Here is a 57,671-nt window from a genome sequence, read left to right as displayed (position 1 = left end):
CTGGGTCGATAACGCCGACGGATTTGGTCTAAAATGTTTAGTTTTGTGGAATCGGCAATTGCGATCGCAATTTGTTTACTTGACCAATCTTCCTGGAAGACATCTACAATACACAAGTCGGCTAAAGTTGGAACTGCTAGATTTGCCACATTTTCTAAAGTTACTTCATAATCCAATGAGGCAGCTAGTAAGGTGCTGGCTTCGACTAAAAAGTTTTGTGTGGCTTCAATTCGTTTGCGGTGGCTAATATCCTCAATAATTCCTAATGCATACATTGGTTGTCCCTTCGCATTCCAAACTGCTGATGAAGTTAAGTTTGCCCAAACGATAGAACCATCTTTGCGGATGTAGCGCTTCTCTAAGGAATATCCACTAATTTCTTTTGCTAAAACTCGCCGAGCATTTTCCAAATCAACTTCTAAGTCGTCAGGGTGGGTAATTTCCTGAAAGTTCATTTGCATTAACTCTTCATGGCTATACCCAGTAATTTCGCATAGGGCAGGATTAACTTGCAGAAATCGTCCATCCAACCCTACTAGAGTAATACCGACAGCTGCTTGATTGAACATTGCCCGAAACCTTTCTTCGCTTTCTCGCAAAGCAACTTCTGTTTGCTTGGCTGCTGTCACCTCTGCCAAAATAATGCCAATTCCTACCGTTTCACCCATTGCGTTATCAACTGGGTAATAGTTGCCGAGCCAGTAACCGTAACGTCCTAGTTGTCCTCTTGTCTCACCACTGATTTCCATATTCAGTAGGGGTTCTCCAGTATCTAACACGCGCTGTAACTGTGGCTCTAACTCAGCCGCCATCGCTGGCAAAACTTCCCTAAATTTGCATCCTAGATGTTCTTCTATAGTTAAACCGTTAATGTCAGCGAAAACTTGATTAATGCGGATATATCGCAGTTCTCGATCCAAAAAGCATACAGCAATAGGAGCTGCTTCTAGCAGCGCATCTAGAAGAGATAGAGATTCGGCATAATGAACTAAAGCTTGGTGGATGTCTCGATAAAGTTGGGCATTTTCCACTGCTAAGGCAGCACGATGAGTAATCTCTGTTGCTAAAGTTAGGTCAGTGCGATCGTAGCGACGATCCGATCGGGTGTTGACAAAGGTAATACAGCCGAGTATCCGCCCTTTTGCGATTAACGGCACAATCATTACAGACTTCATCCCCAATTGCCGAACAAGTTCTAAGTGTTCCTGATTCTGAGTAGTTGCTACTAATAGCGAGTCAGATACCTCTGAAATCAATTCACTTTGTCCAGTTTGCAGTACTCTAGTAATTGCACTTGCACTCTTGTAATCTGTCACATACTCCTGAAGTTTACGCGCCAACTCCGCTTTCGATGGGTCTGCATGGGCAATGGGTAGGCGGCGAATGGAACCATCTTCATTTAAAATATCAACGCTACACCAATCAGCTAGCTGAGGAACTGAGATTTTAGCGATTTGTTGTAAGGTTTGTTCATAATCTAACGAAGTAGAGAGTACACTACTAATTTGGGCGATATAGCGCAGCCTTTCCTCAGCTTGCTTGCGCTCTGTAATATCGAGAACAAAAAAAGCTCCTCGATCTACAGTCCCTTCAAAATGGCTACCACCTGCCAAAATCGGCAAGCGTGAGCCGTCTTTACGGATATATTCTTTTTGATATGGTGTGCAAAAGGGGCTGTCTTGAAATTGAGCTAGTGCTTGCTTATCGAGTGGCAGGTATTCTGTAGGAGTCAAGTTTTGCCAGTTAAGTTTTCCAGAAAGTAATTCTTCACGGGTATAACCCACCATATTCAGCAAGGCATCGTTAGCATCTGTAATCCTGCCGTCTCTATGCCAGAAGCCAATACCAATCATGTTTGACTCAACTACGCTGCGAAACTTCGCTTCGCTTTCTTGCAATGCTTGTTCAGTTTGTTTGAGTTGAGTAATATCAATTGAACTAATGCCTACTCCTAATAATTGCCCATCCGGCAAACACACCGGATAATAGCTGACAAGACCATAACGATATACCCCCGGAGGATAGGTTTCACCGCTTACTTCTTGGTTGAGTAAGGGCTGCCTAGTTTTCATCACTTGCTGAAAAATAGGCTCAATTTGCGCTGCCCATTCTGGTAGTACTTCCCTAAAGGTGCGACCAATATGTTGAGTTTGCGGTACACCGTTAATAGCAGCTAGCGCTTCATTCGCATGAATGTAGCGCAGTTCAGGATCGAGAAAAGCTAGTGCCACTGGTGAAGTAGTAACCCAAGCATTGAGTAAAGCCAGAGATTCATCTTTTTGCCCAATAGCTTGTTGAAGTTCCTGGTGCAACCTGGCTTTTTCTAATTCTGCCTGCTTGCGCTCAGTAATATTCACACCTGCACAGGTGATACCTAAAATGTTATTGTCTGCATCCCTTAGCGGTTCAACTAGTAAATCGTAGTAACGATTTTCTTGACCAATTGTCAAATAAACCTCTTGGCGGGTTGCAACACCAGTTTTTATTACATTTAGCTTAATTGCCTGCAATTGCGCTGCTACTGAGGCGGTAAATAATTCATCATCAGACTTACCTAACATTTCCTCAGCAGTTTCTGGACTTTGAGGATTATGAATCCACTGATATCGCAAATCGCGGTCTTGCTGAAAGACCACGATATCTGAACTATTTAGGGCTAATCGAAATCTTTCTTCATTAACTCTCAGCTTTTGGAAATTTTCATCTGCCCTTGTTTTAGCAGTTTTTAATGCTTCACATAAAATGCTAAAGAGCAATCCTTGCAATGCAAATAACCCAATTCGCACAAAATTAGATAAATCAAAACTCAGCTCATAAGCTGGAGGGAGAAAGAAATAATTGCTCAGTAATGCAGACAATGAAGTTGCTAACAACCCTGACTTCAAACCACCATACCAAGCACTCAACATTACAGCGCTAAAAAATAGTAGAAAAGGAGTTCTACTCATGCTTAACCAAGGATCTAGCATTAACATTAGCACTAATGCTAGTGCGACAATTAATACAACAAGAACATAACGCCGTAACTGAGGATAATGAATATGGGGCATGAAACAGTTTTTAGAAAAACTAATACTCATTGCTGAGGCTGTACATACCCTAAGCTAGTTTTTGATTTTTAGTAAGTTATCTACAGATAGATTTTTGCAGAGTTCTAAAAGTCTCTTTTGCCAGAGGTCAATGTTTTAGTTGTCTGATATGTGGAGTGAAAATTTAGCTCGAAGCATCAAGATAAATAACACTATTTAGCTAATTTGAAATCCTAAATACAAATACTAACTAACTTCTAACAAAAATTATCGAATAATATCTGGTTAAAGATAGAGAGAAACAGAAAATCTTGGCTGTAGTTGTGAGATAACCTATTTAGATCGTCCAACTGCTTTTTTAATTAGCCGAGCGTTTGCCGAATTCACCAGAGGATAAATAGACTTCTTGGCATTTGTCGGGGTAAAGGGGAAGGGGACAAGGGTAAAGAAACTCAACATCTTTTCCCAATAAAGATGAGTCCCTTTTCCCTAAGAGGATGTTTGAAAAGTTTTCTTCTCGGTAACAAAACGTTCTAGATCCCCCTAAATCCCCCGATAAATTGGGGGACTTTGATTCCGGTTCCCCCCTTAAAAAGGCTACCGTGTACACACAAATCGAATTTCTTCTTAAATCCAGTCGTTTATTGAATTCGGGCAGTCGTTTATTGAATTCGGGCAGTCGTTTATTGAATTCGGGCGGTCGTTTATTGAATTCGGGCGATCGTTTATTGAATTCGGGCGATCGTTTATTGAATTCGGGCAGTGGTTAGGGTGGGGTAAAACCCAGATTCTTGAGCCAGTTCAGACTTGTGTATACACCGTAGCCTTAAAAAGGGGGGCTAAGGGGGATCGGTTAGTGCCTAAAATCACAGCCAACCACTTTTCAAACATCCTCTAAGAGTGCAAAAATATATTTTTGCAAGAGGTCTCTTAACTTGACACTAATGGCATCCTGAAAATGGGACACGTGAGGACACCCATACCACAAGAAAATTTGGGATGTTTTTTATTTGGAAGTCCCTAAAGAGGTTTTTCAGGAACTTTACCCATTGTCAGCCAATCTTTGTGCCAGTCCCCCATACTCAATATTGCGATTTAAGATAATTGGGTATTCTATAATTTGCGATCGCCACTATACGGATGATTGAAGTTGAACATCTGAGTAAAATATACGGCTCTACCCCAGCGATTACTGATGTCACCTTTAGCGTCGAGCCTGGGGAAATTTTAGGGCTGTTGGGCCCCAATGGCGCTGGAAAAACCACAACCATGCGGATTCTGGCTGGTTATTTACCGGCAACCAATGGAAATGCCCGGATTGCTGGTTATGATGTCCATGAAAATTCCTTGGCTGTGCGCCAACGCATTGGTTATTTACCCGAAACACCGCCGTTATATCCAGACATGACGGTGGAGGGATTTTTGCATTTTGTCGCCCGAATTAAGGGAGTTTCAGCAGGCGATCGCCCCAACAAGGTGACAGCCGCCATCGAACGCTGCAACTTAGAAGATAAGAGGCGAACGATTATTCGCAAACTCTCCAAAGGATACCGCCAACGTGTCGGAATTGCTCAAGCGATCGTCCACGATCCCCCAGCGATCATTTTGGATGAACCCACCGTCGGACTCGATCCCCGGCAAATAATTGAGGTGCGGAATTTAATTAAAAGCCTCGCTGGTACTCACACAATTATTCTTTCCACGCACATTCTGCCAGAAGTGAGTATGACTTGTAGCCGCGTCGCCATCATCAATCGCGGTAAGGTGGTGGCAACTAATACACCAGAAAATCTGATGACTCAGTTGACAGGTGGTTCTGGTTATGAATTGGAAATAGAAGGAGAAGCCGCCCTAGCGAAACAGGTATTGCAAAAAGTCGCGGGTGTGAGCCTAATAGAATCAATTCCTATAGCCGGAGGTCATCAACCCCAGTCAAATCGCGCTTACCTGCGGGTGATATCGCAACCGGGAAAAGAACCAGGACGCGATATTGCCACAACATTAGTGCGTGCAGGATTTGGTTTACATGAACTGCGGCGGGTTAACGCCACCTTAGAAGACGTATTCTTGCAACTAACCACAGAAGAAAAAAATTTCGATCCTGAGGTAGACTTAGCAGCAGACAAAGAAGGAGAGGCAGCGTAAATGGGTATAGTGCTGAGTAATATTATTGCCATTTATCGCCGAGAGTTACAGAGTTATTTTGTATCGCCCTTAGCTTATGCGATCGCAGGCATATTTTGGTTTATTGCTGGGTTATTCTTCGTGATGATTTTGCTAGGGCCAGATGGCATATTGGTAGGAGTTGCGGCAATAGATGCACAAGGGCAACAGCTGGGAGTACCAGTACCACCGATAGATGTCCCCTACGAATTTGTTCGGGCATTTTTGGATCGTATGGGATGGCTATTGTTGTTTATTCTGCCCATACTTTCGATGGGACTCTATGCCGAAGAACGGAAGCGCGGTACTTTAGAACTTTTAGCCACCTCACCAATCACCAATTGGGCGGTAGCTGTAGGTAAATTATTAGGCGTGATAACATTTTTTATCACAATGGTTGCACCCATGCTAGTGTTGGAAGCGATCGCCATCAGTGGATCAAATCCACCAATGACGCCCTCAATTCCCTTACTGGGTCATATTGGATTAATCTTACTAGCAGCAGCAATTTTATCTGTAGGAATGTTTATTTCTTCATTAACAGACAGCACAATTTTGTCTGCCGTTCTTACCTTTGCAGTAATCTTATTATTGTTATTGATTGATTTAATCGCCAAAATTGTCCCTGGCCCCGTAGGTGAAGCTTTAGGTTATCTATCGTTGCTGAAACATTACAACACATTAATCCAAGGCATTTTTGATACTAGCGCTTTAATTTTATTTGCCAGTTACATTTTTTTGGGCATCTTTCTTACAGCTCAATCAATTGATGCACTGCGTTTTCAAAGGCAATAGTTATATAAGTTATGAGTTAAAAGTTAGGAGTGAGGAGTTAAAGTCATCAGGACTTAAGCAAAGTAATGAAAAAACCAACTGAAAAGGAGGTATCTGCGCAGCATCTCCTAGAGAAGGAAACAAAGGAATAATAGTTTCAGAGACTCAATAACTCCTAATTCCTAACTCCTAACTCCTAACTCCTAACTCCTAATTCCTCACTTCAGTCTAATAATATGAAGATAGTTGCAAAAAAGAAACTGTGGAAATATCTGTTTTGGTTAGGCCCATTCCTAATTACTGTCGGCTTAACAGCTGGGTTAATCTCTGAACAGTGGGGATTAATTCCATTAGTATTTCTGATTGCAGGAATTGTCATCAGTGGGTTGGGGATAATATGGCAAAGCTACCAGAGTAACTGGTGGAATCGTCGTTCTACCCAAGCTGGGACTAATGCCCTAGTGGCAACTCTGGCAATATTAGCAATTTTGGGATTGATTAACTTTTTGGGAACTCGCTATCACTTACGGGCAGACTTAACAGAGGCTCAATTATTTACCCTTGCACCTCAGTCACGTGAATTAGTAAGGGTTTTACCACAGCCAGTTCAAGTATGGGTATTTGATATTAACCAAAATCCCCAAGACCGAGAACTACTAGAAAATTATCAACGCCAAAGCTCAAAATTTAAATACGAGTATATCGACCCCCAAGCTAGACCAGGACTTGCAGAAAAGTTTGGCGTCAAAGATTATGGAGAAGTTTATTTAGAATCTGGGGATAAACGGCAATTAGTACAAACAATAAATGAAAATGAGCGCTTGTCAGAAATTAGATTAACTAGTCGCCTGCAACAACTAACAAATTCAACCACAGCCAAAGTTTACTTACTCCAAGGTCATGGCGAACGCCAACTTTCACCTGGTAAAGATGCAATATCACAAGCAGTTCAGGGATTAGGCGATAAAAATTTCACAACATCACCTCTGAATTTAGGAGAAACTTCCAAAGTTCCTCAAGATGCGGCTGTCGTAATAGTAGCTGGCCCCAAACGAGGACTGTTTGAGGGTGAAGTCAAAGCTTTGCAAGACTACCTTAATCGCGGTGGTAATTTACTGCTGATGATCGATCCTAATACCGATCCCAAACTTAACAGCTTGTTACAAGAGTGGGGTGTTCGTCTGGATAATCGTTTAGCAGTCGATGTCTCTGGCGAAAGCGTTGTGGGACTTGGCCCTGCTGCGCCCTTAGTCACAGAATATGGACAACATCCAATTACCAAAGATTTCGGTAACGGCAATTCTTTTTATCCGATTGCCCGACCACTGGAAATTAGCTCTGTGCCTGGTGTTCAGGCTACTCCACTGCTACGAACCAAACCCTACCCCAGCAGTTGGGCAGAAAGCGACCTCCAAAGCGAAAAATTGGAGTTTAATGCAGATAAAGACCTGAAAGGCCCTTTAACCTTGGGCGTTGCCTTAACAAGAAAACAAACACCCAAATCTGCTTCCACTCCCCAAGTTTCACCCACACCTTCACCTCTACCATCACCAACCACTCAAAACAAGACTAGCCCGACTCCTTCCCCCAAGACTCCGCAAGCCTTACCATCACCAACCACTCAAAGCAAGGCTTCCCCCACTCCCCCTACCTCCCCTGCCTCCCCTGCCTCCCCTACTTCCCCTACTCCCCCTGCCTCCCCTGCCCCTCCTTCCCCTCCTTCCCCTGCTGCCTCATCTCAAACAGCTACCGAGTCTCGGTTAGTAGTTTTAGGAAATTCCGATTTCGCCACCGATGGTTTGTTTCAACAGCAATTAAATGGAGATGTATTCCTCAACTCAGTTACTTGGCTGAGTCAACAAGATCGGCAACCCCTTTCCATTCGTCCCAAAGAACCGAAAAATCGGCGGATAACCCTGACAACCACACAAGCTAATCTTTTAATATTGTCATCTCTGTTAGTTTTACCCTTAATTGGATTTGCGATCGCAGTTATTATTTGGTGGAAACGACGGTAAGAAGTAGAGACGCGATTAATCGCGTCTGTACAAGAGTTAGGAGTTAGGAGTGACAAGTAGAGACTGAAGAATAGTTTCTCCCATGCCCAATGACAAATGACGAATGACAAATGACAAATGACAAATGACTAAAAAATGAAATTGCCACGAACAACTTTAATTTTGATACTGCTAGCGCTAGGTTTAGGTGGTTTTGTTTACTTCCATGAAATTCGACGTGCAACTGTACAAGAAGAAATCAAGGAGCAAAAGCAGAAAATTTTCTCTTTTGGAGAAGATGATGTGCAGTCTTTGACAGTCAAGACAAAAAAACTCACCCTGAATCTGGAACGTAACCCTGAATCTTCTAGTAAGCCCAAGTGGTTAATCAAATCTCCAATATCTGGGCCAGCAAATGATGCTATTGTTTCTTATTTAATGGATTTGTTGGTCAAGGGTAATAGCGATGCCTACGGCGGTAAACTACGCACTTTATCAACTCCAGCAAAACAGCTTGGAGAATTTGCTTTAGATCCACCCCAAGCAACTATTAATATCACCCTGAAAAATCGACAAAGCCATCAGTTGAGTTTGGGTAAATCTAACTTTAACGGTCGTTTATTGTATGCTCAAGCTGACCCTGCTGCTAAACCTGATGGAAATATAAATGTGCTGTTAGTATCTACAGATTTTGCAAATGCCGTAAATCGGGAACTATCAGAGTGGGAACAACCTGTAGATAATAGTCAGAAGCTACCTGGACTCAGTACCCCTTTACCAACTCCGACAAATAGTAAATAAGCAATTACGGTTTCTGTGGTATGTTTCGGTAACGCACAATGGGTTAGCACATCTGTGCTACTCTACTTCAAATCTCACTAGTTTTTCTAAGTTACCATGACAAATCCGACAGCAACATTGCTGATTTCCTGCCCCGATCGAAGAGGACTGGTGGCTAAATTTGCCAATTTCATCTATTCTAACGGTGGTAATATTATTCATGCAGATCAGCATACAGATTTTGCTGCTGGGTTATTCCTTACCCGGATTGAATGGCAGCTAGATGGGTTCAATTTACCGCGAGAATTTATTGCTCCGGCATTTAATGCGATCGCACAACCTTTAGGTGCTAAGTGGGAATTACGTTTTTCTGATACAGTACCACGCATTGCCATTTGGGTAAGTCGCCAAGACCATTGTCTATTTGATTTGATTTGGCGACAACGCGCCAAAGAATTTATTGCTGAAATTCCTTTAATTATTAGTAACCATTCTAATTTAAAGGTAGTTGCAGAGCAATTTAATATCGACTTCCAGCACATTCCCATCAATAAAGATAATAAAGCAGAACAAGAAACCCAACAATTAGAATTATTACGCAAATACAAAATAGATTTAGTTGTATTGGCGAAATATATGCAGATTGTTAGTGCAGATTTTATTAGTCAATTTCCACAAATTATTAATATACATCATTCGTTTTTACCAGCTTTTATCGGAGCAAACCCTTATCACCGAGCTTTTGAACGTGGTGTGAAAATTATTGGTGCAACTGCTCATTACGCCACGGCTGATTTAGATGCAGGCCCAATTATTGAACAAGATGTAGTGCGAGTTAGCCATCGTGATGAAGTTGATGATTTGGTGAGAAAAGGCAAAGATTTGGAGAGAATTGTATTAGCAAGAGCGGTGCGATCGCATTTACAAAATCGTGTATTAGTATATGGTAATAGAACAGTAGTATTTGAGTGATTTTATATCTTTATGACTAACGACATTACGGAAAAACTTAAACAAGCCTTCGATGGTTTGTTAATGATAAGTGAATCAGAGTATCCTTTTGAAGCTTTTTTGTGGTCTAATCAAGCGCAAGAACCTTTGACAAATCAAAAACTTCTCCAGTTAACAGGACATCCTCAAGAAACATCAGTTGAAGAAGTAGAACTAGATTATTTTTTTCGGAACTGTGCCCAAGAAAAAGAATGGCACGATGAAATACAACGACAAAATGTGCAAAAGTTTAAATCACTTGTCCAAAAATTAAGAGATCGCCTCACTAATATCAAGGTTTATCGCATAGGTACGATAAGTATTGATGTCTATATTGTTGGTAAAACTTCAGATAAAGATTTAGGCGGAATTTCGACAAAAGTTGTAGAAACTTAAGGAATCAAACATCAGCCTATCTATAATTTACAGACAGGCTTTAAGTTGTAAGTGAAGTAAGTATCCTTACAAATTGTCAACTCTAGACTCAATTACACTTTGAACAGACGAAGAAACATTAGAGAGTAAATTGTAACCAGTGTTTGTTTCAATGGAATCAACACTAACTCTGTAGTTTGTCCAATTATTATTTCTAATTCCCTGTGAATTAGGCATATTCACTGCAATTACTCTTGTGTTATTAGTGACGCTGGTAGCATCAGAATTTAATGAATTTAATACTACAATAACCTTCCATGTTCTAGTCGGAACTGTAACGTTACCATTAGCAATTGTATTTTTTGTTCCATTCGACCCAGTTCCACCAGTGCCATAGGAGCCTGAAATAATATAGAGTTCTTTCCCCTGGTTTACTAAGTCTCTAGAATAGTTTTCTAGTGCAGCCCAAGGCCCCTGATTATTATCAGGTGACTGAGGAATTATATTCGTCATTAAAAAAGTAGCAGAGTTATCGGTAATTGTATTTGTCCTATCTGCTGAAGCAGTCATGTGTCCCCTGTCAAAACCGCTACCAGTGTAATCGGAAGAAGTGACTCGGTAGCAGCTTGAAGGTAATGTAGTATCTGCACGAAAATCATCTTGGCGAGGTGCGCTTCCTAGCCATGATGTGTTTAGCTGCCAACTTACCCAATTTGGTGTCCCTCTATAGCAATTGTAAGAAACTGCGTATTGAGATTTGCTCAACAAAAGATTACTGTAACTACTGCCAGCATTACTAGGATTGCCCATTCTTAGATGAACGCTTGAGGGTTGGGCTGTTAGTGGCTTTTGTAGATAATTAAGCAGAGTGAAAGATATTGCTGTTGGTACAGCAATAGGTAGAATAGCCCTGAGAAAATCAGACTTCTTCATTTGTTACTATTTATTTGTTTAAACAAACTACAATTGTCTCTGTTAAAGTTACAGATATTCAATAAAACTTACCAATCGCAATATAGCTATGGTTGTATAAAGAGAGGTTAAAAAACTGTAAATAGTGCGTTAACATCTAGTAATTATTTAGGTGACGATCTGAAATTAGATAATCATCTAAATAAGATGAAAAACTTATATACTATTTGCTTTAATAATTGAGTGATGGCGCGGAATGCCCGCGCCCAAGCGATCGCTATTTTCACCGACTAAAGGCTAGAGAGTATTTTGACTGATTGACAAAATACGCTTTATCTTAACCCTCACGAGAGCTTAGAAAGAGGAAGGAATATTAAAAAATAGTCCTTGACCGAATTGATTTTTCAAAAAGTCTTCCAGTTCAATTTCGTCGTCATTCGGAACTTGAAACCAAGTCTCGAAGTTGTGCTTCAAGAAGTATCCGAAAGATTTCCAGGCGAAAAGTTGCTGCCCAATGCTTGTGATTGCGACGTTCATTGTATTTTCCTCAGGTTGTTTGAAGTATGTGATTAAGAATTGGTTAAAAAAATTGGCGTTCCACAACAAGTGGATAAATTCTGGCAAGCAGTTTTTGTACAGGGGAAGCAGGCAAAGAGATTTTATAATTTGCTAAATCATCCAGCTTTCTCTGCAACGCCAACAAATTAATCATTGTTCAGCGATATTTGCACTAGCAAATATTTTCAGGAATAGAATTATTCTTACTACAGGCATCTAACTTGAACTGATTCAATATCTGCTGTAATTCCACTTCTGATATATACTTCTCCTTAAGCGAGTTGAAGTACAACAGTGCAGTTCTATAGCAGGCTACAGTTATGTTAGTGCGCTCCTCTGAAGTTAGTGCTGCCACTATTTGAACTGTCTCCTCCACATGCTTTACGTCACTACCTAAACAACTGTGCATTCGCAGGCAGCGAGTAGCATAGGTATTAGGTGGTAGTATCGCTTCCACCAGTTGGATATGCTCTGCTTTGATATTCATTGCTAGACGTTCCATCGTATAGCAATACCCAACACAACTAATTGGATCTGCTGCTTGTACGCTCTGAGTGAAGAAACTCAGCAAAGCCATAGCACTCGGAGGGAGGAGTGTTTTTACTACAGCTTCCGCATCATATCCCATCGACTGAATATCAAGCAAGGCGAGGCGATCGTGACCTTGTTCTTCACGAGCTTTTTCTGCTGCCCACTGTCCTAAACTCCAGCGTCCCAATCTAGCAAAGCGCCGAGCTGCTTCTTCCATTAATAGCCCAGTAGAGTGAGTTAAATGGTAGGAAGCGGCAAGTTGCCAGATCCAATGAGAGGGAGTTAAGGCAGGTGGCTTGCAGTTTGGTAATGTATCTTTGGCAGCAGATACTATAGCTCTATCTAGAAGCTTGCGAGTCTCAGATATAGTGTCCCTGTTAAATATCAGTTGAATAAAGGGATTACTGCTCTTTAGACTTAATTCCTTAATTTTGTTAGGTTTGTCGATGTTAGTTGAACGGAATAATAGATTCATGGCAAATTTCTTTCATGGGTTGTTTCTACCCATTCACGAATAAGGTTGTAGAGGATAAAGCGTTGCATAACCTCTCTTTGAGCACAAAGAACTTTAAATTGTATCTTCAGGGAGGAGGGAATGTATGCCTTGATATGCGTGATATTGTCTCGGTCTTCATCTAAGGTGTTAGTCATGAAAGAAGAAGTTGGGCCATCAGCCTTTACCCATTCGCTGATTAATACTTCCAAGACTTCACTCATCTTTAATCCATATTGTGCACAGAGCGCTTTAAACCGAAACTTAAGCGCTTTCGGCATACTACCTTTAATCACCGTATATGCCTCTTGCTCCTCCTTATACATCCAGGTTACAAAAACGAAAGTTCAAAAGTCCTTTGTGATCTAGGGTAAGTTTTCTGAAAAATTTCGCCAGTAAAGACTAGTGAAGTTAAGAAAAAAGTTATTTAGTAGTGACAACACTACATGTATTTTTCGACAAACTCCAGAAAATAAAATATACAAAGATAATAATAATTCTGAAAAAAGAGGGAGAGATTGGCGATCGCAGTCTCTCCCTCCCTTTTTGTAGTAAATTCAATAATGATTGGATTTTTGGGTGAACAGAGATGCCAATACAATTAACGGATTCACTAAAAAAGTTATTGAAGGAAACCGCACAGCAATTAAAAGGTGCAGAAAAACGTAAATTTATAGCACAAACAGTAGTGGCATTAGGACACGGAGGACAGTCTCTAGCGGAGCGAGAGTTAGGATGGAATCGCGTAACTATTAGTAAAGGAATTAAAGAATTAACTACTAGTATCACTTGCATGGATAACTATCGAAGTAGAGGACGTAATAAAGCAGAAGCAAAACTCCCAAATCTTTTAGAAGATATCAAAAAAATTGTCGATTCGCAAAGGCAAGTAGACCCGGACTTTAAAGGCGAAAGAATGTATACACGTCTTTCTGCGGCTGAAGTGAGACATCAATTAATTGATAAGTTTGGTTATAAAGATCGAGAATTACCAACTTCGGAAACAATTCGTGTCAAGTTAAATGATTTAGGATATTGCCTCAAGAAAACTGCCAAGATAAAACCCCAAAAAAATACCCAAAAATGACGTAACTTTTGAGAAAATAACTATTATAAATCAATCAAATAAGCTTTAGATAAACTAGATATTTTACATTTAAGTTAATATTTACTCATTTACTCGTAATGGTAAAAATCGAGTGCTAACGGCAAATGATGACCATGATTTTTACCAAAAATAAGCATGACTCCTTACGGTATGTTTGTTCCAGGAGCTATTTTTATATTGAATAATTTTAACTAATTACTTTCTTAGTCCCAGTCCTTATTTTCAAGGCAGGTCTATTTACCAAAAATACAGTGTATATCGCCTGTTTAAATGATTATTATTCTAGCAAATTGTATATTTTATTTTCTGGAAATTCTTAAATATTGAAAAAGCGAAAAAATCAGTACAAGCGTAAATCATCGGTAATAATATTTTGTCTTCTATCTAAAGAATGAGATATTGATTATGTTAAAGTTAAAAATTAACTAAAAATAACTTATTGTTTAGTTAAGTTAAAATTTTACCAAACAATTGATTTTAAGTGTGACTAGTTACGGTTATTGAAGTTATCCTGTTTTTCTTCTGCAAGCTAGGCAATTACTTCTTAATAATTTTTTTATAATTTTCCTAAAATTCTATATCTTCACTAGTAAAAATCTGGCTAACGGAAAAAGATAGATTACGAAAAGATTTAGCTAATGCGAAAACTAAAAGTAATTAACGCGAAAAGCTAACTCTTTTCTTTCCAGATTTTTGCTACGAAGCAAACATACTTAATCAATGAAACTCCAAGCTGAAAACTTGAGAAGTAACTGCCAATTTTTATAAATTCCAAAATTTCTTCGGAAATAATTATTTAGTCACAATGAGGTCATCTGTCATGGTTCAAATTCTTGAAAACCCAGCAGTCAAGCAACCACCAATTAGTAATAGAGTTGAAAGTTTTTTGTTAGATATGTTCAAGAATGTTTGCGAAGCTATTGAGGAAATAGATGGAAGTAAACTTCACGAACAACACTGGACAAGAGATGAAATAGGGCAATGGGTACAAGGTGAAAACAGTAACGGTGCTATCTATATAGACAAGTCGCTACGGAACGGCAATGTATTTGAAAAAGTAGGTATCAACTACGTATCAATGAAAGGTGAGTTACCTCCTGGTGTCACCTTTCGAGGATCGGATGTTGTGATGGCTGACCCAACAACTATAGCACCAGATGAAAAAGGTACTTCTTTCTTCGCTACGAGTACCAGTGTTGTGATTAATGCATTTAATCCAATGGTGCCGACAGCACACGTTAACTATCGATACTTCCAATTGGGTGATGGTACTGAACCTGGTTCTTGGTGGTTTGGTGGTGGAGGTGATTTAACACCAATTTACTTATTTGAAGAAGACGCAGTTCATTTCCATCAAGTACATAAAGCAGCTTGCGACCAGCACGATACAGAACTCTATCCACGCTTGAAAAAGTGGTGTGATGAATACTTTTATCTTCCTCATCGCAGTGAGTGTAGAGGTATAGGTGGAATTTTCTTTGACAATTTACAACATTCCGATGCCGAAACTTTATTTTCCTTTGTAAAAACTTGTTCTGAAGCTTTCATCCCTGCCTATTTTCCGATTGTCAAACAACGTAAGGATATGGAGTTTACGGAAGAGCAAAAATATTGGCAGCGCATCAGACGCGGACGTTATGCCGAATTTATTCTCCTGCATGATAGAGGTGTTCGATTCGGACTAACAAGTGGGATTGTAAGTACGCAAAGCGTCCTCAATTGTATGCCTGGAGAAGCGTTTTGGAACTATAACGACCAACCCATTGCTGATAGTGAAGAAGCAAAGCTTCTAGAGGTACTGAGAAATCCCCAACAGTGGGTGTAAAAGCGGTCAACAGCAGATTTGAAAACAGCAGCCGATAAAAAATGTTGGCTACCCAAGTCTTAATACCATTTCACCTGAAGATTGATAAAAATGACATTCTTCTTGAGCAGGCGCAGGGAAAGTAAGAAAAGTAATTTGTAAGTAAACGGACATAATTAAATGTAAAATCCAATCCAGTGAAACCTTTTACTGTTGAGGATTTTACTTTATAACTCCTGCCTTCTACTTATCAATAATTGAGTGAAATGGTATGAGAAGCGCCTAAATTTTACTCTTCACATTTCTTTAGAGATAGCCTCTAAACAGGAAGTAACAAGGTGTTTATGGAAAAATTGCCGACAAGTATTTGGCTAAAAATTCACAAATCAGTTCGCTGGTCTAATTCAACTGAATTTGCCAACTTCAAAACTGAAATTAGCAATTTTTTACAAGTTCAATGGTTGAGTTATTTCTCAATCAAGCAATTGCGGGAAGTTGACATTGTATTTCTGTGTATGTTTGTTAGCAGATACCTAACGTTGACGCTGATTTTACTATACTTATGGAGTTCATTTCATGCTAGTACTGAATCACCAAGGACATGCTAGTTCTGAATTAGTAAAGAGAATAAACTCCATAATTAAAAAATCTCTAGTAGACAGTTGGTTGAGAACTGGACAAATAAACTGATTGAGAATGGGATCAAAGGTTGGATTGATAAGCTGTTATTTATGTTGTCAATCGTAGAAATCTAAGAGTAAAAGAGTTTATGGCGATCGCTATCTTAAAATCTAGCAGCGATCGCCCATTGATTACCTCGTTTTTCCAATTCATTTAAATGAGTAAATAACACGGAGAAGTGCCAATGGATAACGTTATAGGTATTGGCGACATTACCATGAACGATGTGATGCAAATGGATTCCTCCAAAGCAGTGAGTATGTTTAGGAATCGATTTGCAGCCTACAAAAAGCTGGCAGATGAAATTGGAGAAGATGCAGCTTTTGAACAAATGATGTTAGCCTACCCCGCTCATCAAAAGGCGTTCATGGGTGCTTTCATTGATAACACCACCATAGCCAAAGGCTTTACCGAGGCAATTCCGATCTTTCGGATCATGGGCTTCAAAATGCAAGTCGTAGATATTTCCCAAACAGGAAAAGATGCTGCACTAGAAATTCAACGAGTTTGTCCGGTGCTTTCAATTGCCAAAGAATATGGGCTTGAAAGTCCTTGCCGAGTTATTTGCGAGATGGAACAAGAAGCAACCAGGAGAGCATTTCCTGGGATGAAAGCTGCAATTATTAGCAAGCAGGCAGATGGTGATTGCGTTTGTATGTTCAAATATGAAAGACCTGCCAAAGGGTTAGAAGTAAAGCCACAAAAATCACCCAGCTTGTTCTCTCATATTCTCGATTTGATTCGCTTGACTCCTAAAATATTGCAGATTGGGATGAACCTTTTAAAAACGTCTCTTTCTAAAGGATCGTAACTTTTATGAATGGCATCATTCAAGACCTCAAGCATTTGATTGCAGGTGAAATCAGCAACGCTTCAGAAATTTTGACAGAAGTTTCTCAAGATTTTGGTGGTATACTCCAAAAGTCTCCCCAAGTTGTTGTTACTCCTCAAAACGCTAACGATATTGCCCAAACTGTTAAATATGCTGCTCAACAAGGATTAGTAGTTTCTTCACGCGCTGCGGGACATTCGTTAGGCGGTCAGTCTTTAAACCAAGATGGAATCGTTTTAAATATGAGGAATCTCGATAAAATTCGAGATATCCAAAAAGACCAACTTTGGTTTAAAGCTGATGCGGGGACTTCTTGGAATCAAGTAATCGATGCTTGTATTCCTGATGGTTTAGTTCCTCCCGTATTAACCAATTATTTTGGTGTTTCTTTAGGAGGAACTCATTCTGCGGGTGGTATAGGTGCAGCCTCTTTTCGTTACGGAAATCAAGCTGATAATTGTCTTGGTTTAGAAGTGGTAACAGCAGAAGGCGATATTCTTTGGTGTACGCCTGAAGAAAATAGCGAACTTTTTAATCACGTACTTTGCGGTTACGGTCAGTTTGGAATTATTACCCAAGTTCAGCACAAACTCAAAGTTTACCCTTCCCAAACCCGCACCTATTTACTGTTCTATGACAATCTAGATGCTCTTTTAGATGACAAAAGGCTTTTAGTAACCGAACAAAGAATCGATCATCTCGTATCTTTCCCAGTTCCCTGTTTGCAAGGAGTATCCAGAGCTACAGGGATAATGCAACCTTTGATTCAATGGTTTTACACGTTGCGGATTACTGTTGAAGCAAATTCTCTTGAGGTTATTGATGACAAAAAAATCCTTGCTGGCTTAAATTTCTATCGTCATATTCATACTGAAGACTTGGGGTTTGAAAAATTCATCGAACCCATGATTCAAGTAGATAGCAAGGATATCGCTCACCCTTGGATGGATGTTTTTCTTCCAGCCTCATCTGCTAAAAATTACATGGAAACGGCTCTCAAACAGTTGCCTTCTTTTCTCGATATTAGTAAAGCGCAAATGGGCTGCTTTTGCTTGGTAAACCGGAATAACAAGATGCCGATGTTTCGTTTACCGCAAGAGGAAGAACTAATTATTGGGTTTGGGATTTATCCCAGCATTCCTAAATCGCAAGTTCAACCCATCTTAGCTGAATTGAAAAAGCTCAGTAATCTGAGTTTAGAAATGGGTGGAAAAAGATATTTAACTTGCTGGATAGATTTTACTATTCAACAGTGGCAAAGCCAATTTGGCGATTACTGGCCAAAAGTTAATGAAATCAAAAGGAAGTACGATCCCAAAGGAACATTTAACTCTGGCTTTTTTGAATACGAACAGATTGCCCAACCGAAAAACCAACTTGTTAAGGAAGTTGCTACTAAATCTGCGATCGCAGTATAAGTCACTTCTGAATCATCTTGTTTAAAATCAACTCTGATTCACCATCCATATTACTTGACCGAGGCTCTAGAAGAAGACAAACTTCAAAAGAGGAAACATGAATATCGCACTTGTAGGTCTTAGTCACAAAACAGCTCCGGTTGAAATTCGGGAAAAACTGAGTATTCCAGAAGAGCGAATTGAAAACGCGATCGCTCAACTGTGTAAATACTCTCACATTGAAGAAGCTGCCATTCTTAGCACTTGCAATCGTTTAGAAATTTACGTAGTTGTCAACAAGATAGATTTAGCATCTCAAGAGGTGACGGAGTTTCTTTGCGAGTACAGTAAACTGCCTTTTTCAGATTTACATCAATATTTGTTTACTCTGCTACAGCAAGATGCTGTTAAACATTTGATGCAAGTTGCTTCTGGTTTGGATAGCTTGGTGTTGGGAGAAGGACAAATTCTGGCTCAAGTTAAACACGCCTACCAATTGGTTCAGCAACACAATCAGGGCGAACGCATCCTCAATCAGTTGTTCAAGCAAGCTGTTACCACTGCAAAGCGGGTGAGAACGCAGACATCAATCGGTACGGGTGCGGTTTCGGTTAGCTCTGCGGCAGTAGAATTAGCCCAAATCAAAGTAGAGAAGTTATCGGCTTGTCAAGTGACAATTGTCGGCGCTGGTAACATGGCTCGGCGACTGGTACAACATCTCATCGCTAAAGGCGCAACTCAAATTTCCATTGTCAATCGTTCCCTCGAACGCGCTCAGGAATTGGCCAATCAATTTAGTGATGCTGGAGTGCAATATTATCCCCTGGCTGAATTGATGTCCTTAGTTGCAGCTTCGGACTTGGTTTTTACCAGCACTGCTTCAGTTGAACCCTTGCTTGATAGAGCTAAACTCAAAGCTGCATTGCAACCCGAACAGCCTTTGATGCTGGTTGATATTTCAGTGCCTCGTAACGTTGATGCCGACGTTAATGAGTTACCTCATGTGCAAGTGTTTAATGTTGATGATTTAAAAACCGTTGTTGCCCAGAATCAAGAAAGTCGTAGGCAAATGGCAATAGAGGCGCAAGCACTAATCCATGAGGATTTAGACGCATTTCAAACTTGGTTGCGATCGCGAGAAACTGTTTCCATTATTAGCTGTTTACGAGACAAAATGGAAAAAATTCGCGAACAAGAGTTAGAAAAAGCTTTGTCCCGTATGGGATCTGATTTTGCTAAAAAACATCAAGAAGCCGTCGAAGCCCTAACTCAAAGGATTATCAACAAAATTCTCCACGAACCGATGGTGCAACTGCGGACACAGCGGGATTTAGAAGCTCAACGCCTTGTCCTCCAGGTTCTACAAGTGTTGTTTAATTTGGATACGGGAGAGGTGCAATCTAATGTTGTTGCCCAAACATCCTCTCTATCAATCAGCACCGTAGAGATAGCAGCAAAAAACATCAAAGTTGCTCAAATGAGACTTGAAAGTATTGAAGTCCATGCAAAAGTTGAGGAAGTTATTGCTCAAAGCGTAACTTAAGAAAATCCATGATTCTTAATAGCAATAACAGGAAGCAAGCATGTTAAAAAACTTCTGGTACGCTTGTGAGTTTAGCGCCGCCGTTACTACAAAGCCCAAGCAAGTTCGGATATTAAATCAGAAATTAGTCTTTTACCGTAACGCTAAAGGACAACTGATAGCTCTCCAAGATCGGTGTCCCCATCGTGGTGCTGCCTTATCTCTCGGTTGGGTAAAAGATGATTGTATCCATTGCCCCTATCATGCCTGGAAGTTTCAAGCAGATGGGAAATGTATTAATATTCCTGCTAATCAACCCGGAATTCCTATTCCTAAGAATGCTCGTGTAGATAGCTATCCAATACAGGAAAAATACGGTTTTATCTGGCTATTTTATGGTGATTTACCAGAAGAAGAACGTCCGCCAATCCCACCATTGCCAGAATTTGAAGACCCAAGGCTACAGAAAATTTTCTTTGAATACGAACTCAACGCTCACTACACCCGCACGCTAGAGAATGATATGGATATGTCTCACGTATCTATTATTCATTCCAAGTCTTTCGGGAATGGGTTTGCATTAGAGCAAAAAATGGAAGATTACGAGCTGAATATCGGGGAATGGGAGGGTCACGCCAAAGTTAATGTTCGAGATTATACCAAAGCAAAAGACATTTTCGCCTTTGTCTTTCGCCCATTGAAAGCCAATGTAAAAGTGACTCTGGGCTTTTATATGCCCAATATCACGCGTTTAGTGGTTGACTTCGGTCGTGGCAAGCTAGTTAATTTTACTGTTCACGTTCCTATTGACGATCGCACCACCATTACCAAGCGAATTCAGTTTCGCAGTTTTTTAACTTTCCCTTGGGCTGATGGCATATTTCAACGGGCAGCTTACAAAGTTGTGATGGAAGATAAGGGAGTGGTTGAGTCCGAATATCCGATGGCAGTTCCAGATAAGTTGTCAGACGAAGTTCACGTTCCTTGCGATAATTTATCTCTTGCTTATCGCAAAATTCGTCAAAAATGTTTGGCAATGGGATGGGGTATGAAACCTTATCAAAACCAATCAAACAACTCGAATGGAAATTTAATCCAACCTTCTCCTCAAAAACAAGGCAGGAGGCAGGATAGCGCAGCGTTAGCGAGTCCGCGAGCGTCGGCAGAAGGCAGAAGGGAAGAGGATTTGACTTATTTCTTCCATCCATAACGGAAGCGAGGGCGGGCAAGATGCCCACCCTACAAGATTGGATTATTTGTTGCCAATCACAAATTATTGAAGGCAATTTTGCATACTCGGTCTTGAAATCACAATTATTAAATCCAGGGAGAAATGTATGGGGAATTATACGTTACTGCAAGCTGCGCGAGGTGAAGTACTCGATCGCCCTCCGGTATGGGTGATGCGCCAAGCGGGTCGCTACATGAAAGTCTATCGAGATTTGCGTCAAAAGTATCCTTCGTTCCGCGATCGCTCCGAAAACCCTGACTTAGCCGTGGAAATCTCACTGCAACCTTTCCGCGCCTTCCAACCCGACGGAGTGATTATGTTTTCCGATATCCTCACGCCGTTGCCTGGTATGGGTATCTCATTTGACATTATGGAAAGTAAAGGGCCAATATTCGAGCGGCCAATTCGCACCCAAGCACAAATAGAGGCACTGACTGCCCTCGACCCCGAAGCTTCTTTACCCTTCGTGCGGCAAATCCTGAGGACGCTACGCCAAGAAGTGAACGGTCAAGCTACGGTTTTAGGCTTTGTGGGCGCACCTTGGACGCTAGCTGCTTATGCAATTGAAGGTAAAAGCTCGAAAGACTATGCCATTATCAAGAAGATGGCTTTTTGCGAACCTGTGATGCTGCATCAATTTTTAGGGAAACTGGCAGATGCGATCGCAGTTTACGCCCGCTACCAAATTGATGCCGGTGCCCAAGTCGTGCAACTGTTTGACTCTTGGGCGGGACAACTCAGTCCTGAAGATTTCCAGACGTTTTCTCTACCTTACCTGCAACGAGTTGTGCAACAGGTTAAGGCAACGCACCCAGATACGCCCTTGATTTTGTATATCAACAACAGTGCTGGAATCCTAGAGTTAATGGCGCAATCGGGTGTTGATATCGTCAGCGTGGACTGGACTGTGGATATGGCAGTAGCGCGGCAGCGACTTGGTGCAAATATTGGAGTCCAAGGAAATATCGATCCGTGCGTGTTGTTTGGTACTAAAGAACTGATCCGCGATCGCATTCTCGACACGATCCGTAAAGCGGGGAACCAGAAGCACATCCTCAATCTCGGTCACGGGATTTTACAGAACACTCCAGAAGAGAATGTTGCTTTCTTTTTCGAGACAGTCAAACAACTCAGCTACTCGTCAAACGATCTTAACTAAAAGTTATGACTTCAGTTCAACCCGCTTCATCTAACATCTCGACTCCCGTTCGCACCATCCGCATCGGTTCTCGTAAAAGCCAACTCGCGCTTGTACAAACTTACTGGGTTCGAGAACAACTCCAAAAGCACTTTCCTGATATTTCCTTTGAAGTCCATACTATGTCCACCCAAGGCGATAACATCTTGGATGTGGCATTAGCCAAGATTGGCGATAAGGGACTATTCACCAAAGAACTCGAATTGGGAATGCTCAATCAAGAGATTGACTTTGCAGTTCACTCTCTCAAGGATTTGCCGACTTGCTTGCCAGAGGGGTTAGCGTTAGCAACTGTAACAGAACGAGAAAACCCGGCAGATGCTTTAGTTGTGCATGAAAAGTATAAAGATAAGCAAATCGATACACTGCCAGAAGGCACAGTTATCGGCACTTCTTCCCTGCGCCGCCTTGCACAATTGCGTTATCACTTCCCCCACTTTACTTTTAAGGATGTGCGCGGCAACTTAAATACCCGCTTGGCAAAGCTGGATGATGGAGAATACGATGTGCTGATTTTGGCAGCCGCAGGATTGCAACGATTGGGAATGAGCGATCGCATTCATCAAATTCTGCCCACCGAACTCTCTCTCTACGCTGTCGGACAGGGAGCGTTAGGGATTGAATGCCGCGCTGACGATTTGCAAGTGCTGTCATTACTCAAAGCAATCGAACACATTCCCACCCGCGATCGCGTTTTAGCCGAACGTGCATTTTTACGAGAACTAGAAGGCGGTTGCCAAGTACCCATCGGTGTTAATACGTACTTGGATAAAAATAATCTAACATTAACAGGATTAGTCGCCAGCGTAGATGGCAAACGTCTAGTCAAAGATTCTGTTACAGGCACTGCTAGCGAAGCAGAAAATTTAGGTATTCAATTAGCTCATAACTTGCGGCAACAAGGAGCTACAGAAATTTTGACTGAAATTTTCCAGACAGTCCAGCGTAGCTAGGAACTTCTTGCAACTCAAAAAATATCCTGTCGGTGTGTAGGCAGGGGGGCAGAGGAGCAGGGGAGCAGGGGGGCAGAGAAGAGACAGAAAAATACGATTAAAGGGAAAGGATTTTTTCGCTCGCCGCTTTACCCTTTACCCCTTACCCTTTACCCCTTACCCCTTACCCTTTCATCGTTCATTTTAATACTATGTTTCCAATTCATCGCCCGCGTCGGCTAAGAAGCCATCCCCAATTGCGGCGGATGGTGCGCGAAAACGTCCTGACAACCAGTGATTTAATCTACCCTCTGTTCGCCGTACCGGGTCAGGCGATCGCCAACGAAATTAAATCCATGCCCGGAGTTTACCAACTTTCTGTAGATAAAATCGTGGAAGAAGCCAAGGAAGTCTACGACCTCGGCATTCCAGCCATTATTTTATTTGGCATTCCTGAAGACAAGGATTTAGACGCAACAGGCGGTTGGCACGATTGCGGCATCGTGCAGCAAGCTGCCACCGCCGTCAAACAAGCAGTCCCGGAATTAATCGTCATTGCCGATACCTGTCTGTGCGAATACACCAGTCACGGACACTGCGGTTATCTGGAATTAGGTGATTTAACTGGGCGCGTTCTCAACGATCCGACACTGGAATTGCTTAAAAAAACAGCAGTTTCCCAAGTCAAAGCAGGCGTAGATATCATCGCGCCTTCGGGAATGATGGATGGTTTTGTGCAAGCCATTCGTTCGGGTTTAGATGAAGCCGGTTTCCAAGATACGCCGATATTATCTTACGCCGCCAAATATGCCTCGGCTTATTACGGCCCTTTCCGGGATGCTGCCGACTCAATACCGCAATTTGGCGATCGCAGAACCTACCAAATGGACTCCGCTAACGGTCGTGAAGCCTTAAAAGAAATCGAACTCGACATTACCGAAGGTGCAGATATGTTAATGGTCAAGCCAGCCTTGGCCTACATGGATATTATCTGGCGCGTCAAGGAAGCAAGCAACCTCCCCGTTGCTGCTTACAACGTTTCTGGCGAATACTCGATGGTGAAAGCTGCTGCCCTCAACGGTTGGATTGACGAAGAACGGGTGGTCATGGAAACGCTGCTCGGCTTTAAACGGGCTGGCGCTGACTTGATTCTCACCTATCATGCCAAAGATGCTGCCCGTTGGTTAGCAAAACTTGGCAATTAAACTTTCTAGTTTCGATTTCATGTCGTTCGTGTAGAGGAGGAATTTATCATGTTCATTCCACTCGGTTTTGTTCAACGCTCTGTTTTAATTAGCTTGGGAAAGATGGCTTATTACACTAACCAAGGTGAACTTTGGGCAACTGATGGAATGGGCGATACGCCACCCGAACGCGAAACTTTGATATTCTTCCACGGTATTGGAGGCGGAGCATCTGCCTACGCGTGGTCGAAGGTGTATCCAGCATTTGCAGCAGAGTATAGAGTGTTAGCACCCGACTTGATTGGCTGGGGGCGATCGGATCGTCCCGAACAAAATTATCTTCCAGCCGACTACATCGCAATGCTAATTGAGTTCATCGAGCAGACGTGCCAAGCCCCTGTAACAATAATTGCTTCTTCCCTAACTGGAGCATTTGCGATCCGAGCCGCAGTCAAACGTCCCGACCTGTTTAAATCGCTCATTCTTACACTTCCGTCAGGCATTAAAGACTTTAGGCAATACTATAGCAATAGTTTTTTCGCTCAAATTGCCAGTGTTCCTATTCTCGATCGCGTTCTTTATGCAGGCCAAGTTAGCAGCTTTGGCATTCGTGACTTTTTTGAGCGAGTTTTTGCTCAACCCAATCGTCTTTCTCCCGAAATTGTAGAAGCTTTTGTGCAATCGGCGCAGCAGCCAAATGCCGAGTATGCTGCTTTGTCATTTTTACAAGGTAACTCATCCTTCGATTTATCAGAATACATTCCAAGATTGACAACACCTACCATCTTTATTTGGGGAAGCCAAGCAAAGTTTACAGGGCCGGATGTAGGGCGTCGCCTTGCAAATCTAAATCCACAAGCAATCCAAGCATTTATCGAACTAGAAGATGTTGGGTTGAATCCAGAACTGGAAGTGCCAGAAGTAATAATCGGATTAATTCGGAAGTATTTGCCTGTGTTAGCACAGTAAATTTTTGAGAAACTTCCCTAGTTTTTTGACCTGCAACTTTAATGCATCGACCTGCACCTTTAATGCATCGACTTGCAACTTTAATGCATCGACCTGCACCTTTAATGCATCGACCTGCACCTTTAATGCATCGACCTGCAACTTTAATGCATCGACCTGCAAAAATTAACCTTCCCTACGTTACGCAACAACTCTAAAAGATTTTTGTGTACGCGGTAGCCTTTTTAAGAAGGGCTAGAGCGTGTTTTCAAAGTCTTAGATCCCCCCAACCCCCGATAAATTGGGGGGCAAAGAGTCTCTTAAAGCCCAATACAGTTCAGTTAAGCTTTTTTCTCTCCCCCTGCTCCCGAAGCCTCCCCTGCTCCCCCTGCCTGCCTTAACAGATAAATTTGCTTAACCCAACCGTATTGTCTTAAAGTCCCCCAATTTATCGGGGGATTTAGGGGGATCTAAAAAGTTAGGAGGCTAAACAAAAATGTTCGCTATTAAGAAATAGGAAAAATAGGTATTGCTCATGAACACTACTTTAACTGCTCCAGCAACTCAATCCAAACCTCTACTCCCAGTTGATACCAAGACTAGAGTCAGCCAGTTCATGCAACAGTTGCAAGACGAAATCTGTCAGGGTTTGCAACAGCTAGATGGCGAAGGTACGTTTCAGGAAGATGCATGGGAACGACCCGAAGGGGGCGGCGGTAGATCGCGCGTCATCCGCGACGGTGCAGTATTCGAGCAAGGTGGAGTTAATTTCTCTGAAGTCTGGGGTTCTCATTTGCCACCTTCAATCTTGGCACAACGTCCAGAGGCTAATGGACATCAGTTTTATGCCACCGGCACTTCAATGGTATTGCATCCGCGCAATCCTTATGTGCCAACCGTTCATCTCAACTACCGCTACTTTGAAGCTGGCCCGGTTTGGTGGTTTGGCGGCGGCATCGATTTAACGCCTTACTATCCGTTTGCTGAAGATGCGGCTCATTTTCATTACACATTAAAACAGGCTTGTGACGCGCACGATCCCGAATATTATCCAGTGTTTAAACCTTGGTGCGACGAGTATTTTTATCTCAAACATCGTCAAGAAATGCGGGGCATTGGCGGCATCTTTTTTGACTATCAAGACGGTCAAGGTCAGCTTTATCGAGGCCCCGATCCCAAAGGAGCAGCCGCAGATAACAGCGATCGCGTTGACATACCACAAACCCGCAATTGGGAAGAATTATTTGCATTTGCACAAGATTGTGGTAAAGCTTTTCTACCTGCTTACACGCCAATTATCAAGCGGCGGCAGTCAATGGAGTACAGCGATCGCCAACGTAATTTTCAATTATATCGGCGCGGACGCTACGTTGAATTCAATTTAGTTTACGATCGCGGCACGATTTTCGGACTGCAAACTAACGGACGCACAGAATCAATTTTGATGTCTTTACCTCCATTAGTGCGTTGGGAGTATGGCTATCAACCCGAACCCAACACCCCAGAAGCCGAGTTGTACGAAGTATTCTTAAAGCCTCAAGATTGGGCAAGCCTGACATCTCTTGTAGTTTAACTTTTGCCGTCAAAACATCAGAAATGTCATTTGTCATTTGTCATTAGTCATTTGTATTAACAAAGGACAAATGACTAATGACCAAGGACAATTTTACCGATAATTCTGTAATTTATATGTGTTTTATGCTTTTCATTACCAAAGTCCTCGCTGAAATTTGAAGTATTGACATGAATTTACAATCGCTCTCAAAACCTTCAAAGCAATGGACGCTGGCTGTCGTTTTTGCTGGTACTGCGCTTACAGGAATTATCGCTTTCTACGGTATTTCTCAATCAAAACCAATCGGCAAACCCGTTGAAGTTGTGCAACCCAGACCAAAGATTGAAGAAATTACCGCTTTAGGACGGATAGAACCAGCAACGGAAGTCATTAAAGTATCCGTACCTGCTACCTTAAGCAACGATCGCGTAGCCAAATTGCTTGTACAGCGTGGCAGTGGCGTTAAAGCAGGTCAAGCGATCGCTATTATGGATTCGCGCGATCGGCTGCAAAATGCTCTATTGGAAGCACAAGCACAAGTCAAAGTATCCCAAGCAGAGTTAGCCAAGGTGCAAGCTGGCGCCAAATCTGGAGAGATTGCTGCCCAAAAAGCTGAAATCGATCGCTTGGAAGAAGAGTTAAAGGGCGAAATATCTACTAGAGAAGCCACTATCTCTCGCTGGCAAGCCGAAGTTAATACTGCCAATACTGAGTATAATCGTTATTCCTCGCTTTACCAAAACGGTGCGATTTCTGCTGTGGAAGTAGATCGAAAACAACTTGCTCTAGAAACAGCGCAAGCACAGCTTACCGAAGCTAAAGCTAACCAAAATAAGAGTGTAGATACCCTACGGCAGCAAATCCAGCAAGCTAAGGCAAACCTAAATAAGATTGCTGAGGTACGTCCAGTAGACGTGCAAGCAGCTAAGGCCGAGGTTAATAAAGCGATCGCCGCAGTCAAAAAAGCTGAAGCCGATCTCGCTGAAGTTTATATCCGCGCACCTATAGCAGGTCGGATTCTCGATATCAAGGCCAAACCCGGAGAAGTCGTTGGCGAGAAAGGCATTGCCGAACTCGGACAAACCAGTTCGATGGAAGCGATCGCAGAGATATATCAAACTGATATTGGCAAAGTTCGTGAAGGTCAACAAGTAAAGATTTCCAGCGAGTCCTTCTCCCAAGAGTTGCGCGGAACCGTTCGGCTGATTGGACTACAGGTGATCCAACAAGAAGTCACTAGCGGCGAACCTGGAGAAAACCTCGATCGCAAAGTTGTTGAAGTGAGAATTGCACTCGCTCCCCAAGATAGCAAACGAGTTGCAAACTTAACTAACTTGCAAGTACAGGTTGCCATTCAGCCGAATAACAATATCAAACAATAAAAGGGAACAAGCAAAATTAATACTAATTATCAAAAATAATGCGGCAAACAAACCATTTTGTAGAGACGCGATGAATCGCGTCTTCACTTCACCCAAAGATATGTTGCTTGAATTTTGAATTTATAATTTTGAATGGGAGCGAAGCAACTTGACTATATTCGATAAATTATTTCGTAAAACCCCACTTGCTTGGCGGCAAATGAGCCGTCAAAAGAATCGTTTGTTAGTTGCTATAGCAGGAATCGCCTTTGCCGATTTTCTAATGTTTTTTCAACTGGGAGTTAGGGATGCACTATTTGATTCGCAAGTTACTCCCTATACCACGCTTAAAGGAGATTTATTTTTAGTCAATAAACTGTCTGATAACTTGCAATCTATCAAAAGTTTTTCCAGAAATAAACTCTATAAAATAGCAGGTGTTAACGGTGTAAAATCCCTGACGACGCTATATGTGAGTCAAGCATCGTGGCGAAATCCTGAAAATCGAGCTAGCCGTAAACTTTTCGTCTATGGAATCGATCCAAATCAGCCAGCATTTGACTTGCCAGAAGTCAATCAACAATTGAATAAACTGAAGTTATTGAATCGAGCGTTATTTGATAGAGCTGGATTGGTTCCTCAGCTTGGAGACGTTCCTAGTTTGCTGAAAAAACAGAATCCGCTGATCGTCCAAACTAACGATTATCAAATTCAAATAGTTGGATTATTTAAGCTCGGTTCTTCTTTTTCTGCTGACGGCAATCTGATCGTCAGCGATTCTACCTTTTTACGACTCTTTCCCCAACGCCAAGCAAACGACATCGATCTGGGTATTGTTGACGTAGAATCAAATGCCTGCATTGAGCATATCCAGGCTGATTTACGAGCCAAGCTACCGGATGATTTACTAGTACTAAATATCGCTGAATTCACTGCTCGTGAAAGTGCATATTGGTCTACAGGCTCCTCTATTGGCCCGACTTTTAACCTTGGTGTCGCAATCGGTTTTTTAGTTGGAGCAGTCATTGTTTATCAAATTCTTTATACTGATGTTTCAGATCATTTGCCCGAATATGCAACTTTAAAAGCAATGGGTTACAGCGATATATATCTAATTAAAGTTATCGCTCAAGAAGCTTTTATTTTAGCAGTTTTGGGCTTTATTCCAGGTTTTTTGCTCTCAAGTGGATTTTACATTTTTTTTCAATCCGTGACGTTTTTACCGACTGCAATGAAACTAGCTCGCGCGGTAACTGTGTTAGTGTTGACATTCGTTATGTGTATTGGAGCGGGAACGCTTGCCATACAAAAATTACGAGCAGCCGATCCAGCTGATATCTTCTAAGTTTTGAGTTGAAGTTTAGCAAAATATCGCATTTCAAAACTCATAGTTTTCTAGAACAAAACCCAAATTTACAGTTGAACTCTCATGCTGCAAGAAATTAGTCTCGATCGAAGCTCAAAACTCCAAGTTCAAAATACTTGCCAACAACCAGTTATTTCAGTTTGCCATCTCGATTACTACTTCGGTCGGGGACAACTCTGCAAGCAAGTCTTGTTTGATATTAATCTCGACATTTATTCTGGAGAAATCGTGATTATGACTGGCCCATCTGGTTCTGGGAAAACCACCTTACTAACATTAATAGGTGGATTGAGAGCCGCTAAAGAAGGCAACCTGAAAGTTTTGGGACAGGAAATGTGTGGGGCTAGTAAGCGGCAATTGATGGAAGTGCGGCGGCAGATTGGTTATATTTTTCAGGCACACAATTTGTTGACTTTCTTAACAGCAAAGCAGAATGTCCGAATGTCTTTAGAACTGCATGATGAGTATCTAAAGCAAGATATGGATCGGCTGGCGACGGATACTCTCAAAAGTGTTGGTTTGGGCGATCGCATCGATTATTATCCAGACAGTCTTTCTGGAGGGCAAAAGCAGCGAGTTGCGATCGCTCGTGCCCTAGTCAGCCATCCTAAAATTGTTCTTGCCGACGAACCTACTGCTGCTCTCGATAAAAAATCAGGTCGCGATGTTGTAGATATCATGCAGCGTTTAGCTAAAGAGCAAGGTTGCACCATTTTACTCGTCACTCACGATAATCGAATTCTTGATATTGCCGATCGCATCATCGAGATGGAAGACGGACGGTTAGTACAAGAAGTAGGCAACTAGTTTTATACGATTAATTGTAGTTATTTGTGAAAGTCTGATGAGTCAAACTGAAGAATCAAAATATTGCGTATTGCAATCCTATGATGATATTGAAATACGGCAATACGAGCCAAAAATTGTTGCCGAAACACTCATTGAAGCCCAAAGAGATCGAGCAAACAAAGCTGCATTTTCGATTCTTGCCGCTTACATATTTGGTGAAAACACATCTGTAACAAAAATTGCCATGACTGCGCCCGTCACGCAATCTCAGCCAAGTGAAAAAATCGCCATGACTGCGCCCGTCATTCAACAAGAAGCGCGAGGAAATATTGCTAGCACTTGGGCGGTACAGTTCGTGATGCCCTCAGAATACACCCTGGCAACGCTGCCAAAACCAAAAGACTCTCGCATCACTATCAAAGAAGTTCCCAGCAACAAAGTTGCGGCAATTCGTTTCTCCGGCTCGGCTGGGGATGAACAATTGCAAGAAAAGGAAGCCAAATTATTTGCTTTTCTGGTTCAGCAAGGTATCGAGCCAAAAGGTAAACCGATTTATGCTTTTTATGACTCTCCCTTCATCTTGCCCGCATTCAGACGCAATGAAGTCATGCTCGAATTGAAATAAGACGGTTGGTTTCAGCTAACTCTAGAACCCAAGTCAAAATCTCAGGAGAAAAAATTATGATTGCAACGACTCGCTTAAAAACCACCCAATCGGCGGAAATCTTTGCTGCTGCCCAAAAATTAATGCCAGGAGGAGTCAGTTCCCCCGTACGGGCTTTCAAATCTGTTGGCGGACAGCCGATTGTGTTCGATCGCGTCCTTGGCGCTTACATCTGGGATGTGGATGGCAATCAATATATCGATTATGTCGGCAGTTGGGGGCCTGCTATCTGCGGTCACACTCATCCTGAAGTCATTGCTGCTCTGCACGATGCCTTGGAAAAAGGAACTAGCTTCGGTGCGCCCTGTTATCTAGAAAATGTACTGGCACAGATGGTAATCGATGCTGTTCCCAGTATCGAAATGGTGCGTTTTGTCAACTCCGGCACAGAAGCTTGTATGGCTGTGCTTCGTCTGATGCGAGCTTTTACGGGACGGGAGAAAGTAATTAAGTTTGAAGGCTGTTACCACGGACACGCCGATATGTTTCTCGTTAAGGCTGGCTCTGGTATTGCCACTCTCGGCTTGCCCGATTCTCCTGGCGTACCCAAATCTGTGACCAGCAATACGCTGACCGCTCCTTTCAACGATTTAGAAACAGTAAGAGTATTATTCGAGCAAAATCCTGATGAAATTGCTGGTGTAATTCTTGAACCTGTGGTAGGAAATGCAGGTTTTATTCCACCTGCTGCGGGTTTTCTTGAAGGTTTGCGAAAACTCACGCAGGAGTATGGGGCGCTATTAGTATTTGATGAAGTGATGACAGGCTTTCGCATCGCTTACGGCGGGGCGCAGGAGAAATTTGGTGTTATTCCTGACTTGACTACTTTAGGTAAGGTTATCGGCGGCGGTCTGCCCGTAGGGGCTTATGGCGGTCGCCAAGAAATTATGTCGATGGTTGCTCCAGCCGGAAATGTGTATCAAGCCGGAACGCTTTCGGGGAATCCACTGGCAATGACGGCAGGAATTAAGACGCTAGAGTTGTTGCAACGACCTGGAACTTACGAGTATCTCGATCGCATTACCAAGCGACTCACAGACGGGATGCTGGAGATTGCTAAACAAACAGGTCATGCTACCTGCGGCGATCGCATTAGCGGCATGTTTGGTTTCTTCTTTAACGAAAGTCCAGTTCGCAATTATGAGGATGCCAAAAAGTCTGATTTAAGTAAATTTGCTAGCTTCCATCGCGGTATGTTGGAACATGGAATTTATTTAGCTCCATCTCAATTTGAAGCCGGATTTACTTCTTTAGCTCATACCGAAGCAGACATCGATCGCACCCTCCAAGCAGCCCAAACAGTTATGTCTAAGTCCCGCTAGTGGTCTGTCAAGCCAACGAAAGCTGGGTGAGCTGGGGAAAGGGGAAAGGGTAAGATAATTCTGTTTGCCACAGAATCAAAGATAAACACTGGGGAAAGGGAAAAGGGAAAAGGGTAAAGGGTAAGGGATTTAAAACCTTTTCCCCCGCCCCTTATCCCCAGAGGGGACTCCACCTTCCCCCTTACCCTTTACCCCGCTTTCGTCACGAAAGCGAACTACTAGGCTAATGGTTTGAACTTAGATAACTGCTCCTAAAGAGGTCAACGTGGCAGTTGTCGCCTCAGTTAAACCTTTAACTCCGAAAATATTCATTTGTTCATAGGGCTTACTTGCTCTCATGGTTTTTAAGCATTTGCCTGCTACGATATCCCAAAGTCTAATCGTTTCATCGTCACCGCCACTAACTAAGGTTTGGTTGTCTGGACTAAAAGCAACTGACCAAACCAAGCCTGTATGTCCGTGCAAAACTTTCAGACACTCGCCTGTAGAGACATCCCACAACTTGATTGTCAGATCGTGACTAGTGCTAGCCAGTATTCTGCCATCAGGGCTAAAGGCGATGGATTGCAACCAGTTTGTGTCTGCTTGTAAAACTTTGAGGCACTCACCCGTGTCTGGATTCCACAACCTGATTGTTCGATCTGGACTAGCACTTGCCAGGGTATTACCATCGGGAGCGATCGCAATTGCCCAAATCCAACTCGTGTGTCCTGCCAACGTTCTGAGGCAGTTACCCGTGTGAATATCCCATAACTTGACCGTTTGATCCCAGGAGCCACTCGCCAATATCTCGCCTTGAGAGATGAAGGTAACTGACCAAACCGCAGCGTCATGCCCCTGTAAGGTTCTTAAGGTTCGACCTGAACGAACGTCCCACAGTTTTATAGTACAGTCTTCACTACCACTTGCTATGGTTTGGCTGTCTGGACTAAAGGCAATCGATAAAACTGCTGCGCGATGTCCCTGTAAGGTTTTTAAGGTTTGACCTGAACGAACATCCCATATTTTTAGTGTTTTATCTACACTACTGCTGACTAGGATATTTCCTTCATGATTAAAGATAACTGAATGAACCGAGTTGGAATGTCCTTTTAACACTTGGAGGCATTCGCCAGTTGCGGCATCCCATAACCTCACAGTGCGATCGCGGCTGCTACTAGCAAAAATTTGACCAATGCTTGACAAACTAGCACTAACAGGACTAAAGCTAACAGAGAGTATTTGATTGGTATATCCTTGTAGGGTCTTGAGGCATTCGCCTGTATCGGCGCTCCATAGCTTCACAGTTTGATCGTGGCCGCCACTAGCCAAAAGTTTACCTTGGGGACTAAAGGCAACTGCAAACACCCAACTGAAATGTCCTTGAAGCGTTTTGAAACATTCACCCGTATCGACATCCCATAACTTTACATGATGATCGTGCCCGCCGCTAGCCAAAATGTCGCCTTGTGGGCTGAAGGCCACAGAAAAAACTCGATTAGAATGCCCCAGAAGTGTTTTGAGACATTCAGCCGTTTGAGTCTTCCATAGCTTAATAGTTTGATCCTCGCTGCCAGTTGCTAGTATCTGACCATCTGGACTGAGGGTAATTGACCGGATTCCACTATTATGATACTTTTCAAACGTTTGCATACACTTTCCAGTGTTGATATCCCACAATTTAACGGTGCGATCGTCACTACCACTCAACAGTTGAGTATTTCCCCTAAAGACAACAGAGAGTACCCAACTAAGATGTCCCTCAAGTGTTTTCAAGCATTCTCCAGTGCTGCTATTCCATAGCTTCACGGTGCAGTCATCGCTGCCACTTGCTAATGTGCAATTATCTTGGCTAAATGCAACCGACCAAACCTCATTTGTATGCCCTTCTAAGGTGCGAAGGCACTGACCAGTACTAACATCCCATAGCTTTATTGTGTAATCTGTGCTGCCGCTAGCGAGAATCTTACCATCAGGGCTGAACGTCAGTGATGTTACCCAACTTTTGTGTCGCGTGCAGATGAAGACTGGTTGCACATCGCTAACTTGGTAAAGATGAATTTCTCCATTACTGTCACCTACCGCCAGAAGTTCTCCATCAGGACTAAAAGCTACCGCATGAATAGCACCAAAAGTTTCAGTAAACGTACACTTGGCTAGATTGGCGTAAGCAAAATTTGTATTTTGTAAATTTACATCTCGTAGGTCAGCCTGCCAAATGGTTAGACCAGAGAAATCATAGCCCGTTAAATTAGTTCCTAGCTGATTGAGTAAGTTAAAAATATTACCTGCTACATATCCCGGCTCCAAAGGTGACTTCTCTTGCTGCTTGAGTAAAATTTGAGTCAGTTGATATTCCAAGTTTTTTTTGCCTTCAAAGACTGGAATTAACCTGTTAATCACGGGATAGAGAATCAGACGAATTTGAGTCTCTCTTACATAGTCTTTGGCGGTAGCTTTGATCAGAGCATGGCTTTTAAAAAGCGAAAACTCCTGGTTAGCAATCTCCTCACAAACTTGTTCAACCAAGCGACTTGTCACGTACTCCATGACGACTGGCTGTAGGGTGAAGCAAGTTGTATGTCGTTCAATGAGCGATCGCCGTCCCAAAGACTCCAGCGTTTCAACTAAATTGAGTTGGGGAAAAGGCGATACTAAATCTTCTCGTAACTTAGAGAGGTTCACTGGCTCCCGATTAATCGCTAGCCAGTACATTACATGCTTTCCCTCATCAGATAAACGCTCAAATTGTTGGTCTAATAGGTCGCGAAGATCGCCAAATACGGTGGTTTCCTCCTTTAAAAACTCAGAAATATAACCATCAAATAAATCTTGAATGGTAGTTGCGACAATTTTTAAGGCTAAGGCATTGCCTCCATAGCGTGTAACCAGTGCGCTGAATTGAGTTTCTAAACCCTTAAGCCTCTTACTCTTAAGAATTTCCTCTCCCTCTCCTTCTTTTAGTCCACCCAATCGCAAAGTTCGCACTGGCAAGGCTTCTCCTTCTAGAGAGGCGACCTCTTTCGGTTTTTCTCGCGTTGTGAGTAGCAAGCAACTCTGGTGATCTGATTTACCTACTCGTTTGAGGAGTTCGCCATACTGCTCATATCCAACCCTATATTGTCCTGCTCGACTCCCACCACGTAATACAGCATCTACATTATCGAACACGACCAAGCAGCGCATTTCCTTAAAGTAGTTAAGCAACTGGGAAATCTTATCACTAACGCTTTCCGGCAATTCTGCCTCGGTTTCTTGCTCGTCAGACAGAAACTGAATGATGCTACCCAAGAATGTATCAATGGGTGGAGCGTCATACAGCGATCGCCAGACAATACAATCAAATTTGTCTTGCATTAGTTCTGCCAATTTGATCGACAGACTAGTTTTCCCTACTCCACCCATTCCGAGAATGGTCACTAATCGACAGCTATCCTTCAGCAACCACTCATCTAGAGTACTGAGTTCTTCTGTACGTCCGTAAAATGCTAAGACAGAAACAGCTTCCCCCCAATCTTGACGGCAATTGGGGTCTGAGGTCGAATAGTAGCCTTCGCATAGGCAGCTATCAAAACCAAGAAAGAGAGCCTCAAGTGTTCGCTTGTCGACTCCCTTCCTACGGTTCAAAACTTTTCTAATTGTTAGAGGATCTAAGTTAGTGCGGTAGCTTAACTCTTCAAGAGTAAATCTCTTGCCAAAATTATCTCGAAACTCAAACTTGTGCCTTGCTTCCTCAAACTTCTGTAAACCGACAGAAGTGAGTATAACTCCGCGCTTGCGTCTTAGCATACCCAAATTCCTCTACAGACAAAGATAGATTTAGCACAGAACTTAAGTACTTTTTCACCCAAGATATATTTATAACTGTTTTCGGTTTTTTTTGATGGTGTCAATAATGACTTTTTTCTTTTTAACCGAAACTTCGCAAAATTGACTAAAACGTTTTCCACTCAATACTGGAGTTTAGACTAGTCAGGAGTGCTAAACTTCAAACCTTTATGGTGATTGATATACATCCAATTTTACCGACACCCACCCGAAACTTGAGTAAGCAATATAGTACATTTGAACTAATAAACTAGCAAAGATGCGATCGCTAAAAAAAATAAATTTACGAGCGCGATTTTCTTTTGTTCGAGTCTCTGGGGATAAAAATGATGACTATGATGACTTAATCTTAATGAAAGATGAACTTTTCTCAATTATTTTTGAGCTAATTTTAATAGTTAATCTAAAAACTCAAGCATCTGTTTGAGAGTAAATAAATGAGAGAAAACTGTTTGTATTTTTCGATATGTATAGTTGTTTTCAACCATCTGCATTGCCAGTCCCCATAGTTCTCTATTTGTATCTAGTATAAATAAATTTACAAATTGGGTAGATGGACAACAAGATACAGGAATAAAACGAAAAATTCTTGAATCAGGTTTAGCAAAATTTGCCTAATCACAAAATAAAATAAAAGAGCAAATTGGTAATATAACAGTAGTATTTGAGTAAATAATGCTTAAGTAGCTGAAAGTCGCAGCTATATAAAAAAGTCCGCCTATGCGGACTTGAGAAAATAGTTACTTCAAGAATTTCTGTATGTGTTTTAGTTAGCTGAAACTAACTCTGTCTCATCTTTAGATTCATCTCTCACCTTAAAATAGTAATAAAGATTACCAACAGTTAAGTCTGATGCCTGTTGCAAATTAGATGTAACTAATGTTTTATAACCAGTAATTCCAGCTCGATCGCTAATATAAAATTCATACTCTCGACGTAGTTCAGGCTCGAATATAAATAGTAACTGGTCACGAAGCGAATAGAAATGAGATTTTTCGGCTAAACTCTCATATACTAATTGTTCTGGCGGTTCTGCTACATTGATTGTGGAGTAGTGAGTCTCTGGACTATTAAAATCAGCGCTACTTAAAAGCTTTAAATCTGATGAAGGAAGCGATCGCATCCAATCAACATGATTTTGCCACGAATCCAATACTGCTAAATCATGATTTTTAATGCGGATAATTTCGGGAAAGAGAAAATCAAGCTCATCATGTGATTCGCAGCGATTAATCACGGTGAGAGCATCTTGACAGATTTTATCTTGGAGATGAGACAAGCGATCGCTAACTGCTGAAACCTCATTCTGCACTTGATAAGTTGCAACAATCACCTGTTCAATTGCCCAAGCACATTCGAGTCTGCGTAATTGACCAGCTGCACAGGTTTCTTCCAGTAGATGGGGATTACTGTAATCTGCTAAAGCCGCAAATAACATTCCCCTAACGCTATCAATCTCAGCGTTCCTCCGGCTGAAATCTTGCAATTGCATCGCTGAACGGAAGCGGTTCATCGCCTGGATAAACACTCCATACGCCCTCACTAAAGCTGTGCGATGTTGTTCAAATTTAATATCTTGAGCTACTTGCTCGATTATTTGCCTAATTTCTACTCCTTGGTCTTTTAAAGCTTGTTTCAAGTCAATAAAACCGTTTTTGACTTCCAGCCTTAATTGCTCTACTTCTTTTCTTAATTTCAATGTCTGATGCAGGTTGACTGCTGTTAATGCTACACCTGCAATTGTTCCCACACCAATCAAGGCTGTAGTTGCTTGCAACACACCCAAGCTACTTTGTATAGTTTGCAAGCCATTCAGTACAGCCGTAAAACCTTGCTGAGTTTGATACATCTGCGCCCCACTAGTAACAAAATTTGAAGCAGCTACCAGTGGTGATAAAGGACTATTGTTGACAGTAGCACCAATAGCATGACCAACAAACTGTCCGGTAACTGCATCTCTAGCCATGCTTAAGGGTACTCCATTGCTAGAGACTTGTAGATATTTCCCAGCATCAATACCAGCTTGAATTGCAGGCGGAAATTGGAACAACATATTCATAGGTTGCTAAAAGCTAATTTCCTTGAGCCTAACTGGTATAAAAAAGTAAAGATAACCGTATTTATTCGGTATATTAATTAATTTTATCTAAATCTGGGCATACTAAACACGGTTAACCTATTGGCTCACAATCTTTATGGATACTTCGTTGTTTAGTTCTCGAATTGTTAATTTCTTGTCACGGATTAGTGGACAGAGGCTTAGTCAACGAGATATCACTCCTCAAGTCATTTTTTTAGCATTGTTAATAGTTGTCCTGCGAGATATAGCTTGTGCAGATGGTGTTGTGACAGAAGAGGAAATGCAACGCTGGCAAACAATTCTCAAACGTTTTGTCTCAAGAGAAATAAAACAATTAACACAACTCATCAGTTTAGGAATGAAACAGCATCAGATTTCTGTTTATTCCCCAGAGTTCCTAATGCTGACACATCCGCTTTCACATTCAGAAAAGCTTTTGTTGATTAGTCTGAGTTATGAAATGTCAACGGCAGATGGTGAAATGGACTCGCGTGAGAAAAACTATTTGGAAATAGTTGGCAAGCAGCTTGGCATTAAATCTCAACATTTAGCAGTTTTGGAAGCTGGATTTACTCATCAAGTAAATGTGGAGCCAGATGCTTTAAATGAAGTGTATTTTTTACTTGATCCTGCTTGTTTCCAGTCAGCAGATCCTGTATTTATCCAGGCTGCAAATGGTATTCTAGCAATTTTACCTGGGAGACTCGAACAAGAAACAACTGAACAGCATACAACCGAATCTTACTGGAAATTGAAAAAATACCAAGAATATCGCAAGCAATTAGCTAATTATTGCTATCAAATTTCCCAGCTAATTCAAGACTGTAAAAATCACGGGATTTTGCCTCATACTTTAATAGGGAATATAGCAGAAGTATCTCAAAAGATTAAATCTCAACGTTTTCGGTTAGCAGTTGTAGGAGAATTTAGCAAAGGCAAATCAACATTACTAAATGCTTTACTAGGCGAAGAAATACAACCTGTAAGGGCTATTCCTTGCAGTGGTACAGTGACAGTTATTAAATACGGGACAGAAAGGCGAGTAACCTGTTGGTACAAGGATGGTCGAATTGAGGAGATACCTTTTGATCAGTATAAATTGAAAGCAACAATTTCCAAAGATGCTGCTCTAGAGCATCGTAGTGATGAACTAGCACAATCTGATATTGAAGAAATTATATTTGAAAATCCTGAATTAGTTTTATGTAAAAATGGTGTGGAAATCGTTGATTCTCCTGGATTAAATGAACATCCTGATAGAACATCTATTACTTATAAACTGCTTCAAGATACAGATGCAGTTATTTTTTTAACGGATGCTATGCGTCTTTTGACAGAGAAAGAAAAAGAACTAATACAGGATATGAGATATAAACTTAATAATAGTAACCTGGATGAACCTGCTGAAAATCTTTTTATATTAGTAAATTTTATGGATATGTTAGATAATGAAGAAGACCTTCATGATGTTAGAACTCGGCTGGAAAACTTCGTAATAAATGAGAATTTGCTTATTAATACAGGTAAAAACCGTATCCATTATATTTCTGCAAAATTAGCATTAAAAGCTATACAGAATAAATATGAAGATGAGTATCTAAAGAAGTTTCAATTTTTTACTCAATCTTTAGAAAATTTTTTAGTACTTGAGCGTGGTAAAGTTAAAATCAGACACTCAATTAAGGAGCTTAATAGTTTAATTACAAAAATTTTAAATTGGCTGGTTCAATCTCAAAACGTTTTAGATGGTAATATCCAACTTTCAAAAGCTGCTAAATTTGAAATTTTTGAAAAAATTGGAGCAGTAAGTGGACGTGAATTAAAAATGCGTATATTAATAAATTCCCAGAAAAAACAAGCAGCTTATGATGTATATAATTCATGGCAAGTTTGGTATAATAAATTACCAAAAAAGATATTAGAAAAATCTATTAGTTGGTCTTCCCAACACTCAAAAGTGTTTGAGCAAAAAGAAAGAATAAAAGAATATACAAATCGCTTTTTGGAAGAATTAAAAGCTGAGTTAAATACTTGGCAGCAATCTAGTCTTGATATAATTATCAAGCAATATATAGGAATACTTGATAATGAAATATTACAAGAGATAAACACGTTAAACACAGAGTTTGAACTAATAGATAAAAGCTTGAATACTAATTTTAGCGACTTTATTGATCGCGATATAATGCAAGTAGATACAACATTATTTTTTGGTACATTGGGACGATGGTCAGTAAATTTTTTAGGTGGTATGCTACTAGTCTCAACAGGGTTAATATTTTTGGTTCCTCTATTTGTATCTAGTATAAATAAATTTACAAATTGGGTGGACGGACAACAAGATACACGAATAAAGCAAAAAATCATTGAATCAGGTTTAGCAAAGTTTGCCGAATCACAAGATAAAATAACAGAGCAAATAAACCAATATATTAGTTCAATTTTTGAAAGTAAAATTAAATCATTCTCTGCTGTGATCGCACAAGCGATCGCACTTTACGAAAATCTTCTCGAACAGCAGGAAAAAGCTCACAATGAAACCCTGGAACAACGTGAGGCACAAAAGATGCGGATTTACCAAAAGCGCCAAGAACTTGAGCAAGTACAGAATGAACTGGAAGTTATTCTCAGCAAATGTACTTATGATAGTAAAAATTAAGCAACTCAATCACCTCAAAAGACATATTACAGACATCCGCCACGCTGTTATATCTGGCTAAAATGCTTTAAGAAGCGATCGCGCTTTGTTATAATCGCCAGTCTCATAATGTCATTTACAGATAAACGTCCTCTGGGTTGGTTGTTGCAGCAGTTTCAACTCCAGCCAGGTAAGCCCGCCCTTTCCTCTGGATTGCGTAGCCTTTTTGTACTGGGTGTCCCAATTGGAATTGGCATCATTACAGGTCATACTGCTGAAAGTGCGATCGCCACTATGGCAGCTTGGTTTGTTGGGATGGTAAATGTTGAGGGAGCTTACCGTCAGCGAGCGATCGCGATGATCGCAGCCACGATTGGGGTAACTGTGATGTTCCTAATCGCAAGTCTGGTTAGCAGTCATCTCTGGTTAGCTGTCCCGACCACGTTCTTGGTAATATTTATCGCAGGTTTAGCCAATCTCTATGGCAACGTGGCTGCATCTGTCAGCTTGATTACTTCGATCATGTTTGTGATTGCGCTGGCTAGATTCGCTGCATTTTCTAATTTGTCTACTCTTATTCAACACTGTGGGCTATGTCTGGCTGGTGGAACATGGACAACTGTCTTGTCATTAGGACTGTGGGTGGTGCGTCCTTATGTACCTGCAATGCAGATAGTTGCTAACTGTTATCTCTCATTAAGCAATTTTGTGGACTTGGTAGGCCACAGAGCATTAAATCCAAAGGATCGTCAGGAGTGGGAACAGCGATTTTTGCAATTTCAGGATACAGTTATTCAAAACTTGATATCTGCCCGTAGCGTCTGGACAACTATTTGGACTAGGCAAAGAGGAGCTAACCTACGAGGAAATCAGTTACTCGTATTAATCGAGGATGTAAATCAAATTGTCAATTCGGTTGTAGCACTGAACGAACTATTAGCGATCGCATCCGAACATCAATTATTTTCTCGGTTACAACCAGAAATTCAACAAGTGATACAACAGTCAGCAATTGCTCTGCAAATGTTATCAGAAGCGATCGCTAAAGGAAAAAACTCACCTCACTTAGGGGATCTCGATCGGAGTCTTGAAGCACTAGAACACCAAAGGCAAGTTCTGCGTTCGCAAGTCCTCAATCAAACTATCAATGCTCAAACAGATGATTATTCCGATCTCCTCAACCTTGGGAAAATTACAGCCAGTCTGACAAAGCTAGTAGAGCAAATTCATACTGATGCAGAGATTGTTACAGATTTAAACCAAGGAAAACTGCGTAACAGCATTGCCCAACGAGATATTTCCCCCCCAGCCCAACCAGAGCGTTCTACAATTATTGATACGCTGCGAAATAATTTCACTTTTGATTCAGTCCTCTTTCGTCATGCGTTGCGCCTCGCACTGATCGTAACTTTTGCTGAATTAATTGCCTCGCTATTCCAACTACCTAGAGGCTACTGGATAACGCTCACAGCTTTAGTTGCACTCAAACCCAACTTTGGCGGAACGTCACAGACAACAGTCCAAAGAGTCATCGGTACTATTTTAGGTGGAATTATTGGCATTGCTCTGGTTTTACTAGTTAAGAATCAATTGGCGATCGCAGTTTGTTTCCTACTGCTAGTATTTGTTGCGATGTCGGTGCGATCATTAAGCTACAGTATATTCACCATACTACTCACTCCCGCCATCATATTGCTACTCAACATGATTAGTGCAGGTGGCTGGCAGGTTGGAGTATTGCGGATCTTCGATAGCTTTGCTGGGGGTGTCTTAGCATTACTTGGTAGCTATTTGCTTTTCCCTCGTTGGGAACGACAGCAACTTCCTGCACAACTAGAAAAGACAATTCGAGCTAATCTTGCTTACTTTCAGCAAGTAATAGCTAACTATCTCCATCCAGAACATAATGCGTTTGCTGATTCTATCAATATGCTACGCCACCAAGCAGCACTAGAAAACGTCAACGCTAACGCCGCAGCTCAACGATTGTTCAGCGAACCTCGTCATATTCAGGGAGAAATCGAACCTGTAATGACGTTGATGGCATATATTCGTGGCTTTTTCAGTTCGGTAACAACTTTGGCAGAACATCTGCGGGAATTTAGCGGCGAGTACCAATTTACTGAACTCAAGCAACTTGCCGATACCATTGTCCAAATTTTAGAAAACTTAGCAGATGCCCTTGGACAGGGACACTCACCCCAACCATTACCAGCGCTGGATAGCGATCTCGAAGCAATTCACCACCAAATCCAACAGCTACATACTGCTCGGTTATCAGAGATTGCTACCAATTCCAACACTTTAACTCCCACATTACAAGCCGTTCGAGAACAAACTCCACTTTCCACAGAACTGGATCGAATTGTTAATGAAATTAAAGTTATGCACTGTGTAATTGCTCGTCTGCAAGAATAATTGGCGTTGCAAAATAGTGGGATAAATTGGGTTATATTCACAGAGCTATTGCAAAATTGTGACAAAAGCATAACTAATTTATTTAGAATTGTGTCGCACAAAGTCTCACTCTTGATTTGTCAGAATTTCCCTGAAATCCTTAAATCCCCGCTAAAAAAAACGGCGATCGCACTTGCAAAATCATGTATTAGTATATGGTAATATAGGACTCATATTTGATTTTTGAAAAAAACTCAGTACAGCTTTATTCCTTCTTCCCAGTCCCCAGTCCCTAGTCCCTACGATTAATTCAGAAATCAAATCAGATTGCTATAGAACAGTAATATTTGAGTAAATGATGCTCAAGCGACTAGAAGTCGCAGCTATACAAAAAAGTAATATTAAGAGTTATCACTTAGTTTGCAAAAGCAAAGTTAAATAGTTAACAGCCTAGCAGTAAGAAGATATTATGACCACTGAGAATTTCGTCGTCCGCCCAATGAAAAGGTCGGAAATGGATTTGGCGATTACTTGGGCAGCAACCGAAGGTTGGAATCCAGGAAAGTATGATGCTCAATCTTTTTATCAAACTGACGAGAGCGGTTTTTTCTTGGGTGAGTTGAATGGTGAGCCGGTGGGGTGCATTTCTGCTGTTGCTTACGATCCACACTTTGCCGTTATAGGTTTTTACGTTGTGAAACCCCAGTTTCGTGGGCAGGGGTTGGGTATAAAAATTTGGAAGACAGCAATGGACTATCTGGGTGCCGATCGTAACATCGGCTTGGATGGTGCAGTAGCTCAACAAGATAACTACAAAAAGTCTGGTTTCAAAATCGCTTATAACCATATTCGTTATGAAGGGGTAGGTGGCGGTGTTGTGCCTGCTGGAATCGTGGATCTGAAAACAGTGCCTTTTGAAGATTTGGTGGCTTACGATCGCCAATTTTTTCCTTCTAAGCGATCGCTGTTTCTGCAACATTGGATTGAACAGCCAGAAAGTATTGCTTTCGGGTTTCTCAAAAATGGATCTCTTGCTGGTTACGGAGTTATCCGACCTGCCCATACAGGTTTTAGGGTTGGGCCACTATTTGCTAATGACGAACAGATTGCTGAAGCATTGTTTCAAGCCTTGCTTGCACAAAATCCTCATGCTCCAGTGTTTTTTGATGTGCCGGATGCAAATCTACAAGCGATTGACCTAGTTCAACGTTACCAATTGCAACCAGTCTCTCAAACTGCTCGGATGTACACTAAAGAAATTCCTAGTTTACCTATTAATCGCATCTTTGCTGTGACAAGTGTAGAACTAGGTTAGAGATGGACAAACAACGTGTTTACATCCTTACTATATAATCCCACTGTAAGCGCGTAAGTTTTTCTCTTAAGTAGGATGGCATAAATAATTAAAGGTTTGTAGTAAGGGCTGGAGCCGCTCACTAGAAACTAATTTCAATATTTTTTACATTAGTTAATATAGTTTGAATTATTCTCACCAATTTACTTAGTCTGCGTGCTTCAAACTTGATGACTTTTAAAAGTTCAATTCTTCACAAGAGATGCGATCGCAGCTACCAATCTGGCAGGATCGGCTGGTTTAGCGATATGGAGTTGAAATCCGGCTGTAAAAACCTGTTGTTGTGTGGTTTCTGCGGCGTAAGCACTAAGAGCGATCGCAGGAATTTGCCCACCTAAATGGCAGGCTACAAAGTACTTTACTTAAGTGGATCGTGTCCCCAATTTTTCAAAGAATAGCACCAGCGTGTGTGTTCCAAATCACCCGATGGCTTCTGTGCCATGTGACGATGGACGTAACTAATAACTTTCTTCATGTGCGAAAGATCGTCGTCGGTGTAATCATCCTTTTTCTGCAATAGCTGGATGATACGCTGTCCAGATTTATGACCGATTGACTCATCGTCGCCATCTTTTTGTCCGACAGTTTGTGACTCATCCGTATCTAGCCAAGACTCTAGTTCTTTAGGTGTCATATTGACAACTTGATAAAACTCGTCAACCACGGCTTTAACATCTTTACTCATAACTAAGCATTACTCCTCTACTTTCTTCAGAGCATCAGGCTTGTGAGCAGCTTGTTTCCCTGTCTTATCGCTTTCAACTAAGTACTCAGGGTTATCTTCACTTGCAGCAATATGATGTTCTTTAATATCTGTAGGTGAAGTGAGCTTCTTTACAACTTTGCCAGTTGTCTTACCTTGTGAAGTGTTCCATTCAACGCGATCGCCTTTTTTAAATTCTTCAGCCACATTCATCTCCTATCCTATTTGATGTTTTATACCTACTAAGGTCACATTATGTCTGCGACTGGAAAAGTAGCCATCATTCTAGTGATAGAGAAAAAAACAGCAAACAAGATTAGTCGGCGTTGCAGAGAAAGCGGGATGATTTTGCTAGTTTTGTGAGATGGGCAAGATGCCCATCCCTTGTATTTCGAGGCTTTCGTGTTGCCCACCCTACAAGAATCATTCCTTGATTCAGCAACGCCGGTTAATCTTCAGCAATCAAAATTAGATTCATGGGAACAACCTGAAGTATCAGATATTTAATCGTCATGAATTTGAATAGTTTCACCGTTGGCACGAGTAATACTAAGGGCATTGAACTCATTGTTATCATAGTTGCCAACTACGGTGACTTGTTCTCCTACAGAGAGGTTAATGGGTTGCCCCAAATGAGGTTCTGCCTCAACAATGATTTGTCCCTTACCATCGTTGAGAATGAACTCGTCATCTAAAAGCTTAGTAACTTGACCGGAGATAGTAGTAACACGAGCGTTTGGCAAATTGTCAATTTGGTTTGGTGCTTTCTGCGCTTCCACCTCAAAAGAAATTAGCAAGGCAAACAAGCTAGTTAAAACGATGCTGGGTATGGGATTGAAATTCATTTGTTAAGACCTCCAATCTGATGTGTAACTCACGCTTATTTTCAGATTGCCGGATAAAAGTAACAAGAAAGTAACAGCACGGTCTTAAGCCAAGAAATTCCTTCACTAACAATTAAAATCTTTGCTTGCCCAGTATGAATTGCTCGTTATGGTAAAGGTTTAGGCGTGAAGGGTAGCTTGATTTGAAATGTAGAGCCTTCATCCAAACGGCTGATTGCGATAATTTGTCCTTCATGTACCTGGACAATTTGTTGGGCGATCGCTAATCCTAACCCGAAGCCTCCTGTATGGCGCGATCGCACACTATCTACTCGATAAAACCGCTCAAAGATATGCGGTAAATCTGCCTCTGGAATCCCAATACCGCTATCGTGTACTTCAATTACTACCCAACGAGACTCAAAGAAGACTCGTAAGCAAACTCTACCTCCAGACGGCGTGTAGCGGCAGGCATTACTAAGAAGATTTGTTACTGCTTGCCGCATTAAATCTGGATTTATTCTCAACATTACCAATTGTTCAGGAAATTCGCTGGTGAATTCTAAGTTTTTTACCTTTGCTGAGTGAGTGTATTCCTCTACTAATGCTCCCAGCCAGCTAACCAAATTGACGAGGTGAAGTGCCTCTGGCTTTAACTGTCCTTCATTTCGAGCTAAGAATAATAAATCACTAATCAACATTCCCATTGATTCAGCAATCTGGTCAATATTTTCCAGGGAACTTTGCTGTTGATTGGGATCGATTGGTTCGAGCAAACTAAACTGAGCATGATTCCGAATTGCTTGAAGGGGTGTCCGTAGCTCGTGGGAAGCATCGGCTGTAAAACGCTGTAATTGCTCGTAGGTTTGGCGAATTGGCTGCATGGCCATTCCACCAAGAAACCACCCCGTCAAACCAATTACGCTTAAAGCAATGGGTACACCTACTATTAAAAACAGTCTCAACGACCATAAAGTTTCTTCAACAGGCGCTAAAGAAGCGGCTATCTCTAGATAGCCAATTAATTGTTTATCCTGAAAAACAGGAACTGTTAATTGACGCAGCTGTTTATTTTGGCGAACACTGGTAGAAACGCGATCGCTTGACTCAATTGTTTGAAATCCTAATCGATTATTTAACTGCTCTGATGGAATGACACCAAAAAACTCTAGTAATTGCTTTTTGGGAGTGTACCAACGGGCATAAATAATTTTATTGTCAAAGGGCAAAGCTTCACCACCCAAGATGGGGACATCTTCGAGACTAATGCGTTGCTGTTCTTGGTAAAGTCCATCTTCAACGCCAGCCGCCATCAACTGAGTTGTGTTGTAAAGTTCTTGGTCAAATGCCCGCAATTGCTCTTTTACTTCTAAAAAGTAAAGTATTGTCGCGAAGATCGCCAAAATACTTCCCATAGAGAGCGTAAACCAGCGAGCTAGGTTACGCCTACTCCGGTTGAACATATTAGGGATTAGCGATCGCATGATTCAGGAGCAAGCAATCTATATCCCATACCGTAAACGGTTTGCAGCCAATCTTCTGCTTTCACCATCTGTAAGCGCTGCCGCAGTCGATGCACTAACATGGCGATCGCTTTACTGTCTGGTTGTATATTCCACTCCCAAAGTGCTTGTTCGATTTGGTCATGAGTAAGTACCTGCCTGGGATGTCGAAAGAAATATTCTAGCAATTGAAACTCTCGACCCGACAACTGGACTGTAACTTCCTGGCGTTGTAACGTTAGAGTGTTGAGATGAAGTTGTAGGTCGGCTAACTCTAGCGTGTCGCCTTGCCAGAGTGGCGCTCTGCGTCCCAATGCTCGTACTCTTGCCAACAGTTCTAGCAAACTAAAGGGTTTAACTAGATAGTCATCTGCACCAACATCTAAAGCAGATACTTTATCCAAAATTGCATCTTTAGCTGTGAGAATCAGCACTGGAGCCGTTTTTCCTGCTTGACGATACTGTTGACACAGACTAACACCACTCACCTTGGGCAACATCCAATCTAAAATTAACAGATCGTAGTCTCTCTGTTGCATTAACCATTGGGCTGTTTCACCATCTTCAGCACCATCTACAATATGTCCGACTTTCGATAGCGCACCCTGTAGTGGTTGTAACTGAGTAACATCATCTTCTACAAGTAAGATTCTCATTCATCATGTCGCTGTACTTTTTTTCTTTTTCCTATGATGAATTAATCATCAAACTTTTTCTGTATTATGGCTCGACCTCGTTGGTTGCAATTTCTCATTAACTTAGGACTAGAGTTTTGGCTGCCAATACCCTTAATCGGATTGTTTTTTTGGTTGAGTACGGGTTTGCTAACGCATCAAGTATTGAGCTATACCTACGATCCAACCGCCCAAATTCACGCCGACTCAAAACATCAAATTCAGTTTTCTGTTTCACTAGCTGTCATGTCTATTGAAGCTGTAATTCAACGCAAACAAAAGTTGACTGAAGTTAAAGTTTACACTGCTGATTCGCTTTTAAAGGAGATGGAATTTGAGTTTCCTGTGACTGAATTTGCTCAAGTCGATGCTGCGATCGCTCAAGCTTTAGGATTACCAATAACAGCAATAAAGCAGTTGATACGTTATCGCATTGAGAACTAAGGGACTTCCAAAGAATAAATTAATCAACCAAAATCACAAATCCACACCTAAATAATTAAATATACATTAATTCCTACATAATAAAGAAATATTAAGTTGCATTCAGAAAACTCTCAATGAGCCAAACTAGCCTAAATTTAGTTGCAATATCTATCTTTCTCATGACCCTATCAGTATTGGTGGGGCCATTCTTCAACTTATCTCCGGCAGTACCAGCACTTGCTACCTTCACCATCTTAGGCATCGCGACATTAGATAGTTTCAGCTTGCAAGGCAAGGGTGGTACTATCTTTTTAGATTGGATTGCTGGTTTTTCAAAAGAACACCGCGATCGCATCGTCCACCACGAAGCAGGACATTTCTTAGTTGCTTACCTGTTGGGTATTCCCGTTACTGGCTACACACTCAGCGCTTGGGAAGCTTGGAAACAGGGACAACCTGGCCAAGGCGGCGTTAGCTTTGACGATGGCGAATTAGCATCTCAACTAGAAGTGGGTAAAATCAGCGCCCAAATGCTAGACCGCTACTGCACTGTTTGGATGGCGGGTATTGCTGCTGAAACCCTTGTTTTTAATAATGCTGAGGGTGGAACTGATGATAAAAGCAAGTTGATCGGAGTCTTGACAATGTTAGGCTTTTCTGAATCAGTTTATCAGCAGAAAATGCGGTTTCATGCTCTCCAGGCAAAAACTCTATTGCAAGAAAATTGGTCTAGCTACGAGACTTTAGTTAGTGCTATGCGACAACGTACTTCGGTAGAAGATTGTCATGTTGAGTTAGGAGTAGGGAGTGGGAAGCAAGAAGTTATATCAAGCTAGTAATGAAAAGTTTGTAGTAAGCACTTTATTGCTTAGAAAATAAGGATTAAAGTCCTTACTACGAACTCATTAACATTATCTTAAACAGAAAAGTTATTCAGCTCTGGCGCGGAGTGCAGGAGATGGAAAAAAATTTTTAAATCCAGCTTGTCGCTCAGTTAAAGATTCTAGATCGTCGTTCCAAAGACTTTCATAATAAAAGAAGGTTACGCCTAGACCCCGTTCTTGGGCAGCCCGCACTTGAGACTTAATTTGCTGCATAGGAACTGGGTTATTTCGTAACCCTGTCATAATGCCAACTCCAGTTGGAATTCTTTGTTGCGCTTCTTGAATTTCTGCGCGGGAAATATTTGCCACAAAACTTTTTAGATCCGGACGATAAATTTGCACAATTAACTCGTCCACAATATTTTGTCGCATCCAACCTAGCCAATCTTGCAAGTGAAACTTGTAAGCAAAATCATAGTAATTAGGAGAAACAGAGAAAATCGCCTGGGGTTTTCTCTGCTTCACAGCTTGGTTAAGTTTTCCCATGAATGCCGTAATCTTATCTGCCCGCCACTTTACCCATGCCGCATCTTGGGAATTTTTTGGGGGAGCATTTTTGGTTTCTTTGGTGTACAAAGCAACTGTATATTGGTCGTAGCCAAACTCGTGAGGCAAACTCATGTGATCGTCAAACTGAATGCCATCGGCATCATATTGAGTAACAGTTTCTAGCACAAGATTAGTGATAAACTGTTGCACTTTTGGATGGAACGGATTGAGCCACATCACTTCACCAGCCGCACTGTTTGAAGTTTGACTACCATCTTGCTTTTGTGTGAACCAATCCGGGTAATTCATTGCTAGTTCTGAGGTTGGGGGAGCCATGAAACCAAACTCAAACCAGGGAATCACTAGCAATCCTTGGCGATGGGCTTGAGTAATCAGGTCTGCCAGAATATCATGTCCATCTGAACCTTTGTAAACAAAAGGTTGAATACCTGCACGTTGTGCTAAGGCACTAGGATACATCACATAGCCAGAATTCCACACCACAGGATAAATTGTGTTGAAGTTCATCCGCCGCAGTTGACTCACTGCATCTTGCACCTTGTCTCGATTTTTGAGGGTGTCAAAATCATTAGTGGTCATCCAAACCCCGCGAATTTCCTGACGAGGTATCTGTGCGATCGCAGGGGTGAAACTGTCCACCAGCAATACAGTAACAAAGGATATTAAAATGAGAATGGGAAAAAGAGACTTGAGTAGTCGTCGCCAACTTTGGACAATAGAAGATGAAAAAGATGATTTCATAAATTTGAATGATGCATTAGCTACCCACACACGCCATTGCTCGTTTTTACGATTGAATCTACTAACCATATAGTTTACAAGTATTTATGCTTAGTACAGAATTGATGAGTTGGTAGTTGTTCGTTCCTTGCTTATGGAACTTTTGCACCAAAAAACTAAAACAGACAAATTAAGGTAGTTGACGCAGTTAATAAGTATTTGTGCCCAATAGATATTGGTATAGGGAATGGGGCATGGAGAAGAGACAAGGTAGACGAGGAAGAGGGGGGAGACTTGGGAGAGACTTGTCCCCCTTGTCTCCCCTGCTCCCCTGCTCCCCTGCTCCCCTGCTCCCCTGCTCCCCTACTCCCCTGCTCCCCTACTCCCGATCTTCACATTCCCCCATGCCCTACCTGTGTCACAATAAAGAACTGTAATAAGAAAAATATTGTTAAGGTAATTTAGTGAGTCCAACTGCTCAATCCACGGCAAGTGCGCGTCGCGTAGTATTTCCTTTTACGGCAATTGTGGGCCAGGAAGAAATGAAACTGGCGCTGCTATTGAACGTGATTGACCCCAAAATTGGGGGTGTAATGATTATGGGCGATCGCGGCACCGGGAAATCCACAACTATCCGGGCGCTGGCGGATCTGCTACCAGAAATTTCTGTGGTTGCTAATGACCCCTTCAGTAGCGATCCTAGCGACCCTGACTTGATGAGCGATGAAGTCCGCCAACTGTTAGAACAAGGGGCGGAAATTCCCGTAGCTCACAAAAAAGTCCAAATGGTAGACCTGCCGCTAGGAGCTACAGAAGACCGAGTTTGTGGCACAATCGACATTGAGAAAGCTTTATCTGAAGGTGTCAAAGCTTTTGAACCGGGACTTCTGGCAAAGGCAAACCGAGGCATTCTCTATGTGGATGAAGTCAACTTACTAGATGACCACCTTGTAGACGTGTTACTCGACTCCGCTGCTAGTGGATGGAACACTGTAGAACGAGAAGGTATTTCTATTCGTCATCCAGCGCGTTTCGTGCTTGTGGGTTCTGGAAACCCAGAAGAAGGCGAACTACGCCCCCAACTGCTCGATCGCTTTGGGATGCACGCAGAAATTCACACCGTAAAAGAACCAGCTTTGCGGGTGCAAATCGTAGAACAACGGGCGGATTTTGACCAAAACCCGCCAGTATTTCTCGAAAATTATAAACCCCAGCAAGAAGCATTACAACAGCAAATTGTCAATGCTCAACAGCTTTTGCCAGAAGTGAAAATTGACTACGATCTGCGGGTGAAAATTTCTGAAGTCTGTTCAGAACTAGATGTAGATGGTTTGCGGGGTGACATTGTTAGTAACCGCGCTGCCAAAGCCTTAACAGCTTATGAAGGACGCACTGAAGTTACAGTTGATGATATCCATCGCGTAATTACGCTATGCTTGCGTCACAGACTGCGGAAAGACCCTTTAGAATCGATTGATTCTGGTTACAAAGTCGCCAAAGTTTTTAGCCGCGTCTTTGGCGTCGAACTACCAGAAAGTGATACTGCACAAAAGAACGGCACAGGTCAAAAATTAGGAGCTAGGGGTTAAAAGTTAGGAGTGAGGAGTTAGGAGTTAGGAGTTAAGAGTTAAGAGTTAAGAGTGAGGAGTGAAAAGTTTTGAATGGAAAGCTGCTTCGTAACTTATAACTTTAATTCTTCACTCACCACTGACTATATAATTCACAACTTTTAACTTTTAACTCAGCATTCACCACTAACTATATAATTCTTAACTCCTAACTCCTAACTCTTAACTCAGCATTGCAATATGAGATTTTGGTCTTTTTGGTTCAACAGCTTTGTTTTATCTAGTCAATACAACCCGCCCAGGTTTGTAGAATTATTGATGCTCTTATTAGCGATCGCAATGCTAGCAATAGCCAGTATTTTACCTGACATACCCTATTTAATCTTAGGCTTGAGCTTAGTAGTTGGGGCATCTATTTCTATCTTAGTGCGGGAAGCGATCGCACCCTCACCCCAAACACGAATTACCCAACTAACAGCATCCCTATTACTCATCATCAGCCTCTATGGCTTTGCTGATTTAATGTCCACTCTCTAATTAGTCATTTGTCTTTTGTCCTTTGTCCTTTGTTCACAGCTAATGACTAATGACTAATGACCAATGACCAATGACCAATGACCAATGACTAATGACTCCATTTTTGCATTTCCACCAATTCCATACACAACTCATTAATTTGCTCCAAATCAGGTTTATGAGGTAGGGCAGATTGTTCGCAAACAATTTCCATTTCGGCGACCAAATCTTCTGCTATTTTCATCACCTGTTCATAAGAATACTCACCTTTTAAAATAGCTTTTAAATCCTCAACATCACCAGCTATTCTCCTATCTACAATCACTTCACCTCGCCGCAATATTTCTACTCCACTGCGTAACAATCTAATGCAGTGCATTCCATGTTTGAGGTCAAAACCCGACTTTCTTTCCATTTCTGCTCTAGCCGGATTTCTATTCTCCTGCCAAGATAAGTAAGCCTTCCATTCTCTTAAAGCTATTTGATAGCTTTGGCTTTTCTGAAGCAGACGAATAAAATCTTTACGGCTATTGGTTAACTTTTGGGTATATTCCAAAGTTTCATCAGGTAAAGCATATTGTTTTAATACTCCTTTAAAATCAATATCTGCTGTCAGCAATTGATATAATTGTTCTGCTTCTTCTAAAAACTCAATCCGTCCTCTGATTAAGTTATAAAGATACTCCAAAAAAGCATTTAGCTCATCTTTGCTCAGAGGCGCTTCGTCTTCTATAGCGAAGTCAGATGGTAGCGGTTTTTTTTGCGGTGGCTTTAACAACCACTTACGATGAGTTTCCATCTTTTTGATTTGGGCAAAGGCATAACCAGTGTAAGTATGTTTTACCTTCTTGCTCAAAAATAACTGTTTACGATCTATTAAATGCTGTCCGACTGCGTTTAAAAAAGGATAGTTATTCAACCAAAGCAATTCTAAAACATTGGGATTTGCGCCTGCTAATAACTGGAGGATTTTTCTTAATTCATATATAACCGTGTCTTTGTTACCATCAATGAATGGAAATATTCCTGGTTCATCCCAACCAGTATCTTTTTGTTCTATCCGATCGAATCCCAAATAGTACCTTTTGGGCGCAATAAATACTCCCCGATAATCAAAGTCGGAATCAGGACGATTTAAACCATAGCCGTGGCTACCAGCCAAACCAATTAAAATAGTTCTTTGCTCAACTTCTATTCTTTTCATATCACCTGATTAAAATATAGTCATCCTAACTCATGAGTTAAGCAGGTGGCGAGATGGAGAGTAGAGAAAGGATTTTTAACTCTCTTCAGATATTACATAGATACTGTCACAGCATAAATAAAGCTGACGATTGGTACATAACAGCTCTACTTAATCATTTGCAAACAATAAAATCCCCGACTTCTCTAGGAAATCAGGGATTTGAGCCTTGTGTTTAACAAGAATATCTCTAAAGGAGATGATGCAACAGTATCCCCTTGAGGAGCAAAACTTGTCAATTCAGTTGTTTCTATACTTTCGGTTTCCTAGAACAGAAATTATCTAGGATTAATGTGGCGTCTATTCCCCCATCCTGGGTTGACAATGGCAGCTAAATCTTCTTCAGATAATTTGCTGATTTCACTATCCAGTTCTTTGGCGTCGAAATCATAGCCACGCTCTTGAGCAATTTTGATGAAGGCTTCTGGATCGGCTGTTGCTTTGAGTCTTTGCTGTAACGCTTGATCTTGTTTTACAGCTTCAAAAAGTCGGGCAGCATTTTGCTGTGTCATGACAATCAATCTCCTGTTTGAAATATCACGTTTAAATGTGATAGTTTAACTCTTGAGGATTCACTAACTTTTGTAAATAATTTCTAGATGAGACACCGTATATTTCATCTTAAAACAAAGAAGAGAAATGTGTTGATTTTGATAACAAAATATAACTTTTAAGCTAATACTAACTAATGTTAATTTTTGATAGATTCAGTCCTAAGATAGTAGCAATTTTTTCTAAAACGTATTTGTTCTGACTTCTTGTAAATACAATTGATATTTGTGCGAGTGGGTGATGTCTACGATGGGCTACACCTACACCCATGACGGAATGGCACGAAGACTCATGTGAAATATCGTCAGGGCAGGGTGTTGGGGGTAGGGTGTTGGGTGTAGTGTTAATAAAAATTGAATTTTAGTGCGCCAGACAAAACCAAGTTGTTTGTAATTTCCTACACCCCACACCCCACACCTTACACCCCAAAATCAGTAATACCAAGGGTTAACGCTTATCTTAGTGACATTCGCCCATGACGACTGTTGACTAATTCCTCCTCACTTTTAGAAAATGAGCGATCGCACAGAGTAATTAACTGATTTCTCATCTTCAGGCTGACCAGATAGCAATGCCAAACGTAAAAAATCCTATTAGAGCTTGACTTGACGCGTATTAATAAAATAATATGTTAGATTGTCTGTCTAATTCCTGCTCGGATCAGGTAGACATATTACAAAGGCTGGCAAAAGCATCTCTACAGGAGATAAAAACCAGCTACCTGTACGGCAACCTCAAGGACAATTCCATGACCTACGCGATTATTGAAACTGGCGGCAAACAAATACGAGTAGAGCCAGGGCGGTTTTACGACATTGAACTGCTGGCGATCGAACCAGATGAAAAAGTTACAATAGATTCCGTATTACTCGTGCAGCACGATGGCGAAGTCACCATTGGACAGCCATTAGTAACAGGTGCGACTGTAGAAGGGACTGTAATGCGACATTACAGAGGTCGTAAAGTCCTGGTATACAAAATGAAGCCGAAAAAGAAAACCCGCAAAAAACGGGGGCATCGTCAGGAAATTACCAGACTTATGATTGATTCCATCACTCTCAACGGTGCAGTGTTTGCTGCCCAAGGAGAACCGGAGAAGGAAACCCCCGTTCTAGATAACACTGCTGCTGAAGAAGTTGAAACCGCTGCTGAATAATAAAAGAAGTAGATACACAAGAGGAAATCATGGCTCATAAGAAAGGAACAGGTAGTACACGCAACGGTCGTGATTCTAATGCCCAACGTCTGGGTGTCAAACGTTATGGCGGTCAAGTTGTACGTGCAGGAAACATTCTCGTGCGTCAACGCGGCACTAAATTCCACCCTGGTAACAACGTTGGTATTGGTAGCGATGACACTTTGTTTGCCTTAATCGACGGTGTTGTAATGTTTGAGAGAAAGGGCAAAACTCGTAAAAAAGTTAGTGTTTATTTACCCATAACTGCTGCTGAGGCAACTCCTGCTGAAGCGGTAGCAAGTTAGAGTATTAGGGTGGACATTCTGCTGTTGATGCCAAATTAAGAGACCTCTTGCAAAATATATTTTTGCACTCTTAGGGAAAAGGTTAAAGGTTAAAGGGAAAGGATTTTGAGTTTCTTTACCCTTTCCCCCTGCCCCTTATCCCCAAAGGGGGCCCCACCTTCCCCCTTACCCTTTACCCCGCTTGCGTCACGAAAGCGAACTACTAGAAAGCAAAAGTAGTGCGAAGTGCGCCTACAATTGCTGTGTCATTAGCACTAAAGCCTTCTGGGCTAAAGATGAAATATACACCAGGGGTAATGGAGATATTGTCATTAACCCGATAGTTATAAAATGTTTCTAAATGATAGGGAGTCGCATCTTCTGGACGAGAAGCAACTCCGGCGACAGATTCTCGGTAAAGCGGCTGTCCAAAAATGACGGCGGCGGTGTTCCCTTCATGGAATATATCTCTAAAATGCAACCCAGCCGACCAGCTACCAAAGGTTGTAGAGGCATCTACATTCAAGAGATTAGCAAAAAGCAATGCACCTGATAGTGACAGGGATGTTTTCGGCGCAAACCGCCACGTTACTGTTGCACCTACAGAATTTACAGTGATTGGCTCATCAAGAGTTGCTAGTGTAGCGTCACCACCAAACCTCGCTAGTTGTGCTGCATTGGGAGTAAATCGAATAGAAGCAATATCAGCGCTGCCCAAGCCTGTACCTAAAATGTTAATTGTGTGGTAACTGTGTGCATAGTTGATGCCGATATCAATAGTTGAGATTGGTTTGAGGGTCAGTTGGGCTGCGATCGCTTGTGTACCGTTAAAGACACCTGCTCCTAAAGGTGTGTTCAAAAGACCGCGATCTTCTGATATTGGAGCCGAACCACTACCATAAATCACTCCAAGTCCCACTTGTTTTGAAGGATTCCACAAGAAACCAGCACCCGCTAATAAACCCGTACCAGAAGTGCCTCCTGTAATTCTGACAGCAGCGTTGTAACCTGCAAATCGAGAGATTGCACCTTGGCTATCGCTGGCGTAGGGAGTGATTGCAGGAAAAACATCTGTAATCTCTGCATTGGTTCCAGCAAAGACAACGAATTTCTGAGACAACGGTAAAACATAAGCTAGCTTGTAAAGACTAACTGAATTTGCTCCACCGTCAGGTTGTAATGTCTGGGGGTTAAAACCAGGAAATTGAGGTTCAAAGCTTAACTTGGTTGAACCTGCGCCAAGAAAGCTTGAATTTGGCAGTAGGGGTAGAGCTGGCGAAGCTGTCATCATGTGCAAACTAAACGGTTTAGTTTAA

The 57,671-nt window shown here is 41.6% G+C and carries 47 protein-coding genes and 2 pseudogenes (1 of these 49 running past the window's edge); 32 read left to right on the top strand and 17 right to left on the bottom strand.

Annotation, left to right across the window (positions count from 1 at the left end; genetic code table 11):
• Nucleotides 1-3,050: the 5' portion of a PAS domain S-box protein gene (locus RMX89_RS17535; protein ID WP_322689810.1), read on the bottom strand. It extends 1,993 nt beyond the left edge of the window; the window shows 3,050 of its 5,043 coding nt (coding positions 1-3,050); its start codon is at nucleotides 3,048-3,050; the stop codon falls past the left edge of the window.
• A 1,119-nt stretch (nucleotides 3,051-4,169) separates the two neighbouring features.
• Here RMX89_RS17535 and RMX89_RS17530 point away from each other — a divergent pair.
• From RMX89_RS17530 to RMX89_RS17505, 6 genes are all read left to right on the top strand, one after another.
• Entirely contained in the window at nucleotides 4,170-5,174 is a 1,005-nt protein-coding gene (locus RMX89_RS17530) for an ABC transporter ATP-binding protein (RefSeq protein ID WP_322689809.1), read from the top strand.
• Nucleotides 5,175-5,987, top strand: a complete 813-nt coding sequence (locus RMX89_RS17525) for an ABC transporter permease (protein WP_322682624.1) — start codon at nucleotides 5,175-5,177, stop codon at nucleotides 5,985-5,987.
• 215 nt (nucleotides 5,988-6,202) lie between these two features.
• Nucleotides 6,203-7,984 carry a GldG family protein gene (locus RMX89_RS17520; protein ID WP_322689808.1) on the top strand — a complete coding sequence of 594 codons (1,782 nt, stop codon included), beginning with the start codon at nucleotides 6,203-6,205 and terminating at the stop codon, nucleotides 7,982-7,984.
• A 135-nt stretch (nucleotides 7,985-8,119) separates the two neighbouring features.
• On the top strand, nucleotides 8,120-8,764 hold the full coding sequence (locus RMX89_RS17515; RefSeq protein ID WP_322689807.1) for a DUF4340 domain-containing protein: 645 nt from the start codon (nucleotides 8,120-8,122) through the stop codon (nucleotides 8,762-8,764).
• Nucleotides 8,765-8,860: 96 nt separating this feature from the next.
• Nucleotides 8,861-9,715 carry a formyltetrahydrofolate deformylase gene (gene purU / locus RMX89_RS17510; protein WP_322689806.1) on the top strand — a complete coding sequence of 285 codons (855 nt, stop codon included), beginning with the start codon at nucleotides 8,861-8,863 and terminating at the stop codon, nucleotides 9,713-9,715.
• 12 nt (nucleotides 9,716-9,727) lie between these two features.
• On the top strand, nucleotides 9,728-10,129 hold the full coding sequence (locus RMX89_RS17505; protein ID WP_322689805.1) for a nuclease A inhibitor family protein: 402 nt from the start codon (nucleotides 9,728-9,730) through the stop codon (nucleotides 10,127-10,129).
• A 66-nt stretch (nucleotides 10,130-10,195) separates the two neighbouring features.
• Here the strand turns inward: RMX89_RS17505 and RMX89_RS17500 are convergent, their stop codons facing one another.
• The 4 genes from RMX89_RS17500 to RMX89_RS17485 form a co-directional block, all read right to left on the bottom strand.
• The gene (locus tag RMX89_RS17500) at nucleotides 10,196-11,041 is read right to left on the bottom strand and encodes a DNA/RNA non-specific endonuclease (protein ID WP_322689804.1); all 846 of its coding nucleotides are present in this window, start codon (nucleotides 11,039-11,041) and stop codon (nucleotides 10,196-10,198) included.
• Between the two features lie 333 nt (nucleotides 11,042-11,374).
• A complete protein-coding gene (locus RMX89_RS17495; protein ID WP_322674133.1) occupies nucleotides 11,375-11,557 on the bottom strand; it encodes a hypothetical protein in 183 nt (60 codons plus the stop codon).
• Nucleotides 11,558-11,750: 193 nt separating this feature from the next.
• Nucleotides 11,751-12,584 (bottom strand): hypothetical protein, encoded by an 834-nt coding sequence (locus tag RMX89_RS17490; protein WP_322689803.1) that lies wholly within the window; start codon nucleotides 12,582-12,584, stop codon nucleotides 11,751-11,753.
• Nucleotides 12,581-12,826: a hypothetical protein gene (locus tag RMX89_RS17485; RefSeq protein ID WP_322674131.1), complete on the bottom strand. Its 246-nt coding sequence runs from the start codon at nucleotides 12,824-12,826 to the stop codon at nucleotides 12,581-12,583. Before RMX89_RS17485 ends, RMX89_RS17490 begins: the two co-directional genes overlap by 4 nt.
• Before the next feature lie 371 nt (nucleotides 12,827-13,197).
• On the opposite strand from RMX89_RS17485, the pseudogene RMX89_RS17480 reads away from it, so the two are divergent.
• The 17 genes and pseudogenes from RMX89_RS17480 to hemL form a co-directional block, all read left to right on the top strand.
• Nucleotides 13,198-13,872, top strand: a pseudogene (locus RMX89_RS17480) (ISAzo13-like element transposase-related protein); the annotation flags it as partial.
• A gap of 658 nt (nucleotides 13,873-14,530) precedes the next feature.
• The gene (gene hemF, locus RMX89_RS17475) at nucleotides 14,531-15,535 is read left to right on the top strand and encodes an oxygen-dependent coproporphyrinogen oxidase (RefSeq protein ID WP_322674130.1); all 1,005 of its coding nucleotides are present in this window, start codon (nucleotides 14,531-14,533) and stop codon (nucleotides 15,533-15,535) included.
• Nucleotides 15,536-16,379: 844 nt separating this feature from the next.
• Nucleotides 16,380-17,006 (top strand): L-2-amino-thiazoline-4-carboxylic acid hydrolase, encoded by a 627-nt coding sequence (locus tag RMX89_RS17470; RefSeq protein ID WP_322689802.1) that lies wholly within the window; start codon nucleotides 16,380-16,382, stop codon nucleotides 17,004-17,006.
• A 5-nt stretch (nucleotides 17,007-17,011) separates the two neighbouring features.
• Nucleotides 17,012-18,445, top strand: coding sequence for an FAD-binding protein (locus RMX89_RS17465; protein WP_322689801.1), 1,434 nt, complete (start codon nucleotides 17,012-17,014; stop codon nucleotides 18,443-18,445).
• Between the two features lie 97 nt (nucleotides 18,446-18,542).
• On the top strand, nucleotides 18,543-19,967 hold the full coding sequence (locus tag RMX89_RS17460) for a glutamyl-tRNA reductase (RefSeq protein WP_322689800.1): 1,425 nt from the start codon (nucleotides 18,543-18,545) through the stop codon (nucleotides 19,965-19,967).
• Between the two features lie 40 nt (nucleotides 19,968-20,007).
• On the top strand, nucleotides 20,008-21,156 hold the full coding sequence (locus tag RMX89_RS17455) for an aromatic ring-hydroxylating dioxygenase subunit alpha (RefSeq protein WP_322689799.1): 1,149 nt from the start codon (nucleotides 20,008-20,010) through the stop codon (nucleotides 21,154-21,156).
• 127 nt (nucleotides 21,157-21,283) lie between these two features.
• Nucleotides 21,284-22,336 carry a uroporphyrinogen decarboxylase gene (hemE, locus tag RMX89_RS17450; RefSeq protein ID WP_322689798.1) on the top strand — a complete coding sequence of 351 codons (1,053 nt, stop codon included), beginning with the start codon at nucleotides 21,284-21,286 and terminating at the stop codon, nucleotides 22,334-22,336.
• Between the two features lie 5 nt (nucleotides 22,337-22,341).
• Nucleotides 22,342-23,328, top strand: coding sequence for a hydroxymethylbilane synthase (hemC, locus tag RMX89_RS17445; RefSeq protein ID WP_322689797.1), 987 nt, complete (start codon nucleotides 22,342-22,344; stop codon nucleotides 23,326-23,328).
• A gap of 191 nt (nucleotides 23,329-23,519) precedes the next feature.
• A complete protein-coding gene (hemB, locus tag RMX89_RS17440; RefSeq protein ID WP_322689796.1) occupies nucleotides 23,520-24,512 on the top strand; it encodes a porphobilinogen synthase in 993 nt (330 codons plus the stop codon).
• Nucleotides 24,513-24,560: 48 nt separating this feature from the next.
• Complete coding sequence (locus RMX89_RS17435; RefSeq protein ID WP_322689795.1) at nucleotides 24,561-25,460, top strand: alpha/beta hydrolase; 900 nt, start codon at nucleotides 24,561-24,563, stop codon at nucleotides 25,458-25,460.
• 41 nt (nucleotides 25,461-25,501) lie between these two features.
• On the top strand, nucleotides 25,502-25,657 hold the full coding sequence (locus tag RMX89_RS17430; protein ID WP_322689794.1) for a hypothetical protein: 156 nt from the start codon (nucleotides 25,502-25,504) through the stop codon (nucleotides 25,655-25,657).
• A gap of 317 nt (nucleotides 25,658-25,974) precedes the next feature.
• Nucleotides 25,975-27,012: an oxygen-dependent coproporphyrinogen oxidase gene (gene hemF / locus RMX89_RS17425; protein WP_322689793.1), complete on the top strand. Its 1,038-nt coding sequence runs from the start codon at nucleotides 25,975-25,977 to the stop codon at nucleotides 27,010-27,012.
• A gap of 170 nt (nucleotides 27,013-27,182) precedes the next feature.
• Nucleotides 27,183-28,376 (top strand): ABC exporter membrane fusion protein, encoded by a 1,194-nt coding sequence (locus RMX89_RS17420; RefSeq protein WP_322689792.1) that lies wholly within the window; start codon nucleotides 27,183-27,185, stop codon nucleotides 28,374-28,376.
• A gap of 148 nt (nucleotides 28,377-28,524) precedes the next feature.
• Nucleotides 28,525-29,700 carry an ABC transporter permease DevC gene (gene devC / locus RMX89_RS17415; protein WP_322689791.1) on the top strand — a complete coding sequence of 392 codons (1,176 nt, stop codon included), beginning with the start codon at nucleotides 28,525-28,527 and terminating at the stop codon, nucleotides 29,698-29,700.
• An 84-nt stretch (nucleotides 29,701-29,784) separates the two neighbouring features.
• Nucleotides 29,785-30,528: a DevA family ABC transporter ATP-binding protein gene (locus RMX89_RS17410; protein ID WP_322689790.1), complete on the top strand. Its 744-nt coding sequence runs from the start codon at nucleotides 29,785-29,787 to the stop codon at nucleotides 30,526-30,528.
• Nucleotides 30,529-30,565: 37 nt separating this feature from the next.
• Nucleotides 30,566-31,135 carry a heme-binding protein gene (locus tag RMX89_RS17405; RefSeq protein ID WP_322689789.1) on the top strand — a complete coding sequence of 190 codons (570 nt, stop codon included), beginning with the start codon at nucleotides 30,566-30,568 and terminating at the stop codon, nucleotides 31,133-31,135.
• 56 nt (nucleotides 31,136-31,191) lie between these two features.
• Nucleotides 31,192-32,496: a glutamate-1-semialdehyde 2,1-aminomutase gene (gene hemL / locus RMX89_RS17400; RefSeq protein ID WP_416211990.1), complete on the top strand. Its 1,305-nt coding sequence runs from the start codon at nucleotides 31,192-31,194 to the stop codon at nucleotides 32,494-32,496.
• A gap of 237 nt (nucleotides 32,497-32,733) precedes the next feature.
• Here the strand turns inward: hemL and RMX89_RS17395 are convergent, their stop codons facing one another.
• The gene (locus RMX89_RS17395; protein ID WP_322689788.1) at nucleotides 32,734-36,264 is read right to left on the bottom strand and encodes an NB-ARC domain-containing protein; all 3,531 of its coding nucleotides are present in this window, start codon (nucleotides 36,262-36,264) and stop codon (nucleotides 32,734-32,736) included.
• 805 nt (nucleotides 36,265-37,069) lie between these two features.
• Complete coding sequence (locus RMX89_RS17390; protein ID WP_322689787.1) at nucleotides 37,070-38,356, bottom strand: hypothetical protein; 1,287 nt, start codon at nucleotides 38,354-38,356, stop codon at nucleotides 37,070-37,072.
• Nucleotides 38,357-38,537: 181 nt separating this feature from the next.
• Here RMX89_RS17390 and RMX89_RS17385 point away from each other — a divergent pair, with 181 nt between their 5' ends.
• From RMX89_RS17385 to RMX89_RS17375, 3 genes are all read left to right on the top strand, one after another.
• Nucleotides 38,538-41,042, top strand: coding sequence for a dynamin family protein (locus RMX89_RS17385; RefSeq protein ID WP_322689786.1), 2,505 nt, complete (start codon nucleotides 38,538-38,540; stop codon nucleotides 41,040-41,042).
• Between the two features lie 108 nt (nucleotides 41,043-41,150).
• On the top strand, nucleotides 41,151-43,439 hold the full coding sequence (locus tag RMX89_RS17380; protein WP_322689785.1) for an FUSC family protein: 2,289 nt from the start codon (nucleotides 41,151-41,153) through the stop codon (nucleotides 43,437-43,439).
• Nucleotides 43,440-43,887: 448 nt separating this feature from the next.
• Entirely contained in the window at nucleotides 43,888-44,733 is an 846-nt protein-coding gene (locus RMX89_RS17375) for a GNAT family N-acetyltransferase (RefSeq protein ID WP_322689784.1), read from the top strand.
• Between the two features lie 224 nt (nucleotides 44,734-44,957).
• On the opposite strand, the pseudogene RMX89_RS17370 reads toward RMX89_RS17375, so the two are convergent.
• The 6 genes and pseudogenes from RMX89_RS17370 to RMX89_RS17345 form a co-directional block, all read right to left on the bottom strand.
• A pseudogene (locus tag RMX89_RS17370) lies at nucleotides 44,958-45,107 on the bottom strand (response regulator); the annotation flags it as partial.
• A 23-nt stretch (nucleotides 45,108-45,130) separates the two neighbouring features.
• Nucleotides 45,131-45,457: a DUF3140 domain-containing protein gene (locus RMX89_RS17365; protein ID WP_322674110.1), complete on the bottom strand. Its 327-nt coding sequence runs from the start codon at nucleotides 45,455-45,457 to the stop codon at nucleotides 45,131-45,133.
• A 9-nt stretch (nucleotides 45,458-45,466) separates the two neighbouring features.
• Complete coding sequence (locus tag RMX89_RS17360; RefSeq protein WP_322674149.1) at nucleotides 45,467-45,682, bottom strand: DUF2945 domain-containing protein; 216 nt, start codon at nucleotides 45,680-45,682, stop codon at nucleotides 45,467-45,469.
• Nucleotides 45,683-45,978: 296 nt separating this feature from the next.
• Entirely contained in the window at nucleotides 45,979-46,320 is a 342-nt protein-coding gene (locus tag RMX89_RS17355) for a hypothetical protein (RefSeq protein WP_322674109.1), read from the bottom strand.
• A 146-nt stretch (nucleotides 46,321-46,466) separates the two neighbouring features.
• Nucleotides 46,467-47,762 (bottom strand): HAMP domain-containing sensor histidine kinase, encoded by a 1,296-nt coding sequence (locus RMX89_RS17350; protein ID WP_322689783.1) that lies wholly within the window; start codon nucleotides 47,760-47,762, stop codon nucleotides 46,467-46,469.
• Nucleotides 47,763-47,770: 8 nt separating this feature from the next.
• Nucleotides 47,771-48,457, bottom strand: a complete 687-nt coding sequence (locus RMX89_RS17345; protein WP_322674107.1) for a response regulator transcription factor — start codon at nucleotides 48,455-48,457, stop codon at nucleotides 47,771-47,773.
• Between the two features lie 66 nt (nucleotides 48,458-48,523).
• Between RMX89_RS17345 and RMX89_RS17340 the strand changes: the two genes are divergently transcribed.
• A complete protein-coding gene (locus RMX89_RS17340) occupies nucleotides 48,524-48,919 on the top strand; it encodes a hypothetical protein (RefSeq protein ID WP_322689782.1) in 396 nt (131 codons plus the stop codon).
• 116 nt (nucleotides 48,920-49,035) lie between these two features.
• Nucleotides 49,036-49,737 carry an ATP-dependent Zn protease gene (locus RMX89_RS17335; RefSeq protein ID WP_322689781.1) on the top strand — a complete coding sequence of 234 codons (702 nt, stop codon included), beginning with the start codon at nucleotides 49,036-49,038 and terminating at the stop codon, nucleotides 49,735-49,737.
• Nucleotides 49,738-49,830: 93 nt separating this feature from the next.
• On the opposite strand, the gene RMX89_RS17330 is transcribed toward RMX89_RS17335, so the two are convergent.
• Nucleotides 49,831-51,105, bottom strand: a complete 1,275-nt coding sequence (locus RMX89_RS17330) for a glycoside hydrolase family 10 protein (protein WP_322689780.1) — start codon at nucleotides 51,103-51,105, stop codon at nucleotides 49,831-49,833.
• 374 nt (nucleotides 51,106-51,479) lie between these two features.
• Here RMX89_RS17330 and bchI point away from each other — a divergent pair, with 374 nt between their 5' ends.
• On the top strand, nucleotides 51,480-52,604 hold the full coding sequence (gene bchI / locus RMX89_RS17325; protein ID WP_289798563.1) for a magnesium chelatase ATPase subunit I: 1,125 nt from the start codon (nucleotides 51,480-51,482) through the stop codon (nucleotides 52,602-52,604).
• A 219-nt stretch (nucleotides 52,605-52,823) separates the two neighbouring features.
• Entirely contained in the window at nucleotides 52,824-53,120 is a 297-nt protein-coding gene (locus RMX89_RS17320; RefSeq protein WP_322689779.1) for a hypothetical protein, read from the top strand.
• A gap of 88 nt (nucleotides 53,121-53,208) precedes the next feature.
• On the opposite strand, the gene RMX89_RS17315 is transcribed toward RMX89_RS17320, so the two are convergent.
• Nucleotides 53,209-54,303 carry a DNA polymerase beta superfamily protein gene (locus tag RMX89_RS17315; protein ID WP_322689778.1) on the bottom strand — a complete coding sequence of 365 codons (1,095 nt, stop codon included), beginning with the start codon at nucleotides 54,301-54,303 and terminating at the stop codon, nucleotides 53,209-53,211.
• A gap of 317 nt (nucleotides 54,304-54,620) precedes the next feature.
• On the bottom strand, nucleotides 54,621-54,854 hold the full coding sequence (locus RMX89_RS17310) for a Nif11-like leader peptide family natural product precursor (protein WP_322674100.1): 234 nt from the start codon (nucleotides 54,852-54,854) through the stop codon (nucleotides 54,621-54,623).
• Between the two features lie 788 nt (nucleotides 54,855-55,642).
• Here RMX89_RS17310 and rplU point away from each other — a divergent pair.
• Both rplU and rpmA read left to right on the top strand, forming a co-directional pair.
• A complete protein-coding gene (gene rplU / locus RMX89_RS17305; RefSeq protein WP_289800080.1) occupies nucleotides 55,643-56,050 on the top strand; it encodes a 50S ribosomal protein L21 in 408 nt (135 codons plus the stop codon).
• Nucleotides 56,051-56,079: 29 nt separating this feature from the next.
• Nucleotides 56,080-56,376, top strand: a complete 297-nt coding sequence (rpmA, locus tag RMX89_RS17300) for a 50S ribosomal protein L27 (RefSeq protein WP_322689777.1) — start codon at nucleotides 56,080-56,082, stop codon at nucleotides 56,374-56,376.
• Between the two features lie 202 nt (nucleotides 56,377-56,578).
• Here rpmA and RMX89_RS17295 read toward each other — a convergent pair whose 3' ends face one another.
• Nucleotides 56,579-57,646 (bottom strand): iron uptake porin, encoded by a 1,068-nt coding sequence (locus tag RMX89_RS17295; protein WP_322689776.1) that lies wholly within the window; start codon nucleotides 57,644-57,646, stop codon nucleotides 56,579-56,581.
• Nucleotides 57,647-57,671 lie beyond the last annotated feature (25 nt).

Source organism: Nostoc sp. DedSLP04 (assembly GCF_034530775.1).
Lineage (GTDB): Bacteria > Cyanobacteriota > Cyanobacteriia > Cyanobacteriales > Nostocaceae > Nostoc.
Note: the sequence above shows the minus strand (reverse complement) of the source record. Positions and strands in the feature narration are given on the sequence as shown.

Excerpts from the sequence above, each read along its gene's own strand:
- RMX89_RS17375 (WP_322689784.1), top strand. The coding sequence starts at position 43,888 with ATGACCACTGAGAATTTCGTCGTCCGCCCAATGAAAAGGTCGGAAATG.
- RMX89_RS17410 (WP_322689790.1), top strand. The coding sequence starts at position 29,785 with ATGCTGCAAGAAATTAGTCTCGATCGAAGCTCAAAACTCCAAGTTCAA.
- RMX89_RS17335 (WP_322689781.1), top strand. The coding sequence starts at position 49,036 with ATGAGCCAAACTAGCCTAAATTTAGTTGCAATATCTATCTTTCTCATG.
- hemE (WP_322689798.1), top strand. The coding sequence starts at position 21,284 with ATGGGGAATTATACGTTACTGCAAGCTGCGCGAGGTGAAGTACTCGAT.
- RMX89_RS17465 (WP_322689801.1), top strand. The coding sequence starts at position 17,012 with ATGAATGGCATCATTCAAGACCTCAAGCATTTGATTGCAGGTGAAATC.
- RMX89_RS17340 (WP_322689782.1), top strand. The coding sequence starts at position 48,524 with ATGGCTCGACCTCGTTGGTTGCAATTTCTCATTAACTTAGGACTAGAG.
- RMX89_RS17520 (WP_322689808.1), top strand. The coding sequence starts at position 6,203 with ATGAAGATAGTTGCAAAAAAGAAACTGTGGAAATATCTGTTTTGGTTA.
- RMX89_RS17505 (WP_322689805.1), top strand. The coding sequence starts at position 9,728 with ATGACTAACGACATTACGGAAAAACTTAAACAAGCCTTCGATGGTTTG.
- RMX89_RS17435 (WP_322689795.1), top strand. The coding sequence starts at position 24,561 with ATGTTCATTCCACTCGGTTTTGTTCAACGCTCTGTTTTAATTAGCTTG.
- RMX89_RS17485 (WP_322674131.1), bottom strand. The coding sequence starts at position 12,826 with ATGAGTGAAGTCTTGGAAGTATTAATCAGCGAATGGGTAAAGGCTGAT.
- RMX89_RS17350 (WP_322689783.1), bottom strand. The coding sequence starts at position 47,762 with ATGTTCAACCGGAGTAGGCGTAACCTAGCTCGCTGGTTTACGCTCTCT.
- rplU (WP_289800080.1), top strand. The coding sequence starts at position 55,643 with ATGACCTACGCGATTATTGAAACTGGCGGCAAACAAATACGAGTAGAG.
- RMX89_RS17495 (WP_322674133.1), bottom strand. The coding sequence starts at position 11,557 with ATGAACGTCGCAATCACAAGCATTGGGCAGCAACTTTTCGCCTGGAAA.
- RMX89_RS17470 (WP_322689802.1), top strand. The coding sequence starts at position 16,380 with ATGGATAACGTTATAGGTATTGGCGACATTACCATGAACGATGTGATG.
- RMX89_RS17420 (WP_322689792.1), top strand. The coding sequence starts at position 27,183 with ATGAATTTACAATCGCTCTCAAAACCTTCAAAGCAATGGACGCTGGCT.
- hemF (WP_322689793.1), top strand. The coding sequence starts at position 25,975 with ATGAACACTACTTTAACTGCTCCAGCAACTCAATCCAAACCTCTACTC.
- RMX89_RS17330 (WP_322689780.1), bottom strand. The coding sequence starts at position 51,105 with ATGGTTAGTAGATTCAATCGTAAAAACGAGCAATGGCGTGTGTGGGTA.
- RMX89_RS17530 (WP_322689809.1), top strand. The coding sequence starts at position 4,170 with ATGATTGAAGTTGAACATCTGAGTAAAATATACGGCTCTACCCCAGCG.
- RMX89_RS17500 (WP_322689804.1), bottom strand. The coding sequence starts at position 11,041 with ATGAAGAAGTCTGATTTTCTCAGGGCTATTCTACCTATTGCTGTACCA.
- RMX89_RS17315 (WP_322689778.1), bottom strand. The coding sequence starts at position 54,303 with ATGAAAAGAATAGAAGTTGAGCAAAGAACTATTTTAATTGGTTTGGCT.
- RMX89_RS17380 (WP_322689785.1), top strand. The coding sequence starts at position 41,151 with ATGTCATTTACAGATAAACGTCCTCTGGGTTGGTTGTTGCAGCAGTTT.
- RMX89_RS17430 (WP_322689794.1), top strand. The coding sequence starts at position 25,502 with ATGCATCGACCTGCACCTTTAATGCATCGACTTGCAACTTTAATGCAT.
- RMX89_RS17320 (WP_322689779.1), top strand. The coding sequence starts at position 52,824 with ATGAGATTTTGGTCTTTTTGGTTCAACAGCTTTGTTTTATCTAGTCAA.
- RMX89_RS17455 (WP_322689799.1), top strand. The coding sequence starts at position 20,008 with ATGTTAAAAAACTTCTGGTACGCTTGTGAGTTTAGCGCCGCCGTTACT.
- RMX89_RS17355 (WP_322674109.1), bottom strand. The coding sequence starts at position 46,320 with ATGAATTTCAATCCCATACCCAGCATCGTTTTAACTAGCTTGTTTGCC.
- RMX89_RS17490 (WP_322689803.1), bottom strand. The coding sequence starts at position 12,584 with ATGAATCTATTATTCCGTTCAACTAACATCGACAAACCTAACAAAATT.
- hemC (WP_322689797.1), top strand. The coding sequence starts at position 22,342 with ATGACTTCAGTTCAACCCGCTTCATCTAACATCTCGACTCCCGTTCGC.
- RMX89_RS17395 (WP_322689788.1), bottom strand. The coding sequence starts at position 36,264 with ATGCTAAGACGCAAGCGCGGAGTTATACTCACTTCTGTCGGTTTACAG.
- RMX89_RS17525 (WP_322682624.1), top strand. The coding sequence starts at position 5,175 with ATGGGTATAGTGCTGAGTAATATTATTGCCATTTATCGCCGAGAGTTA.
- hemB (WP_322689796.1), top strand. The coding sequence starts at position 23,520 with ATGTTTCCAATTCATCGCCCGCGTCGGCTAAGAAGCCATCCCCAATTG.
- RMX89_RS17515 (WP_322689807.1), top strand. The coding sequence starts at position 8,120 with ATGAAATTGCCACGAACAACTTTAATTTTGATACTGCTAGCGCTAGGT.
- purU (WP_322689806.1), top strand. The coding sequence starts at position 8,861 with ATGACAAATCCGACAGCAACATTGCTGATTTCCTGCCCCGATCGAAGA.
- RMX89_RS17460 (WP_322689800.1), top strand. The coding sequence starts at position 18,543 with ATGAATATCGCACTTGTAGGTCTTAGTCACAAAACAGCTCCGGTTGAA.
- hemF (WP_322674130.1), top strand. The coding sequence starts at position 14,531 with ATGGTTCAAATTCTTGAAAACCCAGCAGTCAAGCAACCACCAATTAGT.
- RMX89_RS17345 (WP_322674107.1), bottom strand. The coding sequence starts at position 48,457 with ATGAGAATCTTACTTGTAGAAGATGATGTTACTCAGTTACAACCACTA.
- rpmA (WP_322689777.1), top strand. The coding sequence starts at position 56,080 with ATGGCTCATAAGAAAGGAACAGGTAGTACACGCAACGGTCGTGATTCT.
- RMX89_RS17310 (WP_322674100.1), bottom strand. The coding sequence starts at position 54,854 with ATGACACAGCAAAATGCTGCCCGACTTTTTGAAGCTGTAAAACAAGAT.
- RMX89_RS17295 (WP_322689776.1), bottom strand. The coding sequence starts at position 57,646 with ATGATGACAGCTTCGCCAGCTCTACCCCTACTGCCAAATTCAAGCTTT.
- RMX89_RS17405 (WP_322689789.1), top strand. The coding sequence starts at position 30,566 with ATGAGTCAAACTGAAGAATCAAAATATTGCGTATTGCAATCCTATGAT.
- hemL (WP_416211990.1), top strand. The coding sequence starts at position 31,192 with ATGATTGCAACGACTCGCTTAAAAACCACCCAATCGGCGGAAATCTTT.
- RMX89_RS17365 (WP_322674110.1), bottom strand. The coding sequence starts at position 45,457 with ATGAGTAAAGATGTTAAAGCCGTGGTTGACGAGTTTTATCAAGTTGTC.
- RMX89_RS17390 (WP_322689787.1), bottom strand. The coding sequence starts at position 38,356 with ATGTTGTTCCAATTTCCGCCTGCAATTCAAGCTGGTATTGATGCTGGG.